Here is a 50,796-nt window from a genome sequence, read left to right as displayed (position 1 = left end):
GCCAGGAAACGGGCCGGAAGACGTTGCCGTCCGTGGTCAAAACCGTTGCCGCTGGTGGTCAGTCCAATTGCCGCTGGTGGTCAGCGGGGATCGCCGCCTATGGTCACTTTAGAACTTCCGCTGACAGCCCTCGGAGGGAAAATGAATTTCGACGCGACCAGCCAGATGAGCCACTGCATGCATTGGGTCAACTGCCGCGCCGAACCCCGGGGCTTGAACGCTTGATCCAGATGGGCTCGAACGTACCTATGCGGCTGTGTTCTTTTCCCGACGCCCCAACGGTGCACCGGAACCTGTCAGCTGTGCGGACTGGGCGTCGTAAGCAACGTCGGGCCCGGGTACTGCGTGGGCCAGCGCCGTGGCCATGATGTCCTGGAGAGCTTCGATTCGTTCGTTCAGGAGAATACGGGCCGAAGCCACGTCTTCGGCTGCTGCGTGGATCAAATCCAGTTGGTGCACGGTCGGTCCGACCTAATGTTGACGTCGAATTTGCGTGGTGACCTCTACCCACTGCACCGCCCTAGCCAAACATGAACGGCGGGATCCTGAATTGTAAGCAGGATTGATCGGCTGTCCGGAAATCCACGGGAAGGAATGTGCGGTTCTTGATAGGGACGGGATGGCCGATACGCCGGGTTCTGTGCCGCGGTCGATTACCCGAATCGCGGTGACGATCATCTATCTAGGAGCGCCGTTGCCGACACCCTCAAGCGGTCCACCCGACTACATTGGGCGAACAACCCAGTAGTCTGTATGACCTTGCTCCAGGTGGGGTTTACCAAGCCATTCCAGTCACCTGGAATGCTGGTGGTCTCTTACACCACCGTTTCACCCTTACCCGCACAAGTGCAGGCGGTCTATTCTCTGTGGCACTGGCCTGCGGGTTTCCCCGAGTGGGCGTTACCCACCACCTCGTTCTGTGGAGCCCGGACGTTCCTCGGGCCACTTGCGTGGCACGCGATCGTCTAGCCATCCCGTCCAGCATCCAAGTCTAGTCGCTCCTCCGCAGCCAAGCGACCACGCACCGATCGAACTGTGGCCAGATGAAACCGGCAGAACGCCGGTGAACGGCTACCGGGCGCATTGCTCGTGGCGGTTTCAAGCAAGGACCGGAATCAGGAAGTGGCTCGCGGGCCGACTAGGCTTGGTTGGTGCTTATTCTGCTTCCGCCTTCCGAAGGCAAACAACCTGCCGGCCACGGCGCACCCTTCGACGCCGATTCCCTGCAGTTTCCCGAACTGAACGCATCCCGCCAGCAACTCCTCACGGTGCTGTCCGCCGTATCGGGCGCCGATGATGCCTTGGAGGTCCTGGGAGTCGGAAAGTCGTTGGTCGCGGCCGTGACACGAAACATCGACCTGCACACGGAGCCGGCGGCCGCTGCCCATACCGTTTACACCGGAGTGCTCTTTGAGGCCCTTGGCTACGACCGACTCGATGAAGCTGCGCGCAAAAGGGCGGATTCTTCCATCCTGGTGATTTCCGCATTGTGGGGGGCTGTGGGTTTCGCCGACCGCATCCCTGCCTACCGGCTCTCAATGTCGGTGAAGCTGCCCGAGATCGGAAAACTGGCCAGCTGGTGGAAACCCCGGCTGACACCGGTGCTCAACGCCCGGGCCGGCGACGGGCTCGTGGTCGATTGCCGCTCCAGCACCTACGCGGCGGCATGGGCCCCTCCGGCGGAAAACACCGTCAGCGTCGCGGTGTTCCAGCTACGCAGCGGCAAGCTCAAGGTCGTGTCACACTTTGCCAAGCACACCCGTGGCGAACTCGCCTCACACCTTTTGACTCGCGGCGCCGACGTAAAGAGTCCCGAGGAACTGCTGGCAGCCGCACATGAACGATGGAAAGCCGAGCTCATCCCCGGCACGGCGCGCAAGGCGCACCAACTAAACATCATCCTGCCCGAGGACCACGCATTCAAGGCAGTCGGCAACTAGCCCCGCAACGCTTCGTGATCGGCGCGGCCGGGATCCTCGGCGACCAGCTCGACCTCGAACCCCGCCTCATCCTGAAGGTAAACCGCATAGTGGCCCGGGCCTCCGGCGTAGGGGCTGGCATCTTCGAAAAGCAGGATGAAGCCGTGCTCCAAGGCTTTGGCAGCAAGCTGGTTGACCCTTAGCCGGGAACCGGCGACGAAAGCCAAGTGGTTCAGCCCCGGGGAACGGCGCCGATGAGGCTCGTCCAGTACATCGGGACCGGACTCAAGGACGATATAGTCACGCTCGCCGACGTAGCTGGTCCCGTGGGCCCAGGTCCCACCCGGGACATAGCCGAGCTCCTCGAACAACCATCCGAGCGACGCCCGGGAGGCGTCCACATCACGCACCCAGATTTCGGTGTGGTGCAAACGCCCGGATCCATGTGCCGCCTGCTCGCTCACGATGCGAACATTCAGGCACCCCACTCGGAGCTGCGGACCAGGATCGCCCCGGTATCCGGGCAGAACACCAGCTCATCTGGCCTGGAAGCCTTGATCTCCGCCAGGTCACCGGCTGACAACGCGATGCCACTGGCCTCCGACTTGCCGTGGAATAGGCGGGCTGCCCCGATGCCATTGCGGGTGCGTATCCGATCGTAGGTGCCCATCAGCGTTTCATCGAATGTGGCGGCCAGCTCCGCACGGGCGATCTTTGTTTCGGCAAGCCTGGCCTGGAGCGCACCGATGACGGTGTCGCGGCGGGCGAGGTGCTCTGCGTGTTCGGACGCCCGTGCAGCGGTAAGCTTTTCGGCTTCGGCCGCTTCCTCCTGGACTTCCTCAAGGGTTCCCATCAATTCGAGTTGCGTGTCTTCAAGTCCGTTGCGGCGCACCGTGAGCGAATCGATTTCATGGGACAGGGCCATCATGTCGCTGGCGGTTCCCGCATTGGCATTGATGCGTGCCTGATCCTTGGCGATGTGCGCAGCGACCTTTTCGACGGCCAGCTCTGATTCCTTCAGCGCGCCAGCGGCGGTTTCGACGCGTTCCTGCACTTCGGCCTGTACCGATCGCACCTCATCAAGTGCTGTTTGGGCCGCATCGAGATCTGCATCCGCAGTGGCCTCGGTAATCTCACGGGCCAGCTTGGTCGTCTGGGAATCCAGCGCTGCCACGTCCAAGAGTCGAAGTTGTTCCTCCGGTGCTGCCTTTGCCATGGTGTCCTCCCCTGTGCGCGCCGTGGCGCGGCCGTTCCTGGTATGCGTCGCACGATCAGTGATCGCTTAGCCATAACCCTAGTCAGTCAAGGAACATCGCAGGGAATATGACCCGCCGGAGACTGGAATCGTTGCTCGTTCACGCACCGCGACCAGGAGTTCACAACTTCGTAGGACACAAACACGGAAGTTCGGGAGGAGACCTTGTTCGCGGGACCCACGAGACCCAAAGGTGGGTTCCTAGGCAGCTGCGGTTTCGGGGTGAAAGACCCAGTTTCGCCGTGGTCTTTGCAGGGGGTCGCGGGAGGCAGGCTGCACCACGTGGGGAATCTCCTCGATGACAGTGATCTTGAAGTTTCCGGCATGGAAGGAAGTGTGGCAGCGAATGCACAGTAAGGCGCCGTTGCTGACGTCCGTCCTCCCGCCCTCGGAGAAGGGCTTGATGTGATGGACCTCGCAGCGGTGGGTTGGCATCGAGCAGCCGGGATTCGCGCATCCGCGGTCGCGGGCGGCAATTGCACGCTTTTGTCCTTTGCTGAAGAAGCGACGCCGTTGCCCCAGGTCCAAAGGCTGGGTCTTGCCACCCATGACCAGGGGCATTATGCCTGCGTTGCAGGCCATGCGCCTTGCCGCAGCTGCCGAGATGTACTCCCCATGCGGGGTCAGCCCCGGTTTCTGAAGCGCACCGGTGAGGGAGCCGTAATCGATCATCACCAGTAGCTCGATGCGCGATTTCATGGGAAGGGTCGAGTCCACAGGGGAAGCCGGATCCATCCAGGTGCGCAGGGCATCCATGAGGGCCTGGGAAAGACGTTGGGCGCGGTGCCTGGCATTAGCTTCCTCAGGTGTTTCCCCGGGCAGGGCTTCTACGTTGAGCCACCCTTCCGGAGAAGTGGCCGGGGGCATTCCCAGATCGTTGAATTCCGCCCGGGGCCGGTCCTGCACAGGGATAGAGGGGTCGATGGCCCATGCGGGGATCAATGGTGGCTCGGTATCGTGCGGCTCGCAGGGGTTGCCGTTGGTCGGTGTGCAGGGGGCGCCGCTGCCGGATCGCGGATTGTTCAGGTCATCGGCCATGGTCGCTAGCAACTCGTGGCCCTCGGTATCGGTGGTCAGTTCCCAGAGGTACCCGGCAGACTTGTGGCCCTTGAAGCGCAGGCCCAGGTAACGCGCGGTCTCGGCTTCGCCGCGCTCCACAGTGGTGCCGTCCAATTCAATGGCGGCCCGCCTCATGAATTTCCCGACGCTGGCGTTGTCGCCGGTTTCCAGTGTCCGGGCAAGCTGCCGCTCAAGCCGGTCCCCCGCCCCTTGCGGGTCGGGTTGGGCTTCGAGTACCGGCTGGAGGGCGACGAGCTTGGCCGCCGAGTTGGCTATCAGTCGTGGATCGGTTCTGCCTCCGGTCAGCACCTCCCCCAAGCGAGGACAGGTGGGAGGCTGCGTGCGCCCGTCGGTCCCGTGGTGGTCCATGAGCCGTTGATGGGTGCTGATGCGGTGCCTAGCGGCGAAATAGCCCACATGGAGTTGGGACTTGAGGAAATCCGCGGGGTCCTTGTGCAGGGCCTTGCGATCCGGGCCGGTGAGAATATCGTCAGGCAGCACAGCACTGCCGCAGACGAAAGGTTCCAGGTCTTCGAGCATCCGGTTGACCGCGGCCAGCGGTGCGTCGGTAAGTGTGTGGACTTCGGTATCCACACAGGTTCCGGCGGCGAGGATCTGGGCGTAGGCGCCTGCATGGGAAGCCTTCTCGGACAGGTGGGTGAACATTGCAGCGCGTACGGGGGAACCGCCAAGCGACGCTGCGGCGGCATCCAACATCGGGCGGGCCAGCAGGCCAATGGCCGCCATCACTCGAAGTGGATCGACCGGGGTGCCGGTGACCGGTGTGATTCGGGCCTCCGTCTCCAGCGCCGCGGCGATGGCGGCGAGGACCGAGTCGAGGACGCTGCTTGTGCTCTGCATGGGACCCATCCTGCCCCTGAGGCCCCAGAGTGCACCAGAGCCTTGGGCCGGCCTGTGCAGAACGTGCTCCGGCCCTGCTGTTCATCCGTCAGCTTGTGCCAGGAGGCCCAGGCCTCCGGTCAGGGAGTGAGGATGAAGTCCCACGGATCGGTGTTGATGGCCGAGACGCCGATTTCAACGTCGTACCCCAAGTCATGGAGCACATTTTTCAGCGCATCTGCGCCGGTGGGCAGCCAAAGCCACTCGGAGGCGAAGTGCGAGACATCGATGAGGTAGGGCTTTCCGTGCAACGCCGCCTCGCGCGCCTCGGATGCCGGGTGGTGGCGCAAGTCGGCGGTGACGTACACGTCGGCCTCGGAGGCTCGGACCGCGTCAAAGAGCGAATCCCCGGCACCGCCGCATACCGCGACCTTGCGCACCAGGCCATCCTGTTGGCCCGCCACGCGCACTCCCCCTGCGACCGAGGGCATCGCCGAATAGACGCGGGACGCGAAGTCGGCCAGAGTCAGGGGTTCGGGCAGCAAGCCGACGCGGCCGATGCCTTCTTCGGGAAGTCCGTCCCTCGAGGGTGCCAACGGTTGGGTGTCGGTGAGCCCGAAGATGTCGGCCAGTACATCCGAGACCCCGCCGATTGCCGAGTCTGCGTTGGTGTGGGCGGTGAGAAGGGCGCAGCCCGATTCAATGAGCAGGTGCACGGCCTCGCCCTTGAATCCGGTGGCCGCCACGGAATTCACCGCGCGCAGTAGCAGCGGGTGGTGGGTGATCAACAGGTCGGTTCCGCGGGCAACGGCGTCGGACACGACCTCCAGGGTCGGGTCAACGGCGAACATGATGCGCTTGACCTCGCGTTCCGGGCGTCCGACGACCGGTCCGACGGTGTCCCAGGACTCGGCCAGCGATGCAGGCCAGAGTTCCTCGACCGCAACGAGGACCTGTCCCAGCGTGGGTGCGGGAAGGACCGCGGAGGGCGTCTCGGAGGAAGCGAGCTGTGCCTCGGGGAGCACGAGCGCTTCGTCGTCATCGGCGGGACTACCGGGATCTTCGGTGTGGTTTTCCGCTGTGTAACCGGCAGGTTGCCCCCCGGGCCCCCCGGCCGTGAGTGCGTCGTAGGCGGCTTTCGACCCGGGAATCATGGGAGTGGGGTCAGGCTGCTGCTTGTTGCTCTGCATGCTTCTACCGTAACCGCAGCGGCTGGGAATGGCGCATAGGTCCCCGGGCGGGCGCAGAGGCACAGGAGTGCGGTTAGGCACCGAAGCCGATGTACCGGGAATGAATCGGGCACCGCCGTGCTTGTCTCTAGATGTGAAAGACTTTTCGATCTCCAGCACACCCATTCGCTTTTCGGCCACAAGCACTGGTCCCGACGGGAGCCAACTGCACACCTATGTGCTCGGCGGGGGGTGCTTCTGGTGCCTGGACGCGGTATATCAGCGCACCCGCGGGGTCTCCTCGGTCCTCTCCGGGTACACAGGCGGGGCGGACCCGGCACCGCACTACCGCTCGGTCTGCAACGGGGGCACCGGCCATGCCGAGGCCGTCGCCGTAACATTCGATCCGGCCATCGTGCCCTCCGAGGTCATCCTCGACATGTTCTTCACCACCCACGACCCCACGACGCTGAACCGCCAGGGCTACGACGTAGGCACCCAGTACCGCTCGGTGATGTTCCCGCTGGATGCCGCGCAACGCGAGCTCTTCGACCAAAGCGCGCGGAAGTTCGCCTCGATGTACCCCGAGCCCCTGGTCACCACCTTCGAGGCCCCTGCGGACTTCTTCGTGGCCGAGGGGATCCACCAAGACTACTACAACAGGTTCTCCTCCGAGGGATACTGCCGGGTCATCATCGACCCGAAGCTGGCCAAGGCCAGGAAATATTACGCAACATGGCTCGAGGAACCCGCAACACCTCGCGCCTGACTAGGCTTGTACACAACTAACGCACATCCGGTGTCGGACAAAGCCCAAGCTACGAGCTCTCCGGTGCCCGCACCAACACACTCCAAGGACTAAGGACACCATGTCGAAGATCTACAACGACGTCACGCAAATTGTTGGCCGCACCCCGCTGGTGCGCCTGAATCGCCTGGGTGCCGGACTGCCTGGCAACATTGCGGTGAAGCTGGAGTTCTACAACCCGGCCAACTCGGTCAAGGACCGTATCGGTGTGGCAATCGTTGACGCCGCGGAGACTTCCGGCGCACTGCATCCCGGCGGCACGATCGTGGAGGGCACTTCCGGCAACACCGGCATCGCCTTGGCCATGGTCGGTGCGGCACGCGGCTACAAGGTCGTGTTGACCATGCCCGAGACCATGAGCACCGAGCGCCGCGTAATGCTGCGTGCCTTTGGCGCCGAGATCGTGCTGACCCCGGGTTCCGAGGGCATGCGCGGTGCGGTGGAGAAGGCCAAGGAAATCGTCGCGACCACCGAGAACGCGGTCTGGGCCCAGCAGTTCGCCAACGAGGCCAACCCCCGGATCCACGCCACGACCACCGGACCGGAGATCTGGGAAGACACCGACGGAGCGGTGGACATCTTCGTTGCCGGCATCGGCACCGGCGGCACCATCACCGGTGCCGGCGGCTACCTCAAGGAGCAGAAGAAGGACCTGCAGGTCATCGCCGTCGAGCCGAAGGATTCGCCGATCCTCACCGGTGGCAAGCCCGGTCCGCACAAGATCCAGGGCCTGGGCGCCAACTTCATTCCCGAGGTGCTTGACACCGATCTCTACGACGAGGTGCTCGATGCCTCCATCGAGGATTCGGTCGCCATGGCCCGGTCGCTCGGCGTGAAGGAGGGGATCCTTGGGGGTATCTCCGCCGGCGCTGCGGTATGGGGCGCACTGGAAGTAGCCAAGCGCGAGGAAAACAGGGACAAGCTCATCGTCGCCTTGATTCCGGACTTCGGCGAACGCTACATCTCCACGCTGCTCTTTGACGACATCCGTGGCTAAGAGGGCCCCGCTCCCGACGGGCAGCGGCGGCGCATGGGAAACCGTGCGCCGTTTGGCCGTTTCCCAATTTTTCATCCGATCCGCGGCTTCCGCGCGCCGCGGATCGGCAGTACCGACATCACGAACAAAGGCCAAGGTGTGAGTTTCCTTTCCCGACTAGCCGAAGACCTCCGCGGCGCCAGTGCGCATGATCCGGCGGCCCGCGGCAACGCCGAGAATTTCCTTGCCTACTCCGGGTTGCATGCGATCTGGATCCACCGGCTAACCCACAAGCTGTGGCAGAACCCGAAGCTGCAGTTCCCCGCACGGCTGCTCTCCCAGGCCGGGCGCTTCCTGACCGGGATAGAGATTCACCCCGGGGCGACCATCGGCCGGCGCTTTTTCATCGACCACGGCATGGGCGTGGTCATCGGGGAGACCGCCGAGATCGGCGACGACGTGATGATCTACCACGGGGTCACCCTCGGCGGGCGTTCGCTGGCGAAGGTCAAGCGGCACCCGACCATCGGTGACCGGGTGGTCATCGGTGCCGGCGCCAAGGTGCTGGGGCCCATTGTGATCGGCGCGGATTCGGCCATCGGCGCCAACGCCGTGGTGGTCAAGGACGCACCGGAGGACTCCAGCATCACCGGGATCCCGGCCAAGAACCGTCCGCGCTCCCCCGAGCAACGCAAGCCAGCGGTCGACCCGGCTGCGTACATCGACCCGGCCATGTGGATCTAGCAGGTCCACCAGGGGGCAGAACGATAACGACAGGAACGGGAAGCGGGGTACAAGGGTCCGCGATGCGCAAGTCGTTCAAGGTCGCCCCCGGGGATCTTGATATGACCGCGACCAAAAGCCTCTGGCCATGCGTAGGGGTCCGCGGAGCCCTGATTCCTCCGCGCGTCTCACCGGCACCGGGATGACCCACGGCTCCACCTTTTCCGCGCACCGCGGCCGCAAACGAGCGAGCACTTCCCGCTCCGCCCGCAGGTCCCCGTCGCTGGGGGGTCCTGCACGGGCCAATGCCAAGGCTGTTCGCACCGAAGCAGGAGAAGCACCTGTACAAGGCGCCGGTTTCACGCCTGGAGCCCGTCCTCGGTTCGGTCAATCGGCGCAGGTCCGAAGCATCGTCGCCTTCCGTGAGTTCCTTGAGGAGGCACTGCCGACCGGAGACCTAGAGCGCGCCACGACGCCGTGGGGGACCTTGCTGCCGGCGGGCTGCGTTTCTGGCACGGACCGGCTCATCGCCAAGTACGACCAAGCCGGCCATCGCCGATGGCATTACCGTTGATCTTCCGCGGGCCCCGGTTTCCTTGTCCTGTTGGTCGCCGGGATCCGCCAGTGCCGCGGCAGGCTCCAGGGCGCAGTGGACGTTATCGGGGCCCTGAAGCCCGGCAGCATCGCGGCTGTGTCGTGGGCACGGTTCTACACCAAGATGGGCGAATGGGACCGGACCCTCGATCTCACCGACGGTGTCACCGACCTCGAGACTGCATCGACGTTCGCGTTGATCCCCACGGGGCATAGCCGGGCGGCACCAGAAGGCTACCTCCTCGCGGGGCACGAGGCAATCAAAGAGTCGCAGCGGATGAGTTCGCTGCCTGCGAGACGACAGCACCGGGCCCAAATCTAACGGGCCACGCTCTTCGCCCAATCCGGGAAACGGGCACGGGCGCCTATGGACCTTGGGTGGATCCTGACCGATGGCGGCACATACCTCGGCATGAAGGGGCAACTGGCCGCGCTGAAGGGCCAGGGACGGCGGGTCGGCCCGAGCACGCCAACCCCACACAAGGTGCTCGCTACGCTGAAGGAGCACAGCGCACGTCCACCACCGTCCTTGGACCAGAACCGGATGCAGCAGCACACCGACCCGAAGCAGTCAGCCGTGCCGCAGGCGATGCACGCCGCGTTCATCGATGCGCCCGGGACCCCCGGAAAGATCAGGTACGGATTGCTTCCGGTACCCGTCCCAGGCCACGAGGAGCTGCTGCTGCGAACCGAGGTCCTGGCGGTGGACCACGTTGACTTGCCCGTTCGCTCCGGTGCCTACCCGACTCGGATGGAGTTTGCCTTCATCGTTGGACGCGACGTGGTGGGGATCCTGGCCGGGCACCGAGGGATTCAACCTCGGGCACAGGTTCTGGTGCAATTCCCTGGGCCATGCCGGCCGCCAGGGAAGTTTCAGCGACTACGTCCTGGTCCCGGCCGAATGCGCCCATGCCTTGCCCGCCGGGGTAGCACCCACCTAGGCCGTAACCGTTCTTCATGGTGCGGCCACCGCGTACCTGGGATTGCTGCGTGAGGCGCGGATCTCCCCCCGATGAGATGGTGGTCATCTGCGGTGCCGGCGGCGCCGTGGGTTCCGCCGCGGTGCAGATCGCCGTGGCCGCCGGGTGCCGGGTCATCGCCGTTGCCGGGGCCCGCGACACGGATTGGGTGGCGGGGAGGTACTGGATTACCGGGATCCGGACATGCTGGAGAAACTGGGCAACGCTGCCGGGGAAGGCGCCTCGGTGATCTGGGACTGCTCGGGTTCCCTGCCGATCAACGAACAAGCCGGATTGCTGGGCGTTGGAGGACGGGTCATCCACACCGCAGGCATCGATGCGCACCAAGATATCGACACCGGCGCGCTGTACCCCAGGGACATCTCTATCCACGGGTTCGCGATCAGCAATGCGTCGGTGCCCGACCTTGCCTTGGCGGCGGGGCACCTGAACAAGTTTTTCGCGGGGCCCGGGATCTCCTCACACATCGGAGCGACCCTGCCGCTCTGGGCAACTGCCCACGCCCACCGGATGCTTGAGGCAGGCAGCCGCTACCGGATCGGCGGGAAGATGGTGGTGGTTCCGCAGCCACGGTAGGCGCCGGGAAGTTGGCCCGGCGCCGGCCGATCACACAGGGCGCTCCAGCGGGCTTACGGTCTTGGCCGGATCCCGCTCCACGCTCTCGGCTAGGGCCGTATCGATCTGCTCCATCAATTCCGCCGGGATCACCACACCGGAGGCCTTGACGTTCTCGGTGACCTGTTCGGGACGCGAGGCACCGAACAGAGCGGTGGCGACATTCGGGTTCTGCAGCACCCACGCGATCGCCAGCTGGGACATTTCAAGGCCCAGTTGCTCGGCGATCGGCCGCAGTTTCTGCACGCGCTGAAGCACCGTCTCGTCCAGGAAGCCCGAGATCGTGTTCTTTCCGCCCATCTCATCGGTCGCCCGGCTTCCGGCCGGCGCGCCCTGTCCCGGACGGTACTTCCCGGAAAGCACACCCTGGGCCATCGGCGACCAGACGACCTGGGACATGCCCAGCTCCTTGGACGCCGGGACCACCTGCGCCTCGATCACCCGCCACAGAGCCGAATACTGCGGTTGGTTGGACACCAGCGCGAACCCTGCCGCCTTGGCCAGGGACTGGCCGGCGCGCAGCTGTTCGGCGTTCCACTCCGAGACCCCGATGTACAGGGCCTTGCCGGCACGTACAACGTCGGCGAATGCCTGGATCGTTTCTTCCAACGGGGTCTGGTGGTCATAGCGGTGCGCCTGGTAGAGGTCGACGTAGTCCATGCCCAGCCGGGACAGGGATCCGTTGATGCCCTCCATGATGTGCTTGCGCGACAGGCCTGTGTCATTGGGGCCCTTGGGTCCCACGGGCCAGTAGACCTTGGTGAAGACCTCAAGGGATTCACGGCGCTGCGTTTTCAGCGCCGCCCCAAGCACCTGCTCGGCGGCGCCGTTGGCGTAAGCGTCGGCCGTGTCGAAGGTAGTGATGCCCGCATCGAGTGCAGCATTCACGCAGGCCGTGGCGACGTCGTTGCCCACTTGGGAACCGTGGGTCAGCCAGTTGCCGTAGGTGATTTCGGTGATCTTGAGCCCGGAGGCCCCGAGGAATCGGTAGTCCATGGATTTGAGCCTATGCCCGCCACCAGAAGCGGACAAGACATGTGGCGACGGTTTGTCGGGCACCGGGAGATCGATGGCACCAAAGACAAAGCGCACGAGGCGGCGCACCGCCGAATGATCCGGGTGCGCCGCCTCCTGGGCGGTGAATGGGAGAAGGTTAGTGGGTGTCTTCGGCCTCGACCTCGGTCTTGTCCCCGGTCCACTGGGTGTGGAAGGAGCCTTCGGAATCCACACGGTTGTAGGTGTGGGCTCCGAAGAGGTCGCGCAGGCCCTGGGTCAGTGCCGCCGGCAGGCGCGGCCGGCGCAGCCCGTCATAGTAGGCCAGCGAGGAGGAGAACACCGGAACCGGGACGCCCAGCTGGACGGCGGTGGACACCACGCGGCGCCAGGCCGGGACCGCCTGCGCGATGGCCTGGGCAAAGGCCGGGGCGACGAGCAGGTTGGCCGGCTTCTCATCCTTGGCGTAAGCCTTGGTGATGTCCGCAAGCAGTGCGGCACGGATGATGCAGCCCTCACGCCAGAGCGCGGCGATCTCATCGAGCTTGAGCTCCCAGTTGTACTCGATCCCGGCGCTGGTGAGCATGTCCAAGCCCTGGGCGTAGGAGACCAGCTTGGAGGCAAAGAGTGCCTGGCGCACGTCCTCGACGAAGCCCTCGCCCATCTCCACCGCGACGCCGTGGCCGGTGAGAACTTCCTGGCCGATGGCGCGCTGGTCGCGCTGCGAGGACAATCCGCGGGCAAAGACCGACTCGGCGATGGCCGAGGTCGGGGAGCCCAGGTCCAGTGCGGACTGCACGGTCCAGCGGCCGGTACCCTTCTGTCCGGCGGAATCAACGATCACATCGACGAACGGCTTGCCGGTCTTGGCATCGACGTGGCCCAGGACCTCGGCGGTGATCTCGATCAGGAAGGAGGAGAGCTCGCCCTTGTTCCACTGTTCGAAGATGGTTGCCTGCTCGGCGGGCTCGATGCCGGCGCCGGTGCGCAGCAGGTCGAAGGCCTCGCCGATGACTTGCATGTCGGCGTATTCGATGCCGTTGTGGACCATCTTGACGAAGTGTCCCGCGCCGTCGGTGGAGATCCAGGCGCAGCACGGTGCACCGTCATCGGCCTTGGCCGAGATCTTTTCCAGCATCGGGCCCAACGCCTTGTAGGACTCCTTGGAACCGCCGGGCATGATCGAGGGGCCAAGAAGTGCGCCCTCCTCGCCGCCGGATACCCCGACGCCCACGAAGTGCAAGCCCTTGGTGGCAAGATCGGCCTCGCGGCGTCGGGTGTCCACGAAGTTCGAGTTGCCGCCGTCAATGATGATGTCGCCCTCTTCAAGCAGGGGAACCAGGGAGTCGATGACCGAGTCGACCGGCGCGCCGGCCTTGACCATGAGCATGACCCGGCGCGGGGTTTCAAGGCTCGCGACCAGTTCTTCCATGGTCTCGGTGCGGATGAAGTTTCCCTCGTCGCCATGGGCTTCAAGCAGCGCGTCGGTCTTGGCCACCGAACGGTTGTGCAGCGCCACGGTGTATCCGTTGCGGGCGAAGTTCCGGGCGAGGTTTGCGCCCATGACGGCTAGGCCGGTGACGCCGATCTGTGCAGGCATGAAGTCTCCATCGTTGCGATTTTGCTGGGCCGGGCGATTTCCGGTTTCCAGAGGCACCGGGCACGGCTACGTGACTGTCTTCCACTTTAGTTTGTCCGGTGCGCACAAGGCCAGACAAACACGCGGCGCACACCCGGATTGCCCTATGGATCTGCGCTTTTGGCACGTCTGGCCGGCGGGTTTCAGCTACCCGTTTAGCGCTAAGGTTGATTCATGCCCACATCACTGCACCAGCAGGCCATCGAACACGTCGGAAGCCGCATCGTCGACGGTTCTTTTCGCCCCGGCGAGGTGATCCTTGCTGCGGAGCTGGAGACCGAACTGGGCGTCTCGCGTTCGGTGATCCGCGAGGCGGTCCGCGTGCTGGCAGCGGCCGGACTGGTTCTTTCCACCAAGCGGGTGGGGATCCGGGTGCTGCCCGCCCAGGACTGGAACCCCTTTGACCCGCTGGTGATCCGCTGGCGGTTGGCCGGGGACGGGCAGGGGACGCAATTGCGTTCGCTCACCGAGCTGCGGGTGGCCGTCGAGCCCATGGCCGCCGAGCTGGCGGCCGAACACGCACCGGCCGAATTCTGTGCGGAGCTTCTGAGCGTTGCGGCGCAGATGCGCCATGCCGGCCGCTCCGGGGACCTTGGATCGTTCCTGGAGCTCGATATCCGGTTCCATGCCCTGGTCCTAGCCGCATCGGGCAACGAGATGTTTGCCAACCTGGCGAATCCGATCGGTGCGACCCTTCGCGGGCGGACCGAGCTGGGGTTGATGCCCGAACGACCGCACGAGGAGGCGCTGGCCTGGCACCAAGCGGTTGCCGATGCGATTTCCGCCGGGCGCCCGGCGCTGGCGCGCGAATCCATGGAGTTGATCATGCGACGCACCAACGAGGAGATCTGCGGTGTCTGGGCCCACCAGCCACGGCTTTTCCCGCTTCCCCGTATTTAGGCGGGCCCTCCTCGGGGCAGCAGATGACTTGCCCCGACCCGGAGCCATCTCCCGCCGGAGGCATGGATCCCCGTGAACCACGGACGGTGATCTTTGGCATGCTGCGGGCATAGGCTGGGGCCATGTTCAGGCTCGTTGGACCCCTGGCTGCGTTTCTTGCGTCGCACAGCACCAATGTCCGCCATCGAACCGCCGCCAGAAAGCATCTTTCTCCGGCGCACCCCACGGAAGGACAGGTACATGAGCACCGTTGCAGCAATGGTCATTGAATCCCTCGCACGGCTGGGGGTGAAGCATGTCTGGGGCGTCGTGGGCGATGCCCTGAATCCCTTGACCGATGCGATTCGCACCAGTACGGAAGTGCAATGGATCGGCGTGCGGCACGAGGAAACCGCAGCGTTTGCCGCAGGCGCCGCGTCCCAGCTCTCCGGGGTGCTGGGGGTATGCATGGGAACCGTCGGACCGGGATCGATCCACCTGCTCAACGGGCTCTACGACGCCAAGAAGTCCCACACCCCCGTATTGGCGATTTGCGGGCAGGTGCCCAGCGAGCAGATCGGCACCGATTTCTTCCAGGAGGTCAACAACGACACGCTTTTCGCCGACGTCGCGGTGTTCGCACAGACGGTGACGAGCCTCGGGCAGATGCCCTACTTGCTGGAACAAGCGGTCAATGCCGCGTTGACCCAACGCGGGGTTGCCGTGCTCTCCATTCCCGGGGACATCGGCGGCGCGGAGCTGCCCAAGGACACTACCGCGACCTTCGTCGATGTCCAGCAGCCCACCCCGGCGCACCCCGAGGCGCTGCATACCGCCGCAGCCACCATCAACGCGGCCTCGAAGGTGACGATGCTGGTGGGCATGGGTGCCCGGGAGGCCCGGGAGCAGGTGCTGGATACCGCGCGCAAGCTCGCCGCCCCGATGGTGCTCACGCTCAAGGCCAAGGAAGGACTGGAAGACGGCAACGAATTCCAGGTGGGACAGTCCGGCCTCATCGGCAACCCCGCTGCGGGCCATGCCCTGGAGAGCTGCGAGGTGTTGCTCATGGTCGGGACCGATTTTCCCTACCGCGACTACTATCCCCAGGGAAAGACGGTCATCCAGGTCGATCGGGTGGGCGAGCACATCGGGCGGCGCACCGCCGTCGGACAGGGAATCGTCGCCGATGCGCAGCTTGCGCTCACCGGGCTGTTGCCGTTGCTGGACACCAAGCCGGACCAATCGCACGTGCGTGCTTCCCGGGACAAATACAAGGGCTGGAGCAAGGGACAAAGCTCGCTTGCCGATCCGGCGCACGATTCGCGGGTGATCGGAAAGGTGCGCAGCCTGGTCGATAATCCCTTTCACGCCATCCGCCCCGAGGCCGTGGCCGCCGCCGTCGACGAACTGGCCTCGGACTCGGCGATCTTTACCGCCGATACGGGAATGTCGACCGTGTGGCTTTCGCGCTATGTCACGATGCGCGCCCGGCGAAGGCTCCTGGGATCGTTCAACCTGGGGTCGATGGCCAACGCCATGCCGCAGTCCTTGGGGGCTTCGGCTCTGGACCCAACGCGCCAGGTGATCGCGTTCTGCGGTGACGGCGGGCTGAGCATGCTGCTCGGCGACCTGCTCACGGCCGTCGCCTACGAGCTGCCGGTCAAGTTGGTCGTCTTCAACAATTCCAGGTTGGGCATGGTGAAACTCGAACAGGAGCAGGCCGGGTTGCCCGAATTCGGCACCGTGCTCAAGAACCCTGATTTGGCCGAGGTCGGGCGGGCCTGCGGGCTCCACGGCATTCGGGTGACCGATCCAGGGAAGTTGCATTCCGCGGTGGCCGAAGCCCTGGCTCACGATGGCCCGGTGCTCCTGGATGTGGTGACCAACCCGGAGGAGGTCTCCATTCCGCCACAGGCCACGATCGGACAGGCCTGGGGATTCGCCACGGCCCGCCTCAAGGAAGTCCTCGAAGCCAAGGACAAGGACGAAACCACGAAGTAGGCCCGGACCGCATCGGCCCATGGCGAAGGCGCCGTCCCTGCACCCTGATCGGGGCGGGGACGGCGCCTGGGGGCCTTGCCGGTGGTGGGCCAAGACTAGAAGCGCAGCAGCACCTTGCCCGATGTGGCCGAGTCCCTTGCCGTGGTGAACGCCTCGAGCGCGTCGTGGACATCGAATTCGTGGGTGACGATGCCTCCGAGGTCCAGCGACCCGTCGGCCAGTGCGCCAAGCACCTGATCGATCTCGTCGTTGAACCGGAAGGATCCGATGAGCTCAAGTTCCCGGGTGATGGCCAGGGAGATCAGTGCCGGTTGCTCCCCGGAGGGCAGCAGTCCCACCATCACGATGCGCCCTGCGCGCATCGCTCCGCGCACTGCCGAGGCCAAGCCGCGGTGGTTGCCGCTTGCCTCGATGACCACATCGGCTTGGACCGCGGCGATCGACTCGGTGTCATCGGCCTTCAAGGTGGCCGTTGCTCCTGCCGCGGCGGCGATCCGCAGCGGCTTGTCGAACATGTCTACGGCGATGATTTCCGCCGCGCCGGCGCGCTTGAGCACGGCGACCGCCAGCGCACCGATGGGACCGGCACCAATGACCAGCACGCGCTTGCCCGCAACCTCTCCGGCGCGGGAAACGGCGTGCCAGGCAACGGCGGCGGGCTCGGCCAGCGCCGCATCGCGCAACGAGAGCCCGGCGGGAAGTTCCCGCAGCATCCGGGCGGGCAGGTTCACACGCGTGGCAAACGCACCCTCGGTGTGCGGGAAGCGTGCCGCCGAGCCCAGGTAGGTGCAGCCCGGGGACAGGTTGGGCCTCTCGAGGGGGTAGCGCGCCCCGGTTCCCCCGGGGGTGCCGGGGTGCACTGCGACCTTGGCGCCCACCGGAGGGCCGGTTCCGTCGGCGGCAGCCACGGTGATGGTGCCGACGATTTCGTGGCCCAGCACCATGGGCGCCTTGAGGATCGATTCCCCCGCTGCCCCGTGGCTGAAGTAATGCAGGTCGGAGCCGCAGATCCCGCCATAGGCGATGGCCACCTGAGCCTGCTCGGTTGCGGGCATCGGGACTTCGATGGTTTCAACGCGCAGGTCCCCCGCGGCGTGGGCAATGACCGCGGTGGCGGTGTAGGTCTTAGACGACAACGGTCATCCCTCCGTCGATGAAGATGGTCTGGCCGTTGACGTAGTCCGAGCCGTCCGAGGCCAGCCATACGGCCGGCCCTGCAAGGTCCTCCACGGTGCCCCAGCGACCGGCCGGGGTGCGGCCCAGGATCCAGGAGTTGAACTTTTCGTCGTCCACCAGCTTCTGCGTCATTTCGGTGTGGATGTAGCCCGGGGCGATGGCGTTGATCTGCAGGCCGCGCGAGGCCCACTCACTGGTCATCGCGCGGGTGAGGTTGCGCAGCCCGCCCTTGGCTGCGGTGTAGGCCGCGATGGTGGGCCGGGCCAAGTCGGTCTGCACCGAGCAGATGTTGATGATCTTGCCTTTCCCGCGTTCGACCATTCCCCGGGCGGCCTCGCGTCCCACCAGGAAGGCGCTGGTCAGGTTCGTGTCCAGCACGCGCTGCCAGTCGGCAACCTCGAGCTCCAGCAGCGGTACCCGGTGCTGGATTCCCGCATTGTTCACCAGGATCCGCAGCGGGCCTACCTCCGCCTCGATGCGTGCGATGTTGCTGGCCACCGCCGTTTCGTCGGTGACGTCGAACGCGTAGGAGAAGATGCGCGAGGCGCCGTAGCGCTGCACGAATTCGGCGGTGGTTGCGGCCAGGCGATCGGTGTCGCGCCCGTGCAGCACGATGCTGGCTCCGGCGTCGGCCAATCCCGCGGCAAGTTCCTTGCCGATGCCGCGCGAGGAACCGGTGACCAGTGCGATGCGGCCGGTGAGGTCAAAGAGGTTGCTGCCCATGGGTTGATATTTCCTTTGCTGGGTCGAGGCGGGTCTGTGGCTAGAACGCGGTGGCGATCGCGTAGATCAGGTAGGCGATGGCGAAACCAATGACACCGACAAGCGCCTGTCCCACGGTCCATACCCGCAGCGTGGTCTTCACGTCCATCCCGAAGAAGCGCGAGACCAGCCAGAAACCGGAGTCGTTGACGTGCCCGGCGAACACGGAGCCCGCGGCCAGTGACAGCACGATGGCCACGACCTGGATCTGGTTCAAATCCGGGTTGCCCACCACAACGGGCTGGATGATGGCCGCGGCGGTGGTCAGGGCGACGGTGGCCGAACCCTGGGCCAGGCGCACCACGGCGGCAATGATGAAGCCGGCAACGATGATCGGCAGGCCCAAGGCGTCCAGCGAGGAGGCCACCGCGTCTCCGATGCCGCTGGCGCGCAGCACGGCACCGAACATGCCGCCGGCGCCGGTGATCAGGATGATGGAGCAGACCGGGCCAAGGGAGGAATCGACAACCGTCTCGATGAGGGTCTTGTCCTTGTTCTGCTTGTATCCGAGCAGGTACATTCCCAGCAGCACGGTGATCAGCAAGGCGACCGGGGTCTCGCCGACCAGGCGCAGGATCTGCACCCACTGGGTTTCCTTGTCCACGACGCCGGCCGAGGCCAGCGTGTTTAGTCCGGTGTTCATGAAGATCAGCAGCAGTGGCAGCAGCAGCAAGGTCATCACGGTGCGCAGCGTCGGCTTGGAGGCAAAGTCGTGCTGTTGCTCCACGGATCCGGAGAGGATCTCGGGGATCGGGATATCGAACTTGCGCCCGACGTATTTGCCGAAGAGGTGGCCGGCGAAGTACCACGTCGGAAGCGCTACGACCAGGCCAAGGAGCAGCACCAGCCCGACGTTGGCCTCAAGCAGTCCCGAGGCGGCAACCGGGCCCGGGTGGGGAGGCACGAAGATGTGCATCACGGAGAACGCCGTGGCTGCCGGGAAGGCGTAGCCCAGGAAGGAACCGCCCAGGCGCCGTGCCACGGTGAAGATGATCGGCAGCATGACCACCAGGCCGGCATCGAAGAAGATCGGGAAGCCAAAGAGCAAAGAAGCCACCGATAGTGCAAGCGGTGCGTGCTTCTCGCCGAACTTGTTGATCAATGCGGTGGTGAGCACCTCCGCTCCACCGCTGGTCTCAAGCATGCGCCCGAGCATGGCCCCGAGGCCCACGAGCAATGCGACCGAGGCCAGCGTGCCGCCGAATCCTCCGGTGAGCGTGGGGATCACCGCCGCCACAGGGATTCCGGTGGCAACCGCGGTGAGCAGCGAGATCACAACCAATGCCACGAACGCATGGATACGCCATTTGATAATGAACAAAAGCAGTAGCAGGATTGCGCCCACTGCAATGGAGAGGAGCGCTGGGGTGCCCAACGTCCAATTCATGACTAACTCGTCGGTCATCATTGTCCTTCTGAGGTTATTGGAGCTCGGTGATGGGGCGGCAACCGCGGTTGCCGGGGACTACTGGGGGTTCAACGCTTCGGCCACCAGATCCACGATTTCCTCGGGGCTGCGCATGACATCGATTTCGATGGCATGCTCATCGGATTCCAGTGCTTCGAGTGTGTCCAGTTGCGAGGCGAGCAACGTCGGTGGCATGTACTCGTGGCTGCGCTCGTCCAGGCGGTGCTGGATCAGTTCGACAGCGCCGCGCAGGTGGATGAAAAGGGTGGATGGTTCGTGGGCGCGCAGCAGGTCGCGGTAGTTGCGCTTGAGTGCCGAACAGGCGATGACTGCCGGGGCGGGGCCGCGCGTGCTTCGGGACAATTCCTGTCCAATGGTGACCAGCCAAGGCTCACGGTCCGCATCGCTCAGCGGTTGTCCGGCAGCCATCTTTTCCTTGTTGGATGGCGGGTGGAGGTCATCGCCGTCGATGAACACGGAGCCAAGTTTTTCGGCCAGCGCTCGCCCCACCGTGGATTTGCCGCACCCGGAAACTCCCATGACGATCATGGGAGGGTTGGCAGGTCGGTTCATCGTCACTCCATCGTGAATCCAAAATTAATGTCGGACATAAACAAGTAAGTACTGACATAAGTATGATTTATAAAAGGTTATGGCTCCTCGTGCCGTGCTGTCAATAGGATGAGGTGAACCCGCTAGCGCACCTTGCTCGGCCACCATGAATACGCTCTCACCGCTTGTGGCCGGACGGCACTTGGGTGCCTCACTGCTGACGCCTTCACGTCCCGCCTGCGATTCCTAGCAAACACTCAGGTTTGGCTCCTAGTGTCGAAAGGGTTCAGGCAAGATCGACGGAAGGGAAATCCACACATGGGACTCGGAGACAAGATCAGCAACAAGGCCAAGGAAGTCACTGGAGAAGCCAAGGAGAAGCTCGGCGAGGCCACCGACAACGAGCGGCTCCAAGCAGAAGGGCTCAAGGACCAGGCTGTTGCCAAGGCCAAGCAAGCCGGAGAGCATGTCAAGGACGCCGCCAAGGACCTCACCAACAAGTAGAACTAGTCGCCATGAGCCCCCCCCGGGCGCAGGCCGGGCCTCGGAGGTTAACGCACAAGATCCCTTGGACCAAGCGACTTTCGTCTTTTGGTCCAAGGGATCTTCTGTGTGGGCCCTACCGGGATCGAACCGATGACATTCACGGTGTAAACGTGACGCTCTACCAGCTGAGCTAAAGGCCCGGAAACAAGCACTGACCGGTCAATTTTCCGTTCCGGTGCGTTGCAACAAGTAGATAATCTAATACACCCGTCCCTGAATTGGCAAATCGCCGCACGACTGCAAGCTGGGATACCCAAGTTCGGAGCCATGCCTCGCGGGCCGCGCCTACAACCGAACCCACCGACCCAGCTCAATGGAAACAAGCCGGCGGGCTCGAACAACCACGCCTAGGGCTGGTTGTAGCGTTTACGGACGAAGTACAGCCCAACCAGTGAAATCACGGCAATCGCCATGTAGTAGAAGCTTGGTGCGTTCAACGAGCCGGTCACGCTTAGCAACCAGGTCAACACGAGCGGCGCAATTCCACCTAGCAGGGTAACGCCGACGTTGTAGGTGACGGCCAGGCCCGTGCCACGGATGGCCGCAGGGAACAGCGCAGAGAGCAACGCAGGCAGCGGGCCGAAGTAGAACGCCATGATCACTCCGAGCAGGCCAATGACAATCACCAACACCGGCACGCTGGGTGCGGTGACCATCAGCTTGAACAACGGCCAAGCCAGCAGCAAGGCGCCGACTGCTGCATACGTCATGATCCTAGCCGGTCCGAATCGGTCCGCCAGGTGCCCTACGAACGGGACGCCAACGAGGGTGACAAGCCCGGCAACGATCCCGCCCAGGAACGCCGCGGTGGCGGGAATCCCCAGGTTTTTCACGGCGAATGTCGGCATGTAGAGGATCATGTAGACCGAAATGGTTGCCACTCCGATAACGGCAGAACCAGCCAACAGGCGCCCGTAATGATTAACAAAAAGATCCTTGAGCGGAGTCTTGGTCTTCTCGCCGTTGATGAACTCCTCGGTCTCATCAAGCTTGGCACGGATGTAGAGCCCGACGGGGCCGATCAGCAGGCCAACAAAGAACGGTACCCGCCAGCCCCAGCTGTAGAGGGCTTCTTCGGACAACCACTGGGTCAACCCATAGCCAAAGGCCGAAGCCAACAGCATCGAGGCACCTTGGGCGGCAACCTGCCATGAGGCGTAAAACGCTTTCTTGTGCGGGGCCGTCTCGATAAGGAACGCCGTGGCCGTGCCGAACTCTCCACCGGCCGAGAAACCTTGGACCAGGCGGGACACCAGGATGATCACCGAACCCCAGACTCCCACCGTCGCGTAGGTCGGGGCCACCGCCATGATCAGGGTGCCAACCATCATCAGCAGCAGGGTCAGGGTCAGCGCATTCTTTCGGCCCTTGCGGTCCGCGAAGCTGCCCAGCACCATGCCGCCCAGGGGGCGAACCAGGTAGGAGATCGCGAACGTCGCAAAAGTGAGGATCAGCCCCACCGTTCCATCGGATTCCGGAAAGAAGTTCTTTGCGATCACGACGGCAAAGGTCGCGTAAACGATTATGTCGAACCACTCGAGGGCGGCGCCGATCGAACTGCTGACCACCGCCTTCTTGGCAGCGGCCAGCTGCTGCGGTGTGACTGTTGTTGCCTCGGCCATGGGTATCTCCTTGGAAGTTGTGCAGCAGGTGGATGGGCCCCGGTGCGGCTTAGGAACCCAGCTTGGCGATTAGGTTATCGATGAAGGTTTCGCAGGCGGCGATCTGGTCGAGCTCGATGAACTCGTCCGGGGCGTGTGCCTGGGCAATATCGCCGGGACCGCACACGACCGTGGGGATTCCGGCGTTGAAGAACAACCCGGCCTCTGTACCGTAGGTTGCCTTGTCCGGGCTGGGGATGCCGCCTAGTTCGGCGGCGAGTTCCACGATTGCAGCATCCGGGCCTGTGTCGAGGCCCGGGGCTTGGGCCAGCACGGTGAAGTCGATGCCCACGTCCTTGTGCTGCTCCCGCATGGATGCTTCGATGCGCGTGGCCTCCGCACGGAACCGCGCGATGAGCTCGGTGGGGTCATCGGCGCCAATGGAACGGAACTCAAAATGCAGGGTGCAGGTTGCAGGGATCGTGTTCACCGCGATTCCACCCTCGATCTTGTTCACCGTGGTGGTGGTGTGGGGGACGATGTACGCCTCGTCGAAAGGTCCGTCTTGGGTGAGTCCGCGAGCAAGGGAGTCCACGAATCCGGTAAATTCCGCGGCTGCGGATATTGCGTTGACGCCCTGCGGGGTCAACGAGGAGTGCGCCGCGACGCCACGGAAGTCCACACGGATGACGTTGACCGACTTGTGTCCGCGCACCACGCGCATGCTGGTGGGCTCCCCCACGATGGCGCCACGGGGTTTCAGGCCGGCCTCGACGATGGCTGCGACCAGGTCAACCGCACCGACGCAACCGACTTCCTCGTCGTAGGAAAACGCAAGGTGGAGCGGTTCGGCCAGCTTTGCCGCAACGATCGACTCAAGCCTGGTCATGATCACTGCGAGGAAGGATTTCATGTCGCAGGTGCCACGGGCGTAAAGCTTGCCCTCGCGGATCTCGGGGACGAACGGGTCGCTGCTCCAGTCCTGACCATCGACGGGAACCACATCGGTATGGCCTGAGAGCACGATGCCGCCGGTGCGGGTACCGTCGACGGCGGGGATGGTGGCCAGCATATTCGCCTTGTTCCCCTCGGCGTTGTGGATCAGGGTCGATTCGATGCCAACGGCCCCGAGTCGTTCCACAACGTAGTCGATCAACCCAAGGTTGCTGTCCCGGCTGGTGGTGTCAAAGCCGATCAGCTTCGTGATTTCGGCCATTGTTGCTTCACTGGGGGCGAGTGACATTGCTACTCCTCATTTTCATGGGCCGGCCCCGGTGCCCTTTGAAGTGCGTGGGGAGCCGTCAAGATTCTCTCATTGTCCGCCCATAGGGCGGCGACCTGTGAAAACACGGCGTAACACTGGCTCGTCCCGGGTCCGTTCCCAGCGGTGGCGTGAGTGCCTCCATTTCCGACGCACGCCGACTGGCGGAGCAAGCGCTCCACCCGTCTGCCCTCGGGCCTTGGCAGCTGGAAAGGAAAGGCGAGGACCATGAAGCCTGCGGCTTGGGCGAGCAGGGTAAGCGCTGCACTACCTTGTGGAAACGGCTTCGCTTTCGCGCCCGCGGATCCCGACGCCCGCCGGAGGTGGACGCTTGAGACCGCTGCGCCGACGGTGAAAGCCTGGCCTCGATCTACGGACCCATGGTTGAATCCAACCCAACGGCTCGCCGTTGCGATCTGTGTCGTTCCTAGCATGCTCATCCGGTGGACCCTCCGGAACCTGTTCAACGCCGTTCCCGGGCCGTGGGCGGGTAGGGGCCTGAACCCTGGTCCCTACCTTCATGATCGGCCTAATTACCGGTTACTACCGCGCTGGAGCCATCGGCGGCATCATCATGCTGGGCGTCGCTCTCGCGTCTCTGTGTGTACAGCAGGTCTTCCAGGTCCCTATGTGGCGGTGGAACCTTGCGGTGTTTGCGCGAGAGGCCAGCAAAGCTGTCGACCGGGTGGTTGGCTGGATAATACATGGTCCATGAGCGCCATAAGTCTGCTCGGTGCCAGCTGGCGGCGTCTCGAAGGTGTCATCTTGGGCTTAAACCCCGTAATAATGGTGTTCGTGCCCCTTTGTGCTCAGCAGCGTCCTTGGAATGGTGCCGGCGCCCTTGGGTCTGCTGAGGTCGTTCTGTTCTAGTGGGCCCTACCGGGATCGAACCGATGACATTCACGGTGTAAACGTGACGCTCTACCAGCTGAGCTAAAGGCCCCTGACACTACTGGATTCCCGTGGGTTTCGTTCCGCGGGAAGTCTTCGTGACAAGAATATGGCTGTGGCGGTGTACCTGCCCGAGTAATCGAATAGACGCAGAAGTTCTTCGATCACTCTTAGGTGAGTAGGTCAATCGCCTCTCTGTAGCGCGCGATGGCGCGCGCCTGATGGATGGGTGAACTAAAGGAATCCACCACGCGTCCCCCCGAAACGAGGAACGTGTGCCGCGTTGCCGCGCCGGATTCGGTGTTGAATGCGCCGTAGCTGCTTGCTACGGCACCGTGCGGCCAGAAATCGGCCAGCAGATCAAACCCGAAACGGGCTTGGTCCGCATAAGTGCGCAGTGCGTATTTGTGGTCCACCGAAACACCCATGATGCGGATGTTCCGGGACGTGAATTCCCCGCGAACATTTTCCAGCTCCTCGAGTTCGGAACCGCAAACAGCGGAAAACGCGAACGGGTAGAAAACCAAGAAGCAGGCTTGCTCCCCCAGTGAGCCGGACTCGATGAGTTCGCCAAATTGGTTGCTGAGTGCAAAGCCCGGGGCCGGTTGCCCGACCCGTGGCGGCGAGGAAGGCTTCCCCGCCACCTGTTGCGATGAATCCACGGTATTAATGCTTGCGCCGCGCCATGAGGCAAGTGGCCGACCAGTCTTCGGAAACACCCTCGCTGTTTGTCACGTGGAGGCCTGCGGTTGGTGCATCCGCCTGGATGGATGCGGGCGATACGTAGCCATCACGCCCAGACTTCGGGGTCAGCAACCACACCACCCCCTTCTCATCCAGGCTGACCAGCGAATCGACCAAGGCGTCAATCAAGTCACCGTCGTCGTCACGCCACCAGTAGATGATTCCGTCGACTACCTCGTGGTCTTCCTCTGTCAGTAGTTCGGAACCCACTGCGTCCTCAAGGGAATCGCGCAGATTAAAGTCCACATCGTCGTCGTACCCGAGTTCCTGAATCAGGTCCCCGTCTTTGAAGCCCATTTTTAGTGCGGCTTCGTGCTTTGCCGGTGCGGCGTCGCTCACGTCACTCCTCCTGCTGCTGTAAAGCGTCTGGGTACAACCAAACACCTTTTTTGCGCTCCCATCAAGCGCAAAGGCTCCAACACGCCGAAATAGTGATGACTTGGCCCGGTATTCGGCTCTGGGCACATTTCATGGGGAAGCCCAAACGTCTCGCCTGCTTGGCCTGGATACGTTTTGGCACGGGATGCGCATTAGAGTGTAATTGGCGGTCCGCGACCAACTACCCTGGGGAAACGGACCACTACTTTGGCGCTAGCAACGCCACTGCGGGTTGAAGACGCTTTTACGCGTCCACCCGCAGCCCCCGCTGTACCCCATATCGAGGAGAAGATGGACGTGGCTGTAGAGGAACACATTTCTCACATCCGTAGCGGCTTGACGAGCCAGTTGCCTGATCGGGATCCGGAGGAGACCGCAGAATGGATTGAGTCCTTCGATGGTCTTGTCGAGACGCAGGGCACCGAACGTGCCCAGTACATTGTTCGTTCACTACTCCAGCGCGCAGGCGCCAAGAGCGTGGGCGTTCCCATGGTCACCACCACTGACTACGTGAACACGATCCCGGTGGACCAGGAACCGGACTTCCCCGGCGACGAGCAGGTTGAGCGCCGCTACCGCGCCTACATGCGCTGGAACGCGGCCGTCATGGTGCACCGCGGCCAGCGGCCCGGAGTCGGGGTCGGTGGACACATCTCCACCTATGCCGGTGCTGCAACCCTGTACGAAGTTGGATTCAACCATTTCTTCCGCGGCAAGAACCACCCCGGCGGCGGAGACCAGGTCTTCTTCCAGGGCCACGCCTCGCCAGGAATGTACGCTCGCGCCTTCCTCGAGGGGCGCTTGAGCGAAGAGGACATGGACGGTTTCCGCCAGGAGAAGTCCCGTCAAGGCCATGCGCTGCCTTCCTACCCGCACCCGCACTCGCTGCCGGATTTCTGGGAGTTCCCCACCGTGTCCATGGGCCTTGGCCCCGCGAATGCGATCTACCAGGCGCAGTCCAACCGATACCTGCAGAACCGCGGCATCAAGGACACCTCAGACCAGCACGTCTGGGCTTTTTTGGGCGACGGCGAAATGGACGAGCCCGAATCACGCGGCTTCCTCCAGTTGGCTGCGAACGAAAAGCTGGACAACCTCACCTTCGTGGTCAACTGCAACCTGCAGCGCCTCGATGGACCGGTACGCGGCAACGGCAAGATCATGCAGGAACTCGAAGCCTTCTTCCGCGGTGCCGGCTGGAACGTCATCAAGGTCGTCTGGGGCCGCGAGTGGGATGCCCTGCTCGATGCCGACACCGATAACTCGCTTGTGGACATCATGAACCAGACCCCGGACGGGGACTACCAGACCTACAAGGCCGAGAACGGTGCCTTCGTCCGCGAGCACTTCTTCGGAAAGTCCCCGCAGACCAAGGAAATGGTTGCGGACCTGACCGACGAGCAGATCTGGAACCTCAAGCGCGGCGGCCACGACTACCACAAGATGTACGCCGCGTATAAGGCCGCAACAGAGTTCAAGGGCAAGCCGACGGTCATCTTGACCAAGACGGTCAAGGGCTACGGGCTGGGCCCGCACTTCGAGGCGCGCAACGCGACGCACCAGATGAAGAAGATGACCCTCGAGGACCTCAAGAACTTCCGCGACCACCTGCGCATCCCGATCACCGACGAGCAGCTCGAAGCCGATCCTTACCTGCCGCCGTACTACCGCCCGGAGCAGGATTCGCCCGAGTACAAGTACATGATGGAACGCCGTGAGGAACTCGGCGGCGCGGTGCCTTCGCGCCGCACCAAGTCCAAGGAGATTCATCTCCCCGAGGCCAAGGCGTACGAGACCGCGTCACGTGGCTCGGGCAAGCAGCAGGCCGCCACCACCATGGCGTTCGTGCGCCTGCTCAAGGACCTGATGCGCGACAAGGAGTTCGGCAGGCGTGTCGTCCCGATCGTGCCCGACGAGTCGCGCACCTTTGGCATGGATGCCTTCTTCCCGACGGCAAAGATCTACAACCCTGCCGGGCAGAACTATCTTTCGGTGGACCGCGACCTAGTGCTGGCCTACAAGGAGTCTCCGCAAGGCCAGCTGATCCACCCGGGTATCAACGAGGCAGGGGCCGTGGCGGCATTCACCGCCGCCGGAACCTCCTATGCCACGCACGACGAGCCGTTGATCCCGGTCTACGTGTTCTACTCGATGTTCGGTTTCCAGCGCACCGGAGATGCCTTCTGGGCAGCCGGGGACCAGATGACCCGCGGGTTCATCATGGGAGCCACGGCCGGGCGCACCACGCTGACCGGTGAAGGCCTGCAGCACGCCGACGGGCATTCCCCGATCCTGGCCTCGACCAACCCGGCAGTGGTCACCTACGACCCAGCCTACGGTTACGAGATCGGCCACATCGTCAAGTCCGGCCTGGAGCGCATGTACGGGGGCAAGCACGAAGACCCGAACGTGATGTACTACATCACGATCTACAACGAGCCCTACCAGCAGCCCAAGGAACCCGAGGGCCTGGACGTTGCAGGGGTTGTCGGTGGCATCTACCAGGTGTCCCCGGCCACCATCGACGGACCGCGTGCCCAGCTGCTCGCCTCCGGCGTTGCCGTGCCGTGGACCATCGACGCCCAGCGCCTCCTGGCAGAGGACTGGGGCGTATCGGCGGATGTCTGGTCGGTCACTTCCTGGAACGAGCTGCGTCGCGACGGGCTGGACTGCGAGGAGCAGACGTTCCTGGATCCGGGCGCCGAACCGCGCACCCCGTTTGTTGCCCAGCAATTGGCCGGCGCCACCGGCCCGATCGTTGCGGTCAGCGACTACATGAAGGCCGTGCCGGACCAGATCCGCCAGTTTGTGCCCAACGAGTTCGCCACCCTTGGCGCTGACGGGTTTGGTTTCTCCGACACCCGCGCCGCGGCACGTCGCTTCTTCAAGATCGACGCGCACTCGGTGGTTGTGCGCACGCTGCAGATGCTGGCCAAGCGCGGCGAGGTCGATGCGTCGGTTCCGGCAGAAGCCTTCGCCAAGTACAAGCTTGACGACGTGACGGCCGCAGACGGCGGCGACGCCGGAGGAGACTCCTAGCCGCCGGCAATTGCCGTCCGAGCGCTGTGGCGTGGATCCCGGAACACCGGGATCCACGCCACAGCTGTTTTCATTGCGCATCAAATCCGTCTGCCGGCTTTCCGGTTTGCCTAACCGGTGCGGCAAACGGCACTCGGGTCCATCACAAAAATGCACCGACACGTTGTGTGAACCATACAAAATAGTTCACGGCCCTGTTGATGCGTATGCTCAATCCATGAGCGATGAGCAAACCCCGAATCCGATATCCCGGATCCGGCCCTTCCGGCAAGCCAAGGCCACCCCGGAAACCCTCAAGAGGCTCCAGCAGCACTTGGGCGTGCTCTCCACGGTCGCCTTGAAGCACCTGGACCAGTCCTTGCCCTGGTATCGCGGCCTGCGCCCCGAGGAACGCGCGGCGCTCGGTTTGGTGGCGCAAAAGGGAATCGCTTCCTTCGTCTCCTGGTACGAACGCCCGACAGCATCACCGCAGTGGGTCCTTAACGACGTTTTCGGTGCCGCTCCCACCGAACTGACGCGTTCCATCAGCTTGCAGAAGGCCCTGCAACTGATCCGCACCATCGTCGAGGTCGTCGAATCCCAGGTTCCGGACATTGCTCCGGAATCCGAACAGACCCAGCTGCGTGAAGCCGTCCTTCGATACTCAAGGGAGGTCGCCTTCGCAGCAGCCGACGTTTACGCCCGTGCCGCGGAAACTCGCGGTGCCTGGGATTCACGGCTCGAGGCCTTGGTCGTGGATGCCGTCATGCGCGGGGAATCCCAGGATTCCCTGCGCTCCAGGATCGCCGCCGTAGGCTGGAAGTCCCACGAGAACATCCTGGTGATGATCGGCACCACCCCGGCGTCCTCGCAGGTGGGATTCGTCAGTGAGCTGCGCCGCGCCGCAGCTCGGTACGCTCGGGATTCACTGGTCGGAGTCCATGGTGAACGTGCGATCCTGATGCTCGGCGGCGTGGAAGCGGACCGCGCAGGGATGGACCGGCTGGCCTCGTTCTTTGGCCCCGGCCCTGTCGTCTACAGTCCCCTGGCCCCCACGCTCAAGGAAGCATCTGCCTGCGCCAAGGCCGCCTTCGCAGCCATCGCCGCGGCCAAGGCGTGGCCGCTGGCCCCGCGTCCGGTGGATGCCGACGACCTGTGGCCAGAGCGCGTCATGAACAACGACGAGGACGCCCGCACGGCGTTGGTCCAGGGGATCTACAACCCGTTGGTCAAGGCCGGAAACGGCCTGATCGAGACCCTTTCGAGCTACTTGTCGCTCGGGCATTCGCTCGAAGGCACCGCTCGCGAACTCTTCGTCCACGCCAACACGGTGCGCTACAGGCTCAAAAGGGTGTGCGACGTCACGGGCTGGGACCCCCTGGTTCCGCGGGAGGCATTCGTGCTGCAAACGGCACTGGTGGTGGGGCGCTTGGATACCGAAACCTCCGATCTCTTGTCCGAAACGCGGCAACCGGTGCAGCGCAAGAGACCCGCCTCCTTGTAGGATTCATACAAAAGCACGCCGCCAAGTCGGTGTGCGAAAACAGCCGCCGTGACTGACATCTTTGGAAAGCTGGAGTAGTGCTAGCAATCGTGTGCCCTGGACAGGGCTCCCAGACCCCCGGATTCCTTTCTCCGTGGCTTGAAGTACCGGATGTTTCCGAACACCTGGCTAACCTTTCGGCCATCACTGAGCGCGACCTGACCGCCCACGGAACCCTCTCGGACGAAGAAACCATCAAGGACACCGCCGTCGCCCAGCCTTTGATCGTCGCAGCGGGCCTTTTGGCTGCACGCGCACTCTTTGGTGAATCGCTGCCCCAAAACACGGTGTTGGCCGGCCACTCGGTCGGCGAAATCACCGCAACCGCCTTGGCTGGTGCGCTCTCCGAGCAGGACGCCATGGTCTTCGTGCGTGAACGCGCCAACTCCATGGCACTGGCGTCCGCTGCCACACCGACAGGCATGGCTGCCGTTCTTGGCGGTGATGCCCAGGAAGTCAACGCCGCAATCATTGCCGCGGGGCTGACACCGGCGAACGCCAACGGAGGAGGACAGATCGTCGCCGCTGGCACCCTGGAGCAGATCGAGGCCTTCGCCGCCAATCCCCCCGCCAAGGCACGCGTGATCCCCTTGAAGGTAGCCGGTGCATTCCACACCAAGCACATGGCCCCGGCCGTTGACGTGTTGGAAAAACTCTCCGCAACCCTCGATGCCAAGTCCCCCGCGACCACCCTGCTCTCCAACTACGACGGCAAGGCAGTTTCCTCAGGAGAAGCGAACCTTGCATCGCTGGTTGCCCAGGTCTCGCGCCCGGTGCGCTGGGACAAGTGCATGGAAGAGCTCGCCTCCCTCGGAGTCACCGGGATCATCGAGCTGCCCCCCGCCGGCACACTGGTCGGCTTGGCCCGTCGCGGCCTCAAAGGCATCCCTACCCTTGCCCTGAAGACCCCCGAAGACCTCGAAGCAGCACGTGCCTTCGTACTCGAACACACCCAAGCTTAGGAATACAGCAACATGACTGCAGTGATGAACCAGAGCGCCCCCCGCGAGTTCAGCCGAATCCACGGCGTGGGTTCCTTCCGTCCCGATGTCATCGTCACCAACGAGGACGTTTGCCAGTGGATCGATTCCTCGGACGAGTGGATCCAGCAGCGCACCGGAATCGAGACCCGCGCACGTGCCGATGAGAACACCTCCCTTCTGGACATGGCCGAAGGTGCCGCTCGCTCGGCGCTGGTGTCCGCCGGAATCGAAGCCAGCCAGCTCGGCGCCGTCATCGTTTCCACGGTGACCTTCCCCTATGCAACGCCCTCGGCCGCTTCCGCTCTTGCCGATCGCATCGGAGCGACCCCGGCCCCTGCCTTCGACATTTCCGCCGCCTGCGCGGGCTACTGCTACGGCGTGGCACAGGGCGACGCCCTGGTCCGCTCGGGAATGGCCGAGTACGTATTGGTCGTCGGCGCAGAAAAGCTCTCCGACGTGATCGATAACCACGAGCGCACCATTTCGTTCCTGCTTGGCGACGGCGCCGGCGCCGTGGTCATCGGGCCGTCGGACATCCCGGGCATCTCACCCTCTGTCTGGGGCTCGGATGGTTCGAAGTGGTCGGCCATCGGCATGACGCACTCGCAGCTGGATTTGCGTGACGCCGTCCTGCAGGCGGAGTCCTCTCCGGAGGGAACCTCGCTTGTGGCCGGCACCGAGGCCCAGCTGTGGCCCACCCTGCGCCAGGACGGCCAGACCGTCTTCCGCTGGGCAGTGTGGGAAATGGCCAAGATGGCCAAGCTCGCTCTGGAGAAGGCAGGCGTCACTTCCGAGGACCTTGTCGCATTCATCCCGCACCAAGCCAACATGCGCATCATCGACGAGATGGTCAAGCAGCTCAAGCTCCCCGAATCCGTGGCGGTCGCCCGCGACATCGCCAACGCCGGCAACACCTCCGCGGCTTCCATCCCGATGGCCATGGACCGGATGCTCAAGGAAAACCCAGAACTTTCCGGTGGCCTGGCCCTTCAAATTGGATTTGGCGCCGGGCTTGTCTTTGGCGCACAGGTCGTTGTCCTGCCCTAGGCTTAAGCCAGAGGGATACAACCCATCATTCGGACCGCACACCTGTGGTCTGCATAGTCGTCGGGCTTGTTACCGGCAAACAGAGAAAAGGAGCCATCATGGCTAGCAACGAAGAGATTCTGGCCGGCTTGGCCGAGATCGTCAACGAAGAGACCGGGCTGGAGACCGAGGCAGTCGAAATGGACAAGTCCTTCACCGAAGACCTGGACATCGATTCCATCTCCATGATGACCATCGTGGTCAACGCCGAAGAGAAGTTTGACGTGAAGATCCCGGACGAAGAGGTCAAGAACCTCAAGACCGTTGCCGATGCAGTGAACTTCATCGCTGGCGCACAGGCCTAAGCAGGGCATTGATGCATCCCTTGAAGTGCGTTCCGGTTCCGGGTCGCGCTTCAAGGGGAACATCGCTTCACCTTTCATGTTCATCGGATTGCTGGCCATGCCGCCCAAACCGCTTTGCCGGTTTTGCAACCGATCCCCAGTTTTCGATTCAATCCGGAACCCTCCGTTGATCTGGAGGCCCGATGCTTGAATCGCGTGCTAGTCCCACTAGCCGTTTCGTCCCAACCAGTAGAGAGTTTCAACATGGCTCGCAAAGTTGTTATCACCGGCCTCGGTGCCACCACGCCTATCGGCGGGGACGTCCCGACCCTGTGGGCCAATTCCCTCAAGGGAGTTTCCGGGGCCCACACACTTCCCTTTGACTGGGTAGACACCTACGACTTGCCGGTGAAGTTTGCCGCCAAGGCATCCAACCTGGCCTCCGAGGTTCTCTCACGCGTGGAAATGAAGCGCATGGACCCATCCACCCAGTTCGCCGTGGTTGCCGCGCGCGAGGCCTGGAGGGATGCGGGTATCAAGGAAATGGACCACGACCGGCTGGCTGTCGCCTTCGCCACCGGAATCGGTGGGGTATGGACGTTGCTGGACGCTTGGGACACCTTGAAGGAGAAGGGCCCGCGTCGTGTGTTGCCAATGACAGTGCCCATGTTGATGCCCAATGGTCCGGCAGCCGCGGTTTCCCTGGACCTGGGTGCACGAGCAGGTGCGCACACACCGGTTTCGGCTTGCGCCTCAGGCACCGAGGCCATGCACATCGGCTTGGAGCTTATCCGTTCGGGCAAGGCCGACGTGGTGATGTGTGGCGGCGCCGAAGCGGCCATCCACCCGATGCCGATGGCATCATTCGCCGCGATGCAGGCGCTTTCCAAGCGCAACGACGACCCCGAGCACGCATCGCGTCCCTATGACATCGACCGCGACGGTTTCGTCATGGGTGAAGGCGCCGGAGCCTTGGTCCTCGAGGCCGAGGAGCACGCCATCGCCCGCGGAGCGACGATCTATGCAGAGCTAGCCGGAACCTCGGTGACCGCCGATGCTTACCACATCACGGCGCCGGACCCGAAGGGCCTGGGTGCCACCCGCGCGCTGAAGGCCGCCATGTTCGACGGCCTGATCCAGCGCGAGGATGTCGTGCACGTCAATGCGCACGCCACATCGACCCCGGTGGGCGACAAGCCCGAGTACACGGCGCTGCGCGCAGCCCTGGGATCGCACCTGGACGATGTCTGCGTCTCTGCCACCAAGTCGCAGATGGGTCACTTGCTCGGCGCCTCAGGAGCCGTGGAGTCCGTCCTCGCGGTTCTTGCCGTCTACCACCGCAAGGCGCCGGTCACCATCAACCTGGAGAACCAGGATCCCGAAATCCCGCTCGACATCGTCGTGGGCACCCCGCGCGAACTGCCCGAAGGTTCCATCGTTGCGTTGAACAACTCGTTCGGCTTCGGCGGGCACAACGCAGTGGTTGCCGTCCGCAGCGTCTGATCCGCACGCGAGTAGGAGCTGCATGACAAAGAGCAGTGGCTCGAAGTGATCCACTTCGAGCCGCTGCTCTTTTGCGTTCCTGGGGTTGCATGTTCCGGTGCGGCACCACAACAGCCGTGACGCGTGAGCTGTTTACCCATTAGTCGACATAACTACAAGATGTATCATCGACAGGTCGAATCTTCTACCAGTTGATAGCTCCTGGAAAGCCCGCATGGTGAGAGCACTGGTTGCTCAAGGCATCGTGATTGGTGGCTAGATGACTTGGTGCAGCCAACGAACCGGTGCGCCTTCAGCGGCGTAACGGAAAGGTTCGAGCTCTTCGTCCCACGCCTCACCCAGGGCAATGGAGAGTTCCTGGTAGACAATGGCCGGGTCGCCCGCACCCTTTTCGTAGGCCCAGCGGATCCGCTCTTCACTGACCATGATGTTTCCTGCTGCGTCCGTCGTGGCGTGGAAGATACCAAGTTCCGGGGTGTGGGACCAGCGGCTCGAGTCGACTCCGGGGCTAGCATCCTCGGTAACCTCATAACGCAGGTGGGCCCAACCGCGAAGAGCCGATGCCAAAAGAGCACCCGTGCCGGGCTTGCCCGTCCAGTTGACCTCGGCCCGGGACATGCCCGGCGAGGCGCTCTGCTCGGTCCAGTGCAGATCCGTGCGCTGGTCAACAACGGAACCAATTGCCCACTCGATGTGCGGGCACAGCGCTGCAGGGGCTGAGTGTACGAAAAGTACGCCCCTCGTCAGTGCGTCAGACATGCTTTCCTCCGATGTGCTGTTGGAACGTCTTCCCCAACGCCAACAATCCAATTTCGAAGTCCAGCAAGTCCTACTCTAGTATTCTGCACGATTATACGTGGTTCGGCCAGCTCGTGTAGACCAAGAGTCTGCTCGGTGACTAAGGACTATGCGCGTGGATGAGCTTTTTGGTAGCTCTCCTTGAGCCGTTCGACCGAAACATGCGTGTAGAGCTGGGTGGTTGCCAGCGAGGAGTGCCCCAGTATTTCCTGTACCGCGCGCAGGTCAGCCCCCCTGTCCAGCAAGTGCGTGGCAGCGCTGTGGCGCAACGCATGGGGTCCACGCGCTGCCGTATCCCCCAACGCTTCGAGCGCATCGGAGACGACTTGCCTGGCTTGGCGGGCATCGATCCGCTTTCCGCGGCGTCCAAGGAGCAGCGCTTGTCCAGAATCCTCGGTGCGCAGCGCCGGCCGGGACCTGCGAAGCCAATCGTCAACCGCGTGCATCGCCGGCTGCCCGAAGGGAACGGTGCGTTCCTTGTTTCCCTTGCCAATGACCCGAAGCGTGCGCCTGTCCAAGTCGATGTCGTGGATGTCCAGAGACACCAGCTCCCCCACTCGAACGGCAGTGGCATAGAGCAGTTCGAGGATGAGTTTGTTGCGATCGGCGAGCGCAAGCTGTTCCGTCGTGGCTTCGTTCTCTTTGCCGTCCGTTGCTTGGGCGCCAGGGGCATCGGCCTGGAAGATGCGTTCGATTTGGTTGTTTTGCAGTATGTGCGGGAGCCGTTGATCGCGCTTGGGTGATTTCAGCCGGATCGCGGGGTTGGTAGTGATGAGGTTCTCACGTACCGCCCAGGCGAGGAAGCTTCGGATGGTCGCCGAGCGCCTGGCGAGGGTGGATCGGGCGAGCCCCGTTTCTTGCAGCGTCATGAGCCATCCGCGCAACAAGGTGAGGTCGAGGCCGGTCAGATCGGTGGCTCCCCGCGTGACGGCATAGGTGTAGAGGTTGCTGATGTCGCTGCCATAGGCGCGCAGGGTGTGTTCACTGCGTTCGCGTTCCAATGCCATGTGCCGCAGGAATCCGTCGCGGGCGTTGTCCAGTAGCGCCGGGATCGCAGCGGCATCGGCGTGGTCTTTGGTTGGCTCTGGCACGTTCCCACTGTCTCCCGCCGGAGGGCTTAGGGCAATGATGCAACGCCGCTTGGTTGCGGCGTGTCGTTTCTCATGGAGCCGTAGGTGCCCCACGTTGGTGTTCGCGGCCCCGGGGGAAGCGGCGTATCCATCCGTTCCCGCTTTGCTCGGCCAGTCCCGCCGCGGCCAGGCGGGAGAGCCCTCCCAGGACCGAGCCTATTCCCAGTCCCGCCACGACGGTGAGCTGATCCACGCCCCTTGGGCTGCGTACGCCAAGGGCATCGAGCAACAACAGGTCCTGGACGGCTAATCCGTCATGGTCACTTCGGGATTCCGTGCGCACGTTGGAAAAGCTGTCAGATGCCGGAGCCTCGCCCGCGCGGAAAGTATCCAGCGCCGGCAGGTCAAGTAGTTCAATCACCTCTGCGGCATCGGTGACTAGGGTTGCTGCCCCCTCCCGGACCAAGCGATGGCATCCCGCGGAATTGGCGGAGAACACCGGGCCCGGCACCGCTCCTACCTCGCGGCCTATTTCCGCTGCATGGCGTGCCGTGCTTAATGCCCCAGAACGCCAGCGGGCCTCGGAAACGACGGTTGCGGCGCACAAGGCGGCAATCAACCTATTGCGTTGCAGGAACCTCCAACGGCTGGGCGTTGCCCCGGGTGCGACCTCGGCGATCAGCAGCCCCTGGCGATGTACGCGTTTGAGCAGTTGCTCGTTTCCGACCGGGTAGAGGCGGTTCAGCCCTCCGGCCATCACGGCAATGGTCGCCGGCAACGGGTCTTCCCTGGACATCGCAGCGTTCGGTGCTTCTTCGGCGAGCGCCGTCTGGTGGGCCTGGGCGTCGATGCCGTATGCTCCGCCGGAAACGATGCAGATCCCCCGCGCGCGCAGTCCGCTGACGAGTTCGGCAGTGATGGTGCGTCCGTATTCGGTGGCATCGCGGGAACCTACAATGGCGACCAGTCTGCCCGGATCACGCAGGATGCGCTGGTTCCCTTCTCCCCGGAACCATAGCGCCAGCGGAGCACCCAGCCCCAATGCGTCGAATCCCCGGGGCCAGTTGGCATCCCCGGGGACCATGATGCCACCGCCCAGGTGTCCCATGAGCTTCAGGTCGGCTTCGGGGTCAGTATGTACTGCACGGGCCCTCCATCGTTCGAGCCCGGCGTCCAGGCGCAGTGCGGCGCGGCTGGCCCCGTGGGCGTCGAGGAGCTCTGCGACTTGTTGTTGCTCACTGGCCGGCGCCGTGCCTACGTGCTCGCGGATCAGTCGGTAGGCTTCGACCGCTCCGGCGATTTGCACCAGTGCGGCACCGGTCAGGTCGTTGGGCTCGACGATGTGTGTGAGGCCCGCTCTCGCATGGACTTCCGGATCGATGTTGTTGGTCTCCACGATGCTTCCCGCCTGTAGGGGTATTGGCCTGCCGCATACCCCGGGGAGGCGGCTTCGGGCGGGCTGGTACCTGATGGACCTTTGCCTGCCCGTTGATCCATGGTGAGGCCCCTGTCCCTTCAGGTGCTCACGCCCCTGGCAACCTGTGGAGCACGACGGCGGTAAGCACGCTCCGGGGCTGTGTGGGCAGGTGGTACACATAAATGTTGCTTGTGGGAGCGCAAATAGGTAACTATAGGTTCAGCGCTCGTGCCGATGACCACGGGGCTCCGGGCGGGTCGCCGGACGAACCAACTGAAACGAAAATAGGCACAGCACATGACAAAGACAAAGTTCCCCTTGATTGCAGCCCTTTCGATGGTGGCCGGCTCGTTGATCCTCTCCGGATGTTCAAACCCCACGGATGCCCCGAAGTCCAGCGATTCCGCGGCCGGTGGCACACTGACGGTTTCCTCCGCGAACTTCACCGAATCCGAAATCATCGGCAACCTCTACGCCGAGGGGCTCAAGGACAAGGGCTACACCATCGAGACCAAGTTCAACATCGGATCCCGTGAGGCCTACATCCCTGCGCTGTCCGACGGTTCCATCGACTTGATCCCGGACTACACCGGCAACCTGCTGATCTTCCTGGACGAGGGCGCCGACGTATCGTCGCCCGATTCGATCCTCGCTGCCCTGCCCGAGGTGCTGAAGGCCAAGAAGCTCACCATGCTCACGCCTGCGTCCGCCGAGGACAAGGACGCGGTGGTTGTCACCCGCAAAACGGCCGACAAGTGGAACCTGAAGAGCATCGAAGACCTCGTTGCACACAATGACGAACTCATCATCGCCGGCCCGCCTGAATTCAAGGAACGCACCCGGGGCCTGGCAGGACTGAAGGAAGCCTACGGACTGGTTCCCTCGAAATTCGAGCCGATCTCCGATGGCGGCGGACCGGCAACGGTGAAGGCACTGCTTGCCGGCGATGTCACGGCTGCCAACATCTTCACCACCAGCACAGCCATTCCGGCCAACGACCTTGTTGTGCTGGAAGACCCTAAGAACAACTTCCCCGCCCAGCAGGTCGTCCCGGTGGCTGCCGAGGGCAAGCTAGATGACACCGCGATGCAAACCCTTGATGCGATTTCCGCGAAGCTGAGCACCGAGGAGCTGATCAAGCTCAACGAACAGGTCTCCGGGGATGCAAAGGTGGAACCGAAGCAGGCTGCCATCACATGGCTCACCGACCAGGGCCTGCTGAGCAAGTAGCAGCATCGCGCACCCCGAATCAACAGTATTAGAACGAATGTTCGATTCGGGGTGCGCGGGCGTTCTCCCGTCGGTGGGGAACCCCCATCCCAAAATATACTTTTCGCGCCGTACCGCCAGCGATAGGACCCAGGAACCGCGATGATCACCTTCGAATCAGTGTCCAAGCTATACCCCGGCGGAACCCAGGCGGTCAGCGACCTTGACCTGGCGATCCCCACCGGTTCCTTTACCGTCCTGGTCGGGCCCAGTGGCTGCGGCAAGACCACCTCGATGCGGATGATCAACCGCATGGTGGCTCCCAGCAGCGGTCGGATCCTCATTGACGACCAAGACGTGGCCGGCATCCGTGCGGTCACCCTGCGTCTGGGCATCGGCTACGTGTTGCAAAACGCCGGGCTCTTCCCGCACCGAACGGTCCTGGACAACGTCGCCACCGTGCAACGCCTGCTGGGGCTCAACAAGGTCCAGGCCCGCGCCAAGGCCCACGAGGCCCTTGAGCGCGTTGGCTTGGACGCTTCCTTGGCCAAGCGCTTCCCTGCACAGCTCTCCGGGGGACAGCAGCAGCGCGTGGGGGTGGCCCGCGCCTTGGCCGCCGACCCGCCGATCCTGCTCATGGACGAGCCTTTCAGCGCCGTGGACCCGATAGTGCGCCTCGAGCTTCAGCAAGAGGTGCAGCACCTTCAGGCGGAGATCAAGAAGACCATCGTGATGGTCACCCACGACATCGACGAGGCCCTGACACTGGGCGACAAGATTGCGGTGCTGGCCCCCGGAGGGGTACTGCACCAGTATGCAACCCCGCTGGAAATCCTCACCCGGCCGGCGACGGACTTCGTCGCCTCGCTGGTGGCCAAGGACCGCGGATTCAGGACCCTGTCCTTCGAGACCTTGTCCGGGCTGGACGCCTCTGGGCTGCCAAGCCCCGACGCCGCGGGCCTGATCGACATGTCCTCGCTGGCGCCGGGCTGGGGCGTGCAGGTCAACGGCCAGGCAAACAGCGTCTCCTGGGTCAACTCCGAAGGCCAGGTATTCGGCCCGCACCCTCTGGTACGTTTCGATGCCTCGCTACGGACCGGGCTTGACGCGGTGTTGGCATCACCGACCTCGGCCGCACTGCTGGTCAACGGATCGGGGTACCCCACCGGCTATTTCACCCTGTCCGATCTGGGACCCCTGCTGCGCCCGAGCGAACGGGCACGGACATGAACTGGCTGCTGGCCAACTTCGCCCAGGTCCTGGATCTGACCCAACAGCACCTCTACCTGAGCATCGTGCCCACGGTCATAGGCCTGGCGCTCGCCCTGGCGATCGGGCTGGTCTTCGGCAACAGGCCCCGGGCCCGGGCACTGATCACGGCCGTGGCCAGCGCGGTCTTTACGATCCCCTCGCTGGCGCTGTTTGTGGTCATCCCCTCGCTGATCGGCACCCAGATCCTGGATCCGTTGAACGTTGTCATCGCGCTGAGCATGTATTCGACGTCCCTGCTGGTGCGCACGACCTTTGACGCCCTGGATGCCGTTCCACCCGCGGTCCTCAGCGCCGCCGAGGCACTGGGCTATTCCCGGGCCCGACGCCGCGTCTATGTGGACCTGCCCCTGGCGGTTGCCCCGCTGGCCGCCGGCACCCGGGTTGCTGTCGTGACCAATATTTCGCTGGTCTCGGTAGGGGCCGTGATCGGTGTGGGCGGGCTGGGCCAGCTCTTCGTGTCGGGATACCAGCGAAACTACCCGGATCAGATCCTGGCAGGCATCATCATGATCCTCCTGTTGGCCCTGGTCTTTGACCGGGTCGTCGCCGGCGTCGCCCGGTTGCTCACACCTTGGCTGAACCAGGGAACGAAGCAAGAGGCCTCGAACACCAAGCGCGGCCGCAAGGCCGGCACAGCCGATGCCACAGCCAGCTTGGGTGCCAACACATCAGGGCAGGACGCCACATGATCCCCGACATGCTTTCCTATTTCGCCGATGGCGCCAACTGGTCCGGAACAGGGGGGATCTTCGCCCGATTGGGCGAACACCTGTGGTATTCGATCCTGGCCGTCCTGGCAGCTGTGGTCATCGCGTTCCCCGTCGGGGTCTTCATCGGGCACACCGGCATCGGCCGGGTCTTCCTGGTTTCAGCTTCAAACGTGCTTCGGGCACTGCCCTCCCTGGGAATCATGACGCTGCTGGTGTTGTTGATGGGCCTCGGGCTCTTGCCACCGCTCGCGGCCCTGGTACTGATTGCGATCCCGCCCATCCTGGCCGGCGTGTACGCGGGTGTCGCGAATGTTGATCCGGAGGTGGTGGACGCGGCCCGGGCCATCGGCATGAAAGACTCGCGCATCATCGCCCAGGTAGAACTGCCTCTTGCCCTGCCGCTGATCCTCGGCGGCTTGCGCGGTGCGATCCTGCAGGTGGTCGCCACGGCAACAATTGCCGCATACGTGAATCTGGGCGGGCTGGGCCGCTACATCTTTGACGGGCTCGCACTCTATGACTACGGCAAGGTTCTGGTCGGCGCCGTGTTGGTCACGGCCTTGGCCCTGGTTCTTGACGGACTCATGGCCTTGCTGGTTGCCGCGTTCTCGCCGGCTCGGCGTGAGGTGCCGCGCTAGGACACCTAGCCCACATCCCCCTTGCCGTGCTGCCGCAGCTGCAGCGCGACCTCCACGTCCGCGGCGGTGGGGCACGCGTGGGAGTTCAAGTCCGCAATGGACCAAGCCAGGCGCAGCACCCTGTCATAGCCCCTAGCACTGAGCCGCAGGGATTCGGTGGCCCGGTTCAGCCCGGCCACCGTTGCCGGGCCTAGGCGCAGCTCGTTACGCAGTACCGATCCCGGGACCAGGGAATTGGTTCCGATCCCCCAACGCCTCAACCTCTCACCAGCTGCGGCGCGGGCAACACGCACCCGCGCCGCCACCACCGCCGAAGGCTCCCCGCCGCCGTGGCCGGCCAACGCCTTGGACGTGAGCTGCGGGACGAAGAGCTGCATATCGACCCGGTCCAGCAAGGGACCCGAGAGCCTGGCTAGGTAGCGCCGACGGGCCATCGGGGTGCAGGTGCAGTCAGTTCCCTTGCCCAGGTTCCGCCCGCAAGGGCACGGGTTGGCCGCCAGCAACAGCTGGAACCGCGCCGGATAGCACGCCACACCGGCAGCCCGGTGCAGGGTCAGCACCCCGGATTCCATGGGTTGGCGCAAGGCATCAAGGGCCACGGCGGAAAACTCCGGGGCTTCGTCCAAAAAAAGCACGCCCTGGTGCGCACGTGAGGCGGCGCCGGGGCGCGGGATGCCGCTGCCGCCGCCTATCAGCGCCACCATGGAGGCGCTGTGGTGCGGGGATTCGAAGGGCGGGCGCCGCATCAACGAAGTAATCCGCGTGTTCCCGGCCGCCAATGAGTGTACGGCGGTGGTTTCCAGCGCCTCGGCCTCGCCGAGGTCCGGCAGCAACCCGGCCAGCCGTTGTGCCAGCATCGTCTTTCCGGCGCCGGGAGGACCGGTGAAGAGCAGGTGGTGGCCGCCGGCAGCGGCAACCTCCAGGGCGTAGCGGCCCTGGGCCTGTCCGATCACCTCGGAAAGGTCCGGCTGCGGGGATCCGGCCGAAGGCCACCGGACACCGTGCTTGGTGGGAGGCTCGTGGCGCGCCCTGAAGCGCAGGGCCAACGGATCGGCACCGGAGTCCGCCAGGACCTGCGAGAGGTGCGCATAGGAGCGCACACGGGCGCCTGTCACAAGTTGCGCTTCCGACTCGTTCGCCGAGGCAACCACCACATTCGGGTAACCCGCCTGCACCGCGGACATCACTGCGGGCAGGACCCCGGAAACCGGACGCAACGAACCATCGAGTCCCAGTTCGGCCACATAGACGACACCTGCCGGTGCGGTGATGGCCCGGTCCGCGGCCAGTGCCGCAAGCACGATGGCCAAATCGAATCCCGAACCGCGTTTGTGCACGGTGGCCGGGGTCAGGTTGACGGTCAGTCGCCGGTTGGGCAGGGGAACGCCGGAGTTACGTGCCGCAGCCCGGATCCGCTCACGCGATTCATTCAGCGCCGCATCCGGTAACCCGAGCAGGATGAAGGCCGGGATGCCGTTGCCGACGTCGGCCTCAATCTCGATGAGTTGGCCCTCGAGTCCACTCAGGCAGATGCCCAGGGTCCTGGCCAGGCTCACGATTCCACCCCGATCAGGTGCTCGATCAGCGGTTCACGGCCCGGGGGCGCGAGGATGGCGAGCACATCCACGCGTACCGGCTGCTGCCGGTACCCGTGGGTCCGGCTCCAACGCCGGATGAGCAAGGAGAGCCTGCGCAGCTTGGCCGGATTCACGGCCTCGGCGGGGTGCCCGAATCCCAGTGAACTGCGCGTCTTGACCTCCACGCCAACGATCCTGCCCTCATGCCTGGCGACAATGTCCAGCTCCCCGAGGTTGCAGCGCCAATTGCGCTCCAGGACGGTGTATCCGGCAGCGATCAGAAAGTTCGCTGCCAGCTCCTCGCCCGCGGCCCCCAACTCCTGGTTGTGGTTCATCTGCACGCTCTCCCGTCGACCTTGCCCGTGCGCCGACGTTGCCGAGCGCATGCTGCCTTGGTCCCATGGTGCAGCGCACGCACACCTCACAGCGGGCACGGTTGCAGGGGTGTGGACAAGGGATCCGTTGCCCGGGAGTTGCTGGCAGCCTTCATCCCCAAAATGCTCAGCCTAAGCGGTCCTGGCCAACGACCTCACGGCATCGGTTCGAACGTACACTCAGCGCGGCGGGAACCATATCCCCACGAGCAGGACCAGCCCTGCCAGGAACAGCAGCACGGTGGAGATCTTGAAGAACATGAACGTGGCACTTGGATATCCCAGTTCTCCGGTGTCCGGCACCTGGTCGGTGTCCGCGCGCTTCTGCGCTTTCTGGTAGCGGACCAGCTCGTAGTGGGAGCTCAGGAAGCCGATGTAGGCCCGTCCCAGGAAAACCGCGGCGAAAACAACCAAGGTGATGATGACCGAGGCCATCCACCATGGGGCATTGGCCAGTGTGCTTCCGCTGAGGCCAACGACGACGAGCAAACCGCCGATGCCGCCCCCGATGTAGTTGCAGAGCTTTTGGGATCGTTCATAGCGCAGAAGTCTCAGTGCTATCGAGTCGTCCCCAACGTCAGCGCCCATGCCCGGTCTATTCCTCGAAAAGGCCATTGAAGATGATCCGCAGGAAGTCTCTGACCCCGTGCACTTCTTCGATCGTCATCGGCGCTTCGCCCGACGCCGCCCGGCTCAGCGCTCCGACGGCGACGATTTCGGCCGTGTAGTTCGCCAAGGCCGAACCCGTTGCCCTGATGCCAGGACCGGCGAACAGTTCGAGGGCCGCGGCCACCGTTCGTTGGACATCGTCATTCTCGACAAGCCCCTCGGTCCCGGCGTCGGCCAATGTGCCGCCCATCCGGGAGCCCGCTCGCAGGATGGCAGCGTGGATCTGATCGTGTTCACCTTCAGCATGACCTTGCATTGCCCATGGCTCCCGCCGTTGCCCGATGGTTTCCCCTTGCCGGCCGTGCTGAAAGCTTCGCACGCACCGCACGCGATCGCAACAGGTCCGCGGCCCAGGCGCTGCCGACTGCGCGGAAGTTACCTAGCCGCCGTAGGGCCAGGACCAACCACCGTTGTTTTCGGGGTCGTAGGCGACATTGCCCTTGATCGCATCGACATCCAGGACCACCTTGCCGCTGACGCTTTGTCCGGGGTTGACCACCGCAGGCAGCAGCACCGCGTCATCAAGGCACCCCCAGGCCGTTTCCGAGGTGACGTTCCGTTCGGGGGTCCCGTTGCCCGTGGTCACCGAAAAGGTCTCAGCCACCAGCGGCATGAAAAGATCGTTGGCACTTCCACCGACCTTTTGGGATACCGATGCGGCCAGGCTCGCTTTGACGTCAAGAACCAGGAACCGGCTCCGGGTGGGCTTGAGGCTGTTCTTTCCCACCCGTGAGTTGCACGAGCCGAGGAGCTGGCTGTTGGTGACTTCGATGGTGAAGTAGTTGGTGTTGGTTTCCTCATCGATCAGGCCGGCAGCTTCCCCTGCCTTCTTCTGAACGTTGTCGAACCGGTCGATCTTGACTTCCGCCCCGGTCGAGGGGTTGATCTCGGCAATCGCCGGTCCGGCGGTGAGATCGGCGGGCAGCTTCCATTCATCACTGTTTGCCGCGGTGCCCAGCCCGATGGCCCCGGCGCAGACGCCGAGGATGGCGAGGCCGGCGATGATCATGCCTTGTTTCTTCATGCTCAGAACCTCTTCAGGTAGTCGCCGGAAGTCACGCGGATTCCGTTTTTCATCAGGTACGCCGCGATCTTCTTCGATCCAAGGTAGGCCCAGGACCTCTTGCCGTCCTTGTCATTGACCAGCACGCGGTTGTAGTTCTGGTCTGCCAACGGCTTCTTGGGGTCAAAGCGTTCCCAGGCGTCCATGTTCGCAACCGTTGAGAGGTAGCTGGCAGATTTGATGTCCATCCGTTCAACGACCACCTTGTCGGAGGCTTTCTTGCTCGGGATCACGTAGGAGAGCCAGGTCTGCTTCGGCTGCAGATACATGCTGTGCGAGGAAATCGTCGTCTTGGTTTCCTTCGAGGTCTTGCCCTTGAGGATGTAGTACGCCGACTGGCCCTTGCGCAGGGTCCCGTAAACGGCGAACGGATATTGGCCTTGGGTGTTGAGGTACGCGTTGGACACCCACCCCGTGCCCTTCGAGGATTTGACGTTCGACCAGCCGCTGGCGCCCTTGAGGTAGGTGACGCGTTCATTGGCGGGGATCGTTCCCATGCTCGGGTGGGAGGTTCCCACCCCCTTGCGCAGGTTCACGTTCGCCGTACTCCAACGGTAGATGGCCTTTTGCGCCGGTGGCTTGGAGGTCGTTGGCTTGATCTTTGACTTGGACAGCGCCGAGCCAGGAACCCAGCCGTTGCCCTTGGGAGTCCGGATGGCCCTCCAGCTGCCGCTTGTGCGCAGCCATTCGACCTTGGCCCCCTTGGCCACTGTCGTGACCTTGGCCGAATTCTTGCTGGTGCTCTTGTGCACGACCTGTGCGGAATCCAGCCACCGGCTCACGAGCGCGGGATTGGTCTTTGCAAGATCGGCGGACTTGATGAACCCTGTTTTTCCCGAGACCTTGACCTTGGTCCATGCCCCGGAGACCGCGAGGTATTCGACCTTGGCACGACGCTGGTAGACCCCCAGGGAGGCACCTTTTTCTGAGGCGCTCTTGCGCAGGATCGTGAATCCGGTGGTGTACCGGTGGCTGGTGTTAGTCGACTTGGGCGCCGGATTCTTGGTGGCCGGTGCGTTCTTCAGGTAGCTCGATGCCACCCAGCCTGTTTTACCCTTGTAGCTCGTCTTGCTCCAGGTGCCGCTGGTCTCGGTGACCGTCACAGCGGAGTTTTTTGGAATGACCAGCAAGGCCTTGGTCTTGGTGTTCTTGCCCTGGCGGAGGTTAAGGTTGTTCTTGGTGACCTTCTTGAGGCTCACCTTCTTGGCGAGGATGCCGATGGCCGTGGCCGGTGCCGGCTGGGCCAAGGCGTTCCACGTTGTTCCGGCAGCAGGGGCAATTCCGTAGGCGACGGCCGGCGCGATCAGCGCGTTGCTGCTTCCGGCCACCGCCACCGCGATGACCAACGCCGTGACGGCTCTCTTCTTTTGCACTCGGATCCCCCAACGGCCCTGATTCTGCGCACTACGGCTCGATGCCGTGGTTTGGGCGCGAGCGAAGGCTTTCGAATCACCATACGTGCACCAAATGGAGAATTGAAGATTCCGCGCGACCATTACGCATTGGTTACCAAACTGCAACCTCCAAATCCGCGGCTCACCAGTAAATAAGGGCAAAAGGCCTCCATACCAGGCCTCAAGCCTCCGGGAAACCACGCACGCGATCCATGGCCGCGACGGCGCCCCGAGCATAGACCCCGGAACCCGGGCGCCGACTACCTGTGCCGGGGATCCCCGACGAGCAGGCGGTCGCCGGCCACGGCATGGGGAATCACGGCAGCGCGTGCTTCGAGGTCACGGACCCGGCTCCCAGTGACCGATCGAACGTACCCGTGTTTCGGCTTCGCGCAGTTGCGCGGTGTCGATGCGGATATCGGTCACCAGCGGCTCCATCGAACCATCGGCGGTAATGGCGTCGGTGACGGTGAGGCGGCCGAGCAGAGACTCGGCTTCCGACGCACCCGGAACCCAGAAGTGGGCGTTCAGCACATAGCAGCGTGGGCCGTTGTTGGCTTCGGCCCATTGGAGTTCAGAACTATAGGGTTTTCCACCGGCGGGATCGTGGAGTTGTAGGGAAATCCCGACGTTGCCGTGTTGCTCATTGCTGCGGCGGAACCACAACAGCGCGTCCTCATCGGCTCCACGCAGGTTCGCGTAGTCGATCACCAGCATCACCCCGCGACTGAAGACCTTGGCCATGTCCAGGCGAAGCACCTCGGTGGCGCTTTGGTGCAGCACCCGGTCAAAAACCACGGTGGATCCCAATTCATGGGGACTGGGTAGGTCGCAGTGTTCGTCGAGGTCCACGTCCTCGGTGAACTCGCTGGATTCGAGCAACTGCGCCCGGAGCTCCTCCGAGGAGACATACGGCTCACGGTACAGCGGGCCCTGCAGGAATGCATGGCCGGTGTAAGCCTGATGCGACAGGCCAAGGGATTCAAGTGCTTCGTGCACCCGGTCCGAGGCACCGGATAATTCGTCCTCGCCGGGGACCGTGGCAAAGGCCGAGGTGAAGTCATCGGCACGGGAGGCCAGCACGCGGTCATAATCCACCAATGCGCCGTTCAGCGCCGCGATGTCCGTGCCGAAGGCCTGTTTGCCCGCCACGGGATCCGGGGCGCCGTCATCGAAGTGGTAGGACAACGAGCTGAGATAGGGAAGACCGTTCGCGGTTCCGCCCGAAACCCGTCCAAAGGAGACCGTCCCGAAGTCATCGGCTTCGTCGTCTTCCGGATGTTGCTTGCCGGTCTGCTCGTTCATGCGGTGTGCTCTCATCTCTCAGGGCAGGGCAGGGCAGGGGCGTGCCGACGCCGGCTGCGGGAGCTAGTTCAATCCGTCCTTGGGGATGGTCAACTCGTCGGCGCGGTTCAGTTCCTCGATGTTCACGTCCTTGAACGTGACGATGCGCACCGATTGCACGAAGCGGCCGGTGCGGTAGACGTCCCAGACCCAAGCGTCGGTGAGCGTGAGGTCGAAAAAGACCTCTCCGTCCGCGGAGCGGGTCTTCAAATCAACGTTGTTGGCCAGGTAGAAGCGCCGTTCGGTTTCCACGACGTAGTTGAAGAGATTGGCAACGTCCTTGTACTCGCGGTAGAGCTGCAGCTCCAGTTCCGCTTCGTAATTCTCCAGGTCTTCGGCACTCATGGTGTTCTCCCCTCGCCCCCTGTTTCGATGTGTCCTGCCGGCAACTTGGGTGTCAGCTGCCAGGTCTTGCGGTGGTAGTCGCTCGCTCCGTGCGCCGCGATGGCGCTTCGGTGGGCGGAGGTGCCATAACCCTTGTTCCGTACCCAACCGTACGCCGGGTGAGTGTGATCATACCCATCCATGAGGGTATCGCGTTCGACTTTGGCCAAAATGGATGCAGCGGCGATGGACAGTGCCAGCAGGTCCCCCTTGATCAGGGTGCGCACGGGGATTTGCAGGCCGTCGATGCGTGCCGTGTCCGCAAGCCCGGGCTCCAGGGAGTCCAGCAACGTTGGTTGCGTGGTGGCCGAGAGCCAGTCGAGGTTCCCGTCCAGCAGCACCGCATCGGCGCATTGGGTGCGGTGCGCGGTCCTTGCGGCGCGCAGCCCCGCCAGGCGCAGTGCAGGCACCAGGCCCAGTTCGTCGATTTCCGCAGCACTTGAATGTCCCACGCCCCAGGCCGCGGCCCAAGACTTGATCAACGGGACAAGCTCCTCGCGCGCGGCGCAGGAGAGCAGCTTCGAATCCCGGACCCTTGGCAAGAGCGGCACCGTGGCGGGCTCGATCACGAGGTACCCCACGGACACCGGTCCGGCCAGCGAACCGCGGCCGACCTCGTCCGCGGCGCCGATGAATCGGTGGCCGCCGGCCTTGGCCAGTGCTAGCTCGTGGTCCAGGGTCGGTTCTGCCGAAGCCATCAGTTGGCGGAGGCCGGGATGTTCTCGAAGACCTCGTGGTGCCCGGAGATCTTGCCGATGCGATCCAGTGGCCAGGAGATCACGGCCGCACGGCCCTCGACCGAGGAGATGTCGACGAAGCCGCCTTGGAGGTCTTCGTGGAAGCGCGAGTCGGCGGAGGCGCCTCGGTGGTCCCCCATGACCCAGAGTTTGTCATCGGGCACGGTGGCGGAGAATTCGGTGTCCGAGGGGTTGTCGCCCGGGTAGATGTAGGACTCGGTTATCTCGGTGCCGTTGACGCTGAGCTTCCCGTCGGGCGCGCAGCATGTCACGACGTCCCCGGGCATGCCGATGATGCGTTTGATCAGATGCTGGTTGGAAGGGTCCGGCGCCAGCCCGACAAAGGTGAAGAAGTCCGACACTGGGGTCGATGCTGGTGCGGGGATCGGCGGGAGCCATCCCTGGTCGTCGCGGAAGACCACCACGTCTCCGCGGTTTAGTTCGAAGGGGCCAGGCGCCATGAGGTTGGCAAAGATGCGGTCGTTGACCTGCAGGGTTTCTTCCATCGAACCCGAAGGAATGTAGAAGGCCCGGAAGAAGAACGTCTTGACCAGCAACGAGATCACCAAGGCGACCACGACGATAATCACGATCTCGCGCACGGCTGACCAGACGGGGTTGCGTTTCTTGCGGGGGCGCTCTGGTGTTGCTGCTGGGTCACTGGCGTGGCTCACGTGGGTGCAGGCCCTTTCGGTTTCTTGTGCTCTGGTGTTGCGGGCCGGTTCCACGCCTGCCGGTGCAGCGGGCAGCCGAAATCGAATCACGATCCCTCGGCTACCAGCTTACGTCCAGCAGCCGGTAGGAGCAGTGCGTGGCGCGCCTACGGAACTCGTAGGGCACGCCACGCACGGATCATTGCCTTTAGCTGCTGGCAGCCGGGCTGGCAGGTCCCGCGGATTCCTTGAAGTTCACGGTGACGCCTCCGGTGACGTCGTCGGCTGCCAGGCCCTTCTTGATTGCCTCAAGCTGCCCGGGGTCCACTCCCAGGGTGATGGAACCATCACGTCCCGAGGGCATGTAGGTGTGGATCGCCGTGGCGAGGTCTCCGCCCTGTTCGCGCTGCCACGCCATGATCTTGCCAATGGCGGCATCAAGTTCCGCGGCAGAGTACTTGGCAAGATGCGCCACAGCACCGGCCTCGGTCACTGTGGCCTCTGAAGACTTGTCGGTGACGGCAATGTGAAGCTTGCCATCTGCGATCCAACCCTCGGAGTATTTGTCCCCCAGGGTTTCCTTGAGGGATTTATTGAGTTGCAGCAACTGCGCGTCCTCGCTCTGCTCTGGCGCGACACTGACCGACGCGGATGGTGTCGTCTCGGATGCTCCCGGGGTGCCGGTTTCGGTGCCGCAGGCGGAAAGCAGGAGTGCTGCCGCCAGCGCGCCACCGGCCATGACGGTACGGCTCGTGGAGTTCTTCATGTGTTTGACCACCTTCTTCTCTGGGCTGAGTCTAGGGGCCCATTTTGGGCATTTGCTGAAAGTCTTGTGGAAAAGCAAGGGGGCCTCCCCCGGAATTGCATGCAATTCCGCGAAAGACCCCCCGCTCACGCGCGCTCGGCTAGCCGAGTGTTACGTGGTTAGGCACCGTAGTGACCCTTGTTGTTCTTGCGGCGGAAGAGCATGAACGCTCCGCCGGCGACCAGCAGTACGCCACCCGTGGCGATGAACGGCAGTGCGGCGTTCGGGCCGGTTTCGGCCAGTCCGTCGTTGTCGTCGTTATCGTTGTTGTCGTTCTCCTGCGGAACTACCGGTGCCTTGGAGGGCTCAGTGTCCTGCGAAGGCTGGGTCGACTTTGTCGGCTCCGGGGTCGACTCGGTCGGTTCTGAAGGCTCAGTCGGCGCGGTGGTCGGCTCAGTCGGCGCGGTGGTCGGCTCAGTCGGCGCGGTGGTCGGCTCAGTCGGCGCGGTGGTCGGCTCAGTCGGCGCGGTGGTCGGCTCAGTCGGCGCGGTGGTCG

At 63.7% G+C, this 50,796-nt stretch carries 52 protein-coding genes, 2 tRNA genes and 1 other RNA gene; 22 read left to right on the top strand and 33 right to left on the bottom strand.

Annotated features, from left to right (window positions below):
• Nucleotides 1-246: 246 nt before the first annotated feature.
• Together ABEA12_RS02545 and rnpB are read right to left on the bottom strand one after the other, a co-directional pair.
• Nucleotides 247-459 (bottom strand): hypothetical protein, encoded by a 213-nt coding sequence (locus tag ABEA12_RS02545; RefSeq protein WP_210100718.1) that lies wholly within the window; start codon nt 457-459, stop codon nt 247-249.
• A 152-nt stretch (nt 460-611) separates the two neighbouring features.
• Nucleotides 612-977, bottom strand: an RNA gene (gene rnpB, locus ABEA12_RS02540) — RNase P RNA component class A.
• Nucleotides 978-1,151: 174 nt separating this feature from the next.
• Here rnpB and ABEA12_RS02535 point away from each other — a divergent pair.
• Nucleotides 1,152-1,940, top strand: coding sequence for a YaaA family protein (locus ABEA12_RS02535; RefSeq protein ID WP_210100717.1), 789 nt, complete (start codon nt 1,152-1,154; stop codon nt 1,938-1,940).
• Here ABEA12_RS02535 and ABEA12_RS02530 read toward each other — a convergent pair.
• The 4 genes from ABEA12_RS02530 to ABEA12_RS02515 form a co-directional block, all read right to left on the bottom strand.
• Nucleotides 1,937-2,383: a VOC family protein gene (locus ABEA12_RS02530; protein ID WP_345466237.1), complete on the bottom strand. Its 447-nt coding sequence runs from the start codon at nt 2,381-2,383 to the stop codon at nt 1,937-1,939. The genes ABEA12_RS02535 and ABEA12_RS02530 overlap by 4 nt on opposite strands.
• Before the next feature lie 11 nt (nt 2,384-2,394).
• The gene (locus tag ABEA12_RS02525) at nt 2,395-3,135 is read right to left on the bottom strand and encodes a zinc ribbon domain-containing protein (protein ID WP_210100716.1); all 741 of its coding nucleotides are present in this window, start codon (nt 3,133-3,135) and stop codon (nt 2,395-2,397) included.
• A 240-nt stretch (nt 3,136-3,375) separates the two neighbouring features.
• Entirely contained in the window at nt 3,376-5,094 is a 1,719-nt protein-coding gene (locus ABEA12_RS02520) for an HNH endonuclease signature motif containing protein (protein WP_210100715.1), read from the bottom strand.
• Nucleotides 5,095-5,213: 119 nt separating this feature from the next.
• On the bottom strand, nt 5,214-6,263 hold the full coding sequence (locus ABEA12_RS02515) for a Nif3-like dinuclear metal center hexameric protein (RefSeq protein ID WP_345466232.1): 1,050 nt from the start codon (nt 6,261-6,263) through the stop codon (nt 5,214-5,216).
• A 205-nt stretch (nt 6,264-6,468) separates the two neighbouring features.
• Here ABEA12_RS02515 and msrA point away from each other — a divergent pair, with 205 nt between their 5' ends.
• The 8 genes from msrA to ABEA12_RS02475 all read left to right on the top strand — a co-directional run bounded on the left by msrA (nt 6,469) and on the right by ABEA12_RS02475 (nt 10,899).
• Nucleotides 6,469-7,011 carry a peptide-methionine (S)-S-oxide reductase MsrA gene (msrA, locus tag ABEA12_RS02510; RefSeq protein WP_210102542.1) on the top strand — a complete coding sequence of 181 codons (543 nt, stop codon included), beginning with the start codon at nt 6,469-6,471 and terminating at the stop codon, nt 7,009-7,011.
• A gap of 100 nt (nt 7,012-7,111) precedes the next feature.
• Nucleotides 7,112-8,047 carry a cysteine synthase A gene (cysK, locus tag ABEA12_RS02505; RefSeq protein ID WP_210100714.1) on the top strand — a complete coding sequence of 312 codons (936 nt, stop codon included), beginning with the start codon at nt 7,112-7,114 and terminating at the stop codon, nt 8,045-8,047.
• A gap of 138 nt (nt 8,048-8,185) precedes the next feature.
• Nucleotides 8,186-8,770: a serine O-acetyltransferase EpsC gene (gene epsC, locus ABEA12_RS02500; RefSeq protein ID WP_210100713.1), complete on the top strand. Its 585-nt coding sequence runs from the start codon at nt 8,186-8,188 to the stop codon at nt 8,768-8,770.
• Between the two features lie 127 nt (nt 8,771-8,897).
• Nucleotides 8,898-9,323 (top strand): hypothetical protein, encoded by a 426-nt coding sequence (locus tag ABEA12_RS02495; RefSeq protein ID WP_210100712.1) that lies wholly within the window; start codon nt 8,898-8,900, stop codon nt 9,321-9,323.
• A gap of 75 nt (nt 9,324-9,398) precedes the next feature.
• The gene (locus ABEA12_RS02490; protein ID WP_210100711.1) at nt 9,399-9,665 is read left to right on the top strand and encodes a hypothetical protein; all 267 of its coding nucleotides are present in this window, start codon (nt 9,399-9,401) and stop codon (nt 9,663-9,665) included.
• Nucleotides 9,666-10,101: 436 nt separating this feature from the next.
• Entirely contained in the window at nt 10,102-10,284 is a 183-nt protein-coding gene (locus ABEA12_RS02485) for a hypothetical protein (RefSeq protein ID WP_210100710.1), read from the top strand.
• A 49-nt stretch (nt 10,285-10,333) separates the two neighbouring features.
• On the top strand, nt 10,334-10,552 hold the full coding sequence (locus tag ABEA12_RS02480; protein ID WP_210100709.1) for a hypothetical protein: 219 nt from the start codon (nt 10,334-10,336) through the stop codon (nt 10,550-10,552).
• The gene (locus tag ABEA12_RS02475; protein WP_210100708.1) at nt 10,507-10,899 is read left to right on the top strand and encodes an MDR/zinc-dependent alcohol dehydrogenase-like family protein; all 393 of its coding nucleotides are present in this window, start codon (nt 10,507-10,509) and stop codon (nt 10,897-10,899) included. The genes ABEA12_RS02480 and ABEA12_RS02475 overlap by 46 nt, the downstream gene beginning before the upstream one ends.
• A 30-nt stretch (nt 10,900-10,929) precedes the next feature.
• On the opposite strand, the gene ABEA12_RS02470 is transcribed toward ABEA12_RS02475, so the two are convergent.
• The gene (locus ABEA12_RS02470; RefSeq protein WP_210100707.1) at nt 10,930-11,934 is read right to left on the bottom strand and encodes an aldo/keto reductase family protein; all 1,005 of its coding nucleotides are present in this window, start codon (nt 11,932-11,934) and stop codon (nt 10,930-10,932) included.
• 157 nt (nt 11,935-12,091) lie between these two features.
• The gene (gene gndA / locus ABEA12_RS02465; RefSeq protein WP_210100706.1) at nt 12,092-13,531 is read right to left on the bottom strand and encodes an NADP-dependent phosphogluconate dehydrogenase; all 1,440 of its coding nucleotides are present in this window, start codon (nt 13,529-13,531) and stop codon (nt 12,092-12,094) included.
• Between the two features lie 213 nt (nt 13,532-13,744).
• Between gndA and ABEA12_RS02460 the strand changes: the two genes are divergently transcribed.
• The gene (locus ABEA12_RS02460; protein ID WP_210100705.1) at nt 13,745-14,470 is read left to right on the top strand and encodes a FadR/GntR family transcriptional regulator; all 726 of its coding nucleotides are present in this window, start codon (nt 13,745-13,747) and stop codon (nt 14,468-14,470) included.
• Between the two features lie 240 nt (nt 14,471-14,710).
• Nucleotides 14,711-16,450, top strand: coding sequence for a thiamine pyrophosphate-dependent enzyme (locus ABEA12_RS02455; RefSeq protein WP_210100704.1), 1,740 nt, complete (start codon nt 14,711-14,713; stop codon nt 16,448-16,450).
• A gap of 95 nt (nt 16,451-16,545) precedes the next feature.
• Here ABEA12_RS02455 and ABEA12_RS02450 read toward each other — a convergent pair whose 3' ends face one another.
• From ABEA12_RS02450 to ABEA12_RS02435, 4 genes are read right to left on the bottom strand one after another with little or no spacing between them, the layout of a single operon-like run.
• The gene (locus ABEA12_RS02450) at nt 16,546-17,586 is read right to left on the bottom strand and encodes an L-idonate 5-dehydrogenase (protein ID WP_345466221.1); all 1,041 of its coding nucleotides are present in this window, start codon (nt 17,584-17,586) and stop codon (nt 16,546-16,548) included.
• A complete protein-coding gene (locus ABEA12_RS02445; RefSeq protein WP_210100703.1) occupies nt 17,576-18,349 on the bottom strand; it encodes an SDR family oxidoreductase in 774 nt (257 codons plus the stop codon). The genes ABEA12_RS02450 and ABEA12_RS02445 overlap by 11 nt, the downstream gene beginning before the upstream one ends.
• Nucleotides 18,350-18,389: 40 nt before the next feature.
• Entirely contained in the window at nt 18,390-19,793 is a 1,404-nt protein-coding gene (locus ABEA12_RS02440) for a GntP family permease (protein ID WP_210102540.1), read from the bottom strand.
• A 60-nt stretch (nt 19,794-19,853) separates the two neighbouring features.
• Nucleotides 19,854-20,369 (bottom strand): gluconokinase, encoded by a 516-nt coding sequence (locus tag ABEA12_RS02435; protein WP_210100702.1) that lies wholly within the window; start codon nt 20,367-20,369, stop codon nt 19,854-19,856.
• A gap of 297 nt (nt 20,370-20,666) precedes the next feature.
• On the opposite strand from ABEA12_RS02435, the gene ABEA12_RS02430 reads away from it, so the two are divergent.
• Nucleotides 20,667-20,852, top strand: a complete 186-nt coding sequence (locus ABEA12_RS02430; RefSeq protein ID WP_210100701.1) for a CsbD family protein — start codon at nt 20,667-20,669, stop codon at nt 20,850-20,852.
• A gap of 109 nt (nt 20,853-20,961) precedes the next feature.
• On the opposite strand, the gene ABEA12_RS02425 is transcribed toward ABEA12_RS02430, so the two are convergent.
• The 6 genes from ABEA12_RS02425 to ABEA12_RS02400 all read right to left on the bottom strand — a co-directional run bounded on the left by ABEA12_RS02425 (nt 20,962) and on the right by ABEA12_RS02400 (nt 25,688).
• Nucleotides 20,962-21,034, bottom strand: a tRNA-Val gene (locus ABEA12_RS02425).
• Nucleotides 21,035-21,241: 207 nt separating this feature from the next.
• Nucleotides 21,242-22,516, bottom strand: coding sequence for an MFS transporter (locus ABEA12_RS02420; protein ID WP_210100700.1), 1,275 nt, complete (start codon nt 22,514-22,516; stop codon nt 21,242-21,244).
• 49 nt (nt 22,517-22,565) lie between these two features.
• On the bottom strand, nt 22,566-23,738 hold the full coding sequence (argE, locus tag ABEA12_RS02415; RefSeq protein ID WP_345466214.1) for an acetylornithine deacetylase: 1,173 nt from the start codon (nt 23,736-23,738) through the stop codon (nt 22,566-22,568).
• 888 nt (nt 23,739-24,626) lie between these two features.
• Nucleotides 24,627-24,699: transfer RNA gene (locus ABEA12_RS02410), tRNA-Val, on the bottom strand.
• A 118-nt stretch (nt 24,700-24,817) separates the two neighbouring features.
• Complete coding sequence (locus ABEA12_RS02405) at nt 24,818-25,309, bottom strand: redoxin domain-containing protein (RefSeq protein WP_345466211.1); 492 nt, start codon at nt 25,307-25,309, stop codon at nt 24,818-24,820.
• Between the two features lie 4 nt (nt 25,310-25,313).
• Nucleotides 25,314-25,688, bottom strand: coding sequence for a DUF3052 domain-containing protein (locus ABEA12_RS02400; protein ID WP_210102537.1), 375 nt, complete (start codon nt 25,686-25,688; stop codon nt 25,314-25,316).
• A gap of 372 nt (nt 25,689-26,060) precedes the next feature.
• Between ABEA12_RS02400 and aceE the strand changes: the two genes are divergently transcribed.
• From aceE to ABEA12_RS02370, 6 genes are all read left to right on the top strand, one after another.
• Complete coding sequence (aceE, locus tag ABEA12_RS02395) at nt 26,061-28,808, top strand: pyruvate dehydrogenase (acetyl-transferring), homodimeric type (protein WP_210100699.1); 2,748 nt, start codon at nt 26,061-26,063, stop codon at nt 28,806-28,808.
• 217 nt (nt 28,809-29,025) lie between these two features.
• A complete protein-coding gene (locus ABEA12_RS02390) occupies nt 29,026-30,291 on the top strand; it encodes a PucR family transcriptional regulator (RefSeq protein ID WP_210100698.1) in 1,266 nt (421 codons plus the stop codon).
• Nucleotides 30,292-30,368: 77 nt separating this feature from the next.
• On the top strand, nt 30,369-31,292 hold the full coding sequence (locus tag ABEA12_RS02385; protein ID WP_210100697.1) for an ACP S-malonyltransferase: 924 nt from the start codon (nt 30,369-30,371) through the stop codon (nt 31,290-31,292).
• A 12-nt stretch (nt 31,293-31,304) separates the two neighbouring features.
• Nucleotides 31,305-32,360, top strand: a complete 1,056-nt coding sequence (locus ABEA12_RS02380; RefSeq protein ID WP_210100696.1) for a beta-ketoacyl-ACP synthase III — start codon at nt 31,305-31,307, stop codon at nt 32,358-32,360.
• 98 nt (nt 32,361-32,458) lie between these two features.
• Nucleotides 32,459-32,704 carry an acyl carrier protein gene (locus ABEA12_RS02375; RefSeq protein ID WP_007271483.1) on the top strand — a complete coding sequence of 82 codons (246 nt, stop codon included), beginning with the start codon at nt 32,459-32,461 and terminating at the stop codon, nt 32,702-32,704.
• Between the two features lie 243 nt (nt 32,705-32,947).
• The gene (locus tag ABEA12_RS02370) at nt 32,948-34,186 is read left to right on the top strand and encodes a beta-ketoacyl-[acyl-carrier-protein] synthase family protein (RefSeq protein ID WP_210100695.1); all 1,239 of its coding nucleotides are present in this window, start codon (nt 32,948-32,950) and stop codon (nt 34,184-34,186) included.
• Nucleotides 34,187-34,441: 255 nt separating this feature from the next.
• Here the strand turns inward: ABEA12_RS02370 and ABEA12_RS02365 are convergent, their stop codons facing one another.
• The 3 genes from ABEA12_RS02365 to ABEA12_RS02355 all read right to left on the bottom strand — a co-directional run bounded on the left by ABEA12_RS02365 (nt 34,442) and on the right by ABEA12_RS02355 (nt 37,450).
• Nucleotides 34,442-34,945: a DUF3145 domain-containing protein gene (locus tag ABEA12_RS02365; protein WP_210100694.1), complete on the bottom strand. Its 504-nt coding sequence runs from the start codon at nt 34,943-34,945 to the stop codon at nt 34,442-34,444.
• Between the two features lie 146 nt (nt 34,946-35,091).
• Complete coding sequence (locus ABEA12_RS02360; RefSeq protein WP_210100693.1) at nt 35,092-36,075, bottom strand: tyrosine recombinase XerC; 984 nt, start codon at nt 36,073-36,075, stop codon at nt 35,092-35,094.
• A gap of 70 nt (nt 36,076-36,145) precedes the next feature.
• Nucleotides 36,146-37,450, bottom strand: a complete 1,305-nt coding sequence (locus tag ABEA12_RS02355) for a DNA-processing protein DprA (RefSeq protein ID WP_345466202.1) — start codon at nt 37,448-37,450, stop codon at nt 36,146-36,148.
• Between the two features lie 318 nt (nt 37,451-37,768).
• Between ABEA12_RS02355 and ABEA12_RS02350 the strand changes: the two genes are divergently transcribed.
• The 4 genes from ABEA12_RS02350 (at nt 37,769) to ABEA12_RS02335 (ending at nt 41,300) form a co-directional block, all read left to right on the top strand.
• Complete coding sequence (locus tag ABEA12_RS02350) at nt 37,769-38,701, top strand: ABC transporter substrate-binding protein (protein WP_210100691.1); 933 nt, start codon at nt 37,769-37,771, stop codon at nt 38,699-38,701.
• A gap of 141 nt (nt 38,702-38,842) precedes the next feature.
• Complete coding sequence (locus ABEA12_RS02345) at nt 38,843-39,910, top strand: ABC transporter ATP-binding protein (RefSeq protein WP_210100690.1); 1,068 nt, start codon at nt 38,843-38,845, stop codon at nt 39,908-39,910.
• Complete coding sequence (locus ABEA12_RS02340; RefSeq protein ID WP_210100689.1) at nt 39,907-40,641, top strand: ABC transporter permease; 735 nt, start codon at nt 39,907-39,909, stop codon at nt 40,639-40,641. Before ABEA12_RS02345 ends, ABEA12_RS02340 begins: the two co-directional genes overlap by 4 nt.
• Nucleotides 40,638-41,300, top strand: coding sequence for an ABC transporter permease (locus ABEA12_RS02335; RefSeq protein WP_210100688.1), 663 nt, complete (start codon nt 40,638-40,640; stop codon nt 41,298-41,300). The genes ABEA12_RS02340 and ABEA12_RS02335 overlap by 4 nt, the downstream gene beginning before the upstream one ends.
• Nucleotides 41,301-41,305: 5 nt before the next feature.
• On the opposite strand, the gene ABEA12_RS02330 is transcribed toward ABEA12_RS02335, so the two are convergent.
• The 12 genes from ABEA12_RS02330 to ABEA12_RS02275 all read right to left on the bottom strand — a co-directional run.
• On the bottom strand, nt 41,306-42,856 hold the full coding sequence (locus tag ABEA12_RS02330) for a YifB family Mg chelatase-like AAA ATPase (protein WP_210100687.1): 1,551 nt from the start codon (nt 42,854-42,856) through the stop codon (nt 41,306-41,308).
• Nucleotides 42,853-43,212 carry a YraN family protein gene (locus ABEA12_RS02325; protein WP_210100686.1) on the bottom strand — a complete coding sequence of 120 codons (360 nt, stop codon included), beginning with the start codon at nt 43,210-43,212 and terminating at the stop codon, nt 42,853-42,855. Before ABEA12_RS02325 ends, ABEA12_RS02330 begins: the two co-directional genes overlap by 4 nt.
• A 219-nt stretch (nt 43,213-43,431) precedes the next feature.
• Nucleotides 43,432-43,839 carry a hypothetical protein gene (locus ABEA12_RS02320; RefSeq protein WP_210100685.1) on the bottom strand — a complete coding sequence of 136 codons (408 nt, stop codon included), beginning with the start codon at nt 43,837-43,839 and terminating at the stop codon, nt 43,432-43,434.
• A 7-nt stretch (nt 43,840-43,846) separates the two neighbouring features.
• On the bottom strand, nt 43,847-44,110 hold the full coding sequence (locus ABEA12_RS02315) for a hypothetical protein (protein WP_210100684.1): 264 nt from the start codon (nt 44,108-44,110) through the stop codon (nt 43,847-43,849).
• A gap of 189 nt (nt 44,111-44,299) precedes the next feature.
• The gene (locus tag ABEA12_RS02310) at nt 44,300-44,944 is read right to left on the bottom strand and encodes a hypothetical protein (RefSeq protein WP_210100683.1); all 645 of its coding nucleotides are present in this window, start codon (nt 44,942-44,944) and stop codon (nt 44,300-44,302) included.
• 2 nt (nt 44,945-44,946) lie between these two features.
• The gene (locus ABEA12_RS02305) at nt 44,947-46,356 is read right to left on the bottom strand and encodes an SH3 domain-containing protein (protein WP_210100682.1); all 1,410 of its coding nucleotides are present in this window, start codon (nt 46,354-46,356) and stop codon (nt 44,947-44,949) included.
• Nucleotides 46,357-46,716: 360 nt separating this feature from the next.
• Entirely contained in the window at nt 46,717-47,682 is a 966-nt protein-coding gene (locus tag ABEA12_RS02300; RefSeq protein ID WP_210100681.1) for a hypothetical protein, read from the bottom strand.
• A 63-nt stretch (nt 47,683-47,745) separates the two neighbouring features.
• Nucleotides 47,746-48,066, bottom strand: a complete 321-nt coding sequence (locus ABEA12_RS02295; RefSeq protein ID WP_210100680.1) for a DUF2469 domain-containing protein — start codon at nt 48,064-48,066, stop codon at nt 47,746-47,748.
• Nucleotides 48,063-48,803: a ribonuclease HII gene (locus ABEA12_RS02290; protein WP_210100679.1), complete on the bottom strand. Its 741-nt coding sequence runs from the start codon at nt 48,801-48,803 to the stop codon at nt 48,063-48,065. The genes ABEA12_RS02295 and ABEA12_RS02290 overlap by 4 nt, the downstream gene beginning before the upstream one ends.
• Entirely contained in the window at nt 48,803-49,516 is a 714-nt protein-coding gene (gene lepB, locus ABEA12_RS02285; protein WP_210100678.1) for a signal peptidase I, read from the bottom strand. The genes ABEA12_RS02290 and lepB overlap by 1 nt, the downstream gene beginning before the upstream one ends.
• Nucleotides 49,517-49,703: 187 nt before the next feature.
• Nucleotides 49,704-50,261: a hypothetical protein gene (locus tag ABEA12_RS02280; protein WP_210100677.1), complete on the bottom strand. Its 558-nt coding sequence runs from the start codon at nt 50,259-50,261 to the stop codon at nt 49,704-49,706.
• A 158-nt stretch (nt 50,262-50,419) separates the two neighbouring features.
• The coding region (locus tag ABEA12_RS02275; RefSeq protein ID WP_345466184.1) for an LPXTG cell wall anchor domain-containing protein at nt 50,420-50,796 on the bottom strand (377 nt) is incomplete at its 5' end.

It is taken from the genome of Paeniglutamicibacter antarcticus (genome assembly GCF_039544305.1).
GTDB lineage: Bacteria > Actinomycetota > Actinomycetes > Actinomycetales > Micrococcaceae > Paeniglutamicibacter > Paeniglutamicibacter antarcticus_C.
The sequence above is the reverse complement of the archived record's forward strand: the minus strand, read 5'-3'. Positions and strand labels throughout refer to the sequence as shown.

What these genes read in the sequence shown, in the direction of transcription:
- ABEA12_RS02525 (WP_210100716.1), bottom strand. Translation starts at nt 3,135, where the DNA reads ATGGCAAAGGCAGCACCGGAGGAACAACTTCGACTCTTGGACGTGGCA.
- ABEA12_RS02520 (WP_210100715.1), bottom strand. Translation starts at nt 5,094, where the DNA reads ATGCAGAGCACAAGCAGCGTCCTCGACTCGGTCCTCGCCGCCATCGCC.
- ABEA12_RS02515 (WP_345466232.1), bottom strand. Translation starts at nt 6,263, where the DNA reads ATGCAGAGCAACAAGCAGCAGCCTGACCCCACTCCCATGATTCCCGGG.
- cysK (WP_210100714.1), top strand. Translation starts at nt 7,112, where the DNA reads ATGTCGAAGATCTACAACGACGTCACGCAAATTGTTGGCCGCACCCCG.
- ABEA12_RS02495 (WP_210100712.1), top strand. Translation starts at nt 8,898, where the DNA reads ATGCGTAGGGGTCCGCGGAGCCCTGATTCCTCCGCGCGTCTCACCGGC.
- ABEA12_RS02475 (WP_210100708.1), top strand. Translation starts at nt 10,507, where the DNA reads ATGCTGGAGAAACTGGGCAACGCTGCCGGGGAAGGCGCCTCGGTGATC.
- ABEA12_RS02470 (WP_210100707.1), bottom strand. Translation starts at nt 11,934, where the DNA reads ATGGACTACCGATTCCTCGGGGCCTCCGGGCTCAAGATCACCGAAATC.
- gndA (WP_210100706.1), bottom strand. Translation starts at nt 13,531, where the DNA reads ATGCCTGCACAGATCGGCGTCACCGGCCTAGCCGTCATGGGCGCAAAC.
- ABEA12_RS02460 (WP_210100705.1), top strand. Translation starts at nt 13,745, where the DNA reads ATGCCCACATCACTGCACCAGCAGGCCATCGAACACGTCGGAAGCCGC.
- ABEA12_RS02455 (WP_210100704.1), top strand. Translation starts at nt 14,711, where the DNA reads ATGAGCACCGTTGCAGCAATGGTCATTGAATCCCTCGCACGGCTGGGG.
- ABEA12_RS02445 (WP_210100703.1), bottom strand. Translation starts at nt 18,349, where the DNA reads ATGGGCAGCAACCTCTTTGACCTCACCGGCCGCATCGCACTGGTCACC.
- ABEA12_RS02440 (WP_210102540.1), bottom strand. Translation starts at nt 19,793, where the DNA reads ATGACCGACGAGTTAGTCATGAATTGGACGTTGGGCACCCCAGCGCTC.
- ABEA12_RS02435 (WP_210100702.1), bottom strand. Translation starts at nt 20,369, where the DNA reads ATGAACCGACCTGCCAACCCTCCCATGATCGTCATGGGAGTTTCCGGG.
- ABEA12_RS02430 (WP_210100701.1), top strand. Translation starts at nt 20,667, where the DNA reads ATGGGACTCGGAGACAAGATCAGCAACAAGGCCAAGGAAGTCACTGGA.
- ABEA12_RS02420 (WP_210100700.1), bottom strand. Translation starts at nt 22,516, where the DNA reads ATGGCCGAGGCAACAACAGTCACACCGCAGCAGCTGGCCGCTGCCAAG.
- argE (WP_345466214.1), bottom strand. Translation starts at nt 23,738, where the DNA reads ATGTCACTCGCCCCCAGTGAAGCAACAATGGCCGAAATCACGAAGCTG.
- ABEA12_RS02400 (WP_210102537.1), bottom strand. Translation starts at nt 25,688, where the DNA reads ATGGGCTTCAAAGACGGGGACCTGATTCAGGAACTCGGGTACGACGAC.
- aceE (WP_210100699.1), top strand. Translation starts at nt 26,061, where the DNA reads ATGGACGTGGCTGTAGAGGAACACATTTCTCACATCCGTAGCGGCTTG.
- ABEA12_RS02390 (WP_210100698.1), top strand. Translation starts at nt 29,026, where the DNA reads ATGAGCGATGAGCAAACCCCGAATCCGATATCCCGGATCCGGCCCTTC.
- ABEA12_RS02380 (WP_210100696.1), top strand. Translation starts at nt 31,305, where the DNA reads ATGACTGCAGTGATGAACCAGAGCGCCCCCCGCGAGTTCAGCCGAATC.
- ABEA12_RS02375 (WP_007271483.1), top strand. Translation starts at nt 32,459, where the DNA reads ATGGCTAGCAACGAAGAGATTCTGGCCGGCTTGGCCGAGATCGTCAAC.
- ABEA12_RS02370 (WP_210100695.1), top strand. Translation starts at nt 32,948, where the DNA reads ATGGCTCGCAAAGTTGTTATCACCGGCCTCGGTGCCACCACGCCTATC.
- ABEA12_RS02365 (WP_210100694.1), bottom strand. Translation starts at nt 34,945, where the DNA reads ATGTCTGACGCACTGACGAGGGGCGTACTTTTCGTACACTCAGCCCCT.
- ABEA12_RS02350 (WP_210100691.1), top strand. Translation starts at nt 37,769, where the DNA reads ATGACAAAGACAAAGTTCCCCTTGATTGCAGCCCTTTCGATGGTGGCC.
- ABEA12_RS02345 (WP_210100690.1), top strand. Translation starts at nt 38,843, where the DNA reads ATGATCACCTTCGAATCAGTGTCCAAGCTATACCCCGGCGGAACCCAG.
- ABEA12_RS02340 (WP_210100689.1), top strand. Translation starts at nt 39,907, where the DNA reads ATGAACTGGCTGCTGGCCAACTTCGCCCAGGTCCTGGATCTGACCCAA.
- ABEA12_RS02335 (WP_210100688.1), top strand. Translation starts at nt 40,638, where the DNA reads ATGATCCCCGACATGCTTTCCTATTTCGCCGATGGCGCCAACTGGTCC.
- ABEA12_RS02325 (WP_210100686.1), bottom strand. Translation starts at nt 43,212, where the DNA reads ATGAACCACAACCAGGAGTTGGGGGCCGCGGGCGAGGAGCTGGCAGCG.
- ABEA12_RS02320 (WP_210100685.1), bottom strand. Translation starts at nt 43,839, where the DNA reads ATGGGCGCTGACGTTGGGGACGACTCGATAGCACTGAGACTTCTGCGC.
- ABEA12_RS02315 (WP_210100684.1), bottom strand. Translation starts at nt 44,110, where the DNA reads ATGGGCGGCACATTGGCCGACGCCGGGACCGAGGGGCTTGTCGAGAAT.
- ABEA12_RS02310 (WP_210100683.1), bottom strand. Translation starts at nt 44,944, where the DNA reads ATGAAGAAACAAGGCATGATCATCGCCGGCCTCGCCATCCTCGGCGTC.
- ABEA12_RS02300 (WP_210100681.1), bottom strand. Translation starts at nt 47,682, where the DNA reads ATGAACGAGCAGACCGGCAAGCAACATCCGGAAGACGACGAAGCCGAT.
- ABEA12_RS02295 (WP_210100680.1), bottom strand. Translation starts at nt 48,066, where the DNA reads ATGAGTGCCGAAGACCTGGAGAATTACGAAGCGGAACTGGAGCTGCAG.
- ABEA12_RS02290 (WP_210100679.1), bottom strand. Translation starts at nt 48,803, where the DNA reads ATGGCTTCGGCAGAACCGACCCTGGACCACGAGCTAGCACTGGCCAAG.
- ABEA12_RS02280 (WP_210100677.1), bottom strand. Translation starts at nt 50,261, where the DNA reads ATGAAGAACTCCACGAGCCGTACCGTCATGGCCGGTGGCGCGCTGGCG.